49 protein-coding genes and 1 tRNA gene are annotated in these 53,337 nt (G+C 66.4%); 28 read left to right on the forward strand and 22 right to left on the reverse strand.

What is annotated here, in order from left to right:
• The first annotated feature begins 77 nt into the window (after positions 1-77).
• On the forward strand, positions 78-770 hold the full coding sequence (locus OVO38_RS03680) for a M23 family metallopeptidase (protein ID WP_095277078.1): 693 nt from the start codon (positions 78-80) through the stop codon (positions 768-770).
• Here OVO38_RS03680 and pcrA read toward each other — a convergent pair.
• A complete protein-coding gene (pcrA, locus tag OVO38_RS03685; RefSeq protein ID WP_095553237.1) occupies positions 767-3,103 on the reverse strand; it encodes a DNA helicase PcrA in 2,337 nt (778 codons plus the stop codon). The genes OVO38_RS03680 and pcrA overlap by 4 nt on opposite strands.
• 101 nt (positions 3,104-3,204) lie before the next feature.
• Between pcrA and OVO38_RS03690 the strand changes: the two genes are divergently transcribed.
• From OVO38_RS03690 to OVO38_RS03705, 4 genes are all read left to right on the forward strand, one after another.
• The gene (locus OVO38_RS03690; protein ID WP_095277083.1) at positions 3,205-3,498 is read left to right on the forward strand and encodes a chorismate mutase; all 294 of its coding nucleotides are present in this window, start codon (positions 3,205-3,207) and stop codon (positions 3,496-3,498) included.
• Between the two features lie 64 nt (positions 3,499-3,562).
• A complete protein-coding gene (gene pgi / locus OVO38_RS03695) occupies positions 3,563-5,200 on the forward strand; it encodes a glucose-6-phosphate isomerase (protein ID WP_239214422.1) in 1,638 nt (545 codons plus the stop codon).
• 6 nt (positions 5,201-5,206) lie between these two features.
• Positions 5,207-6,694, forward strand: coding sequence for a glutamate-cysteine ligase family protein (locus OVO38_RS03700; RefSeq protein WP_095553239.1), 1,488 nt, complete (start codon positions 5,207-5,209; stop codon positions 6,692-6,694).
• Between the two features lie 49 nt (positions 6,695-6,743).
• On the forward strand, positions 6,744-7,376 hold the full coding sequence (locus OVO38_RS03705) for a DedA family protein (protein ID WP_095277091.1): 633 nt from the start codon (positions 6,744-6,746) through the stop codon (positions 7,374-7,376).
• Between the two features lie 4 nt (positions 7,377-7,380).
• Here OVO38_RS03705 and OVO38_RS03710 read toward each other — a convergent pair whose 3' ends face one another.
• The 3 genes from OVO38_RS03710 to OVO38_RS03720 all read right to left on the reverse strand — a co-directional run bounded on the left by OVO38_RS03710 (position 7,381) and on the right by OVO38_RS03720 (position 14,253).
• A complete protein-coding gene (locus tag OVO38_RS03710; protein WP_267207775.1) occupies positions 7,381-8,190 on the reverse strand; it encodes a DNA-formamidopyrimidine glycosylase family protein in 810 nt (269 codons plus the stop codon).
• A 36-nt stretch (positions 8,191-8,226) separates the two neighbouring features.
• Positions 8,227-9,495 carry an ATP-binding protein gene (locus OVO38_RS03715; RefSeq protein ID WP_267207776.1) on the reverse strand — a complete coding sequence of 423 codons (1,269 nt, stop codon included), beginning with the start codon at positions 9,493-9,495 and terminating at the stop codon, positions 8,227-8,229.
• A gap of 84 nt (positions 9,496-9,579) precedes the next feature.
• Positions 9,580-14,253: an ATP-dependent helicase gene (locus OVO38_RS03720; protein WP_267207777.1), complete on the reverse strand. Its 4,674-nt coding sequence runs from the start codon at positions 14,251-14,253 to the stop codon at positions 9,580-9,582.
• A 44-nt stretch (positions 14,254-14,297) separates the two neighbouring features.
• Here OVO38_RS03720 and OVO38_RS03725 point away from each other — a divergent pair, with 44 nt between their 5' ends.
• The 5 genes from OVO38_RS03725 to OVO38_RS03745 all read left to right on the forward strand — a co-directional run bounded on the left by OVO38_RS03725 (position 14,298) and on the right by OVO38_RS03745 (position 16,750).
• Positions 14,298-15,074, forward strand: a complete 777-nt coding sequence (locus OVO38_RS03725; RefSeq protein ID WP_267207778.1) for a 3'(2'),5'-bisphosphate nucleotidase CysQ — start codon at positions 14,298-14,300, stop codon at positions 15,072-15,074.
• Positions 15,071-15,871, forward strand: coding sequence for a thymidylate synthase (locus OVO38_RS03730; RefSeq protein WP_095545998.1), 801 nt, complete (start codon positions 15,071-15,073; stop codon positions 15,869-15,871). Before OVO38_RS03725 ends, OVO38_RS03730 begins: the two co-directional genes overlap by 4 nt.
• The gene (locus OVO38_RS03735; protein WP_267207779.1) at positions 15,871-16,353 is read left to right on the forward strand and encodes a dihydrofolate reductase; all 483 of its coding nucleotides are present in this window, start codon (positions 15,871-15,873) and stop codon (positions 16,351-16,353) included. Before OVO38_RS03730 ends, OVO38_RS03735 begins: the two co-directional genes overlap by 1 nt.
• Position 16,354: 1 nt before the next feature.
• Complete coding sequence (locus OVO38_RS03740) at positions 16,355-16,633, forward strand: mycoredoxin (RefSeq protein WP_095277107.1); 279 nt, start codon at positions 16,355-16,357, stop codon at positions 16,631-16,633.
• Positions 16,634-16,677: 44 nt separating this feature from the next.
• Positions 16,678-16,750, forward strand: a tRNA-Arg gene (locus OVO38_RS03745).
• Positions 16,751-17,334: 584 nt separating this feature from the next.
• Here the strand turns inward: OVO38_RS03745 and OVO38_RS03750 are convergent.
• Together OVO38_RS03750 and OVO38_RS03755 are read right to left on the reverse strand one after the other, a co-directional pair.
• Positions 17,335-18,699: an MFS transporter gene (locus tag OVO38_RS03750; protein ID WP_095553245.1), complete on the reverse strand. Its 1,365-nt coding sequence runs from the start codon at positions 18,697-18,699 to the stop codon at positions 17,335-17,337.
• Positions 18,696-19,154 carry a ThiF family adenylyltransferase gene (locus OVO38_RS03755; RefSeq protein ID WP_095537752.1) on the reverse strand — a complete coding sequence of 153 codons (459 nt, stop codon included), beginning with the start codon at positions 19,152-19,154 and terminating at the stop codon, positions 18,696-18,698. Before OVO38_RS03755 ends, OVO38_RS03750 begins: the two co-directional genes overlap by 4 nt.
• 29 nt (positions 19,155-19,183) lie before the next feature.
• Between OVO38_RS03755 and OVO38_RS03760 the strand changes: the two genes are divergently transcribed.
• Entirely contained in the window at positions 19,184-19,945 is a 762-nt protein-coding gene (locus OVO38_RS03760; protein ID WP_198947124.1) for an ArsR/SmtB family transcription factor, read from the forward strand.
• 140 nt (positions 19,946-20,085) lie between these two features.
• On the opposite strand, the gene OVO38_RS03765 is transcribed toward OVO38_RS03760, so the two are convergent.
• The gene (locus OVO38_RS03765; RefSeq protein WP_267207780.1) at positions 20,086-21,744 is read right to left on the reverse strand and encodes a hypothetical protein; all 1,659 of its coding nucleotides are present in this window, start codon (positions 21,742-21,744) and stop codon (positions 20,086-20,088) included.
• Positions 21,745-21,936: 192 nt separating this feature from the next.
• The gene (locus OVO38_RS03770) at positions 21,937-22,551 is read right to left on the reverse strand and encodes a DUF3558 family protein (RefSeq protein ID WP_095554367.1); all 615 of its coding nucleotides are present in this window, start codon (positions 22,549-22,551) and stop codon (positions 21,937-21,939) included.
• 426 nt (positions 22,552-22,977) lie between these two features.
• On the opposite strand from OVO38_RS03770, the gene OVO38_RS03775 reads away from it, so the two are divergent.
• The 6 genes from OVO38_RS03775 to OVO38_RS03800 all read left to right on the forward strand — a co-directional run bounded on the left by OVO38_RS03775 (position 22,978) and on the right by OVO38_RS03800 (position 27,946).
• Entirely contained in the window at positions 22,978-23,430 is a 453-nt protein-coding gene (locus tag OVO38_RS03775) for an FGGY-family carbohydrate kinase (RefSeq protein ID WP_095548540.1), read from the forward strand.
• A gap of 50 nt (positions 23,431-23,480) precedes the next feature.
• A complete protein-coding gene (locus OVO38_RS03780; RefSeq protein ID WP_095554368.1) occupies positions 23,481-24,647 on the forward strand; it encodes a YibE/F family protein in 1,167 nt (388 codons plus the stop codon).
• Positions 24,648-24,663: 16 nt separating this feature from the next.
• Positions 24,664-25,482 carry a DUF1906 domain-containing protein gene (locus OVO38_RS03785; RefSeq protein ID WP_267207800.1) on the forward strand — a complete coding sequence of 273 codons (819 nt, stop codon included), beginning with the start codon at positions 24,664-24,666 and terminating at the stop codon, positions 25,480-25,482.
• 66 nt (positions 25,483-25,548) lie between these two features.
• The gene (gene trhA, locus OVO38_RS03790) at positions 25,549-26,250 is read left to right on the forward strand and encodes a PAQR family membrane homeostasis protein TrhA (RefSeq protein ID WP_267207781.1); all 702 of its coding nucleotides are present in this window, start codon (positions 25,549-25,551) and stop codon (positions 26,248-26,250) included.
• A 39-nt stretch (positions 26,251-26,289) separates the two neighbouring features.
• Positions 26,290-27,087 (forward strand): YhfC family glutamic-type intramembrane protease, encoded by a 798-nt coding sequence (locus tag OVO38_RS03795; RefSeq protein ID WP_267207782.1) that lies wholly within the window; start codon positions 26,290-26,292, stop codon positions 27,085-27,087.
• Positions 27,088-27,097: 10 nt separating this feature from the next.
• On the forward strand, positions 27,098-27,946 hold the full coding sequence (locus OVO38_RS03800; RefSeq protein WP_267207783.1) for a polysaccharide deacetylase family protein: 849 nt from the start codon (positions 27,098-27,100) through the stop codon (positions 27,944-27,946).
• A 67-nt stretch (positions 27,947-28,013) separates the two neighbouring features.
• On the opposite strand, the gene OVO38_RS03805 is transcribed toward OVO38_RS03800, so the two are convergent.
• The 5 genes from OVO38_RS03805 to OVO38_RS03825 form a co-directional block, all read right to left on the reverse strand.
• Positions 28,014-29,663 (reverse strand): cation acetate symporter, encoded by a 1,650-nt coding sequence (locus OVO38_RS03805; protein WP_267207784.1) that lies wholly within the window; start codon positions 29,661-29,663, stop codon positions 28,014-28,016.
• A 3-nt stretch (positions 29,664-29,666) separates the two neighbouring features.
• On the reverse strand, positions 29,667-29,945 hold the full coding sequence (locus OVO38_RS03810) for a DUF485 domain-containing protein (RefSeq protein WP_095535787.1): 279 nt from the start codon (positions 29,943-29,945) through the stop codon (positions 29,667-29,669).
• 385 nt (positions 29,946-30,330) lie between these two features.
• A complete protein-coding gene (locus OVO38_RS03815; protein WP_267207785.1) occupies positions 30,331-31,167 on the reverse strand; it encodes an aldo/keto reductase in 837 nt (278 codons plus the stop codon).
• A gap of 13 nt (positions 31,168-31,180) precedes the next feature.
• Positions 31,181-31,540, reverse strand: coding sequence for an FKBP-type peptidyl-prolyl cis-trans isomerase (locus OVO38_RS03820; protein ID WP_095277137.1), 360 nt, complete (start codon positions 31,538-31,540; stop codon positions 31,181-31,183).
• A gap of 122 nt (positions 31,541-31,662) precedes the next feature.
• The gene (locus tag OVO38_RS03825; protein WP_095277215.1) at positions 31,663-32,976 is read right to left on the reverse strand and encodes a citrate synthase; all 1,314 of its coding nucleotides are present in this window, start codon (positions 32,974-32,976) and stop codon (positions 31,663-31,665) included.
• 219 nt (positions 32,977-33,195) lie between these two features.
• On the opposite strand from OVO38_RS03825, the gene serC reads away from it, so the two are divergent.
• The 3 genes from serC (at position 33,196) to OVO38_RS03840 (ending at position 36,406) form a co-directional block, all read left to right on the forward strand.
• Positions 33,196-34,332: a phosphoserine transaminase gene (serC, locus tag OVO38_RS03830; protein WP_267207786.1), complete on the forward strand. Its 1,137-nt coding sequence runs from the start codon at positions 33,196-33,198 to the stop codon at positions 34,330-34,332.
• Between the two features lie 97 nt (positions 34,333-34,429).
• Positions 34,430-35,491 carry a septation protein SepH gene (sepH, locus tag OVO38_RS03835; RefSeq protein WP_095546011.1) on the forward strand — a complete coding sequence of 354 codons (1,062 nt, stop codon included), beginning with the start codon at positions 34,430-34,432 and terminating at the stop codon, positions 35,489-35,491.
• 60 nt (positions 35,492-35,551) lie between these two features.
• On the forward strand, positions 35,552-36,406 hold the full coding sequence (locus tag OVO38_RS03840) for a DUF6928 family protein (protein WP_267207787.1): 855 nt from the start codon (positions 35,552-35,554) through the stop codon (positions 36,404-36,406).
• On the opposite strand, the gene OVO38_RS03845 is transcribed toward OVO38_RS03840, so the two are convergent.
• On the reverse strand, positions 36,403-37,206 hold the full coding sequence (locus OVO38_RS03845; protein ID WP_267207788.1) for a TrmH family RNA methyltransferase: 804 nt from the start codon (positions 37,204-37,206) through the stop codon (positions 36,403-36,405). The two genes, OVO38_RS03840 and OVO38_RS03845, sit on opposite strands and share 4 nt — an antisense overlap.
• A 7-nt stretch (positions 37,207-37,213) precedes the next feature.
• Complete coding sequence (locus tag OVO38_RS03850; RefSeq protein WP_267207789.1) at positions 37,214-38,665, reverse strand: NCS2 family permease; 1,452 nt, start codon at positions 38,663-38,665, stop codon at positions 37,214-37,216.
• Between the two features lie 157 nt (positions 38,666-38,822).
• Between OVO38_RS03850 and OVO38_RS03855 the strand changes: the two genes are divergently transcribed.
• Positions 38,823-39,509: a hypothetical protein gene (locus OVO38_RS03855; protein WP_095277151.1), complete on the forward strand. Its 687-nt coding sequence runs from the start codon at positions 38,823-38,825 to the stop codon at positions 39,507-39,509.
• A 10-nt stretch (positions 39,510-39,519) separates the two neighbouring features.
• On the opposite strand, the gene OVO38_RS03860 is transcribed toward OVO38_RS03855, so the two are convergent.
• The gene (locus OVO38_RS03860) at positions 39,520-40,224 is read right to left on the reverse strand and encodes a DUF3027 domain-containing protein (protein WP_095277153.1); all 705 of its coding nucleotides are present in this window, start codon (positions 40,222-40,224) and stop codon (positions 39,520-39,522) included.
• Positions 40,225-40,282: 58 nt separating this feature from the next.
• On the opposite strand from OVO38_RS03860, the gene OVO38_RS03865 reads away from it, so the two are divergent.
• Both OVO38_RS03865 and OVO38_RS03870 read left to right on the forward strand, forming a co-directional pair.
• Positions 40,283-41,113 (forward strand): glutaminyl-peptide cyclotransferase, encoded by an 831-nt coding sequence (locus tag OVO38_RS03865; protein ID WP_267207790.1) that lies wholly within the window; start codon positions 40,283-40,285, stop codon positions 41,111-41,113.
• A 23-nt stretch (positions 41,114-41,136) separates the two neighbouring features.
• Entirely contained in the window at positions 41,137-41,664 is a 528-nt protein-coding gene (locus tag OVO38_RS03870; RefSeq protein ID WP_267207791.1) for a DUF2771 domain-containing protein, read from the forward strand.
• 21 nt (positions 41,665-41,685) lie between these two features.
• Here OVO38_RS03870 and OVO38_RS03875 read toward each other — a convergent pair whose 3' ends face one another.
• Positions 41,686-42,069, reverse strand: a complete 384-nt coding sequence (locus OVO38_RS03875; RefSeq protein ID WP_095277157.1) for a cold-shock protein — start codon at positions 42,067-42,069, stop codon at positions 41,686-41,688.
• Positions 42,070-42,353: 284 nt separating this feature from the next.
• On the opposite strand from OVO38_RS03875, the gene OVO38_RS03880 reads away from it, so the two are divergent.
• The gene (locus OVO38_RS03880) at positions 42,354-43,046 is read left to right on the forward strand and encodes a resuscitation-promoting factor Rpf1 domain-containing protein (RefSeq protein WP_095538226.1); all 693 of its coding nucleotides are present in this window, start codon (positions 42,354-42,356) and stop codon (positions 43,044-43,046) included.
• Positions 43,047-43,138: 92 nt separating this feature from the next.
• Here the strand turns inward: OVO38_RS03880 and OVO38_RS03885 are convergent, their stop codons facing one another.
• Positions 43,139-43,333, reverse strand: coding sequence for a hypothetical protein (locus OVO38_RS03885; protein ID WP_095277162.1), 195 nt, complete (start codon positions 43,331-43,333; stop codon positions 43,139-43,141).
• A gap of 67 nt (positions 43,334-43,400) precedes the next feature.
• On the opposite strand from OVO38_RS03885, the gene OVO38_RS03890 reads away from it, so the two are divergent.
• Positions 43,401-45,470, forward strand: a complete 2,070-nt coding sequence (locus OVO38_RS03890) for a helicase-associated domain-containing protein (RefSeq protein ID WP_267207792.1) — start codon at positions 43,401-43,403, stop codon at positions 45,468-45,470.
• 4 nt (positions 45,471-45,474) lie between these two features.
• Here OVO38_RS03890 and OVO38_RS03895 read toward each other — a convergent pair whose 3' ends face one another.
• The 4 genes from OVO38_RS03895 to OVO38_RS03910 all read right to left on the reverse strand — a co-directional run bounded on the left by OVO38_RS03895 (position 45,475) and on the right by OVO38_RS03910 (position 50,075).
• Entirely contained in the window at positions 45,475-47,073 is a 1,599-nt protein-coding gene (locus OVO38_RS03895; RefSeq protein WP_267207801.1) for an FN3 domain-containing metallophosphoesterase family protein, read from the reverse strand.
• 137 nt (positions 47,074-47,210) lie between these two features.
• Positions 47,211-48,032: a (Fe-S)-binding protein gene (locus tag OVO38_RS03900; protein ID WP_267207793.1), complete on the reverse strand. Its 822-nt coding sequence runs from the start codon at positions 48,030-48,032 to the stop codon at positions 47,211-47,213.
• Positions 48,033-48,035: 3 nt separating this feature from the next.
• Positions 48,036-48,494 (reverse strand): (Fe-S)-binding protein, encoded by a 459-nt coding sequence (locus OVO38_RS03905; protein ID WP_267207794.1) that lies wholly within the window; start codon positions 48,492-48,494, stop codon positions 48,036-48,038.
• A gap of 30 nt (positions 48,495-48,524) precedes the next feature.
• Complete coding sequence (locus OVO38_RS03910) at positions 48,525-50,075, reverse strand: FAD-binding oxidoreductase (RefSeq protein ID WP_267207795.1); 1,551 nt, start codon at positions 50,073-50,075, stop codon at positions 48,525-48,527.
• 172 nt (positions 50,076-50,247) lie between these two features.
• Here OVO38_RS03910 and OVO38_RS03915 point away from each other — a divergent pair, with 172 nt between their 5' ends.
• From OVO38_RS03915 to OVO38_RS03925, 3 genes are all read left to right on the forward strand, one after another.
• Entirely contained in the window at positions 50,248-51,888 is a 1,641-nt protein-coding gene (locus tag OVO38_RS03915) for a DNA repair helicase XPB (RefSeq protein WP_267207796.1), read from the forward strand.
• An 11-nt stretch (positions 51,889-51,899) separates the two neighbouring features.
• Complete coding sequence (locus OVO38_RS03920) at positions 51,900-52,544, forward strand: DUF3239 domain-containing protein (RefSeq protein WP_267207797.1); 645 nt, start codon at positions 51,900-51,902, stop codon at positions 52,542-52,544.
• 295 nt (positions 52,545-52,839) lie between these two features.
• A complete protein-coding gene (locus OVO38_RS03925) occupies positions 52,840-53,013 on the forward strand; it encodes a hypothetical protein (protein WP_165765514.1) in 174 nt (57 codons plus the stop codon).
• Positions 53,014-53,337 lie beyond the last annotated feature (324 nt).

A 53,337-nucleotide genomic window follows, 5' to 3' on the forward strand; every position in this document is an offset into this window, starting at 1 on the left:
GAGCGTTGCTCACGGGGTGCCGGCGCGCTAAGTTTTAACGCGGTATACGCTCCCCTCAATGTAAAGGTTTGTCGCACATGCAACGTCGCCTGCTTGCCGCAGTCGCTGCCACGGCGCTTTCGCTCACCCTGCTGCCCGCCCCGGCATTCGCCGGCCCGGCCATCCAGATCAACGGCGCCCCGGTAGAAAACCAACAGGATGCGGTCAAGCACCTGGCCAAGGCCGCGGACACCATTTTGGAGTCCGGCGCCACCCTCACCGTCGGTGACTACAGCATTGTCTACGACCCACGCGCGCTCGGCCAAGAGATCAGCAGCCAGTTCACCCCCGACAACGGCGCAGGCGGAGTCACCATGCAGCGCGGCCGCACCGCGGACGGCCGCACCGTGGTCACGCCGGCCACCGGTACGTTCACCTCCGGCTTCGGCATGCGCTGGGGCACCATGCACCGCGGCATCGACATTGCCAACAGCCTGGGCAGCCCGATCTACGCCGTGATGGACGGCACCGTGATCAACGCCGGACCTGCGCAGGGCTTTGGCAACTGGGTCGTCATCCAGCACGACGGCGGCGAGGTGTCCGTGTACGGCCACATGTCGCAGTACAACGTGTCCGTTGGCCAGCGCGTCAAGGCTGGCGAGCAGATCGCTCAGATCGGCTCTGAGGGCCAGTCCACCGGCCCCCACCTCCACTTTGAGATCAAGCCCGACGGCGTGAACCAGGTCGACCCCGTCCCCTGGTTCGCCCAGCAGGGCATCCGGATCTCCTAAATCTTCTCCATCGGCAGCCCGCCGATGAGCATGAGCCGGACGGTGCCGGAGGAGCCGAAGTCCACCGTCACGGTCTCACGCACTCCCGCGCCGTCCACGGACTGGACGGTGCCGAGCCCGTACTTGGCGTGGTTGACCCGGTCGCCCGGCGCCAGGTTGAGGTTCTTGTGCACCTTCACCCCGCTGGAACCGGCCCCGCGACCCGAGCGCCGGCCCGAACCCGAGCGCCGGCCACCGCCGAGGGGCGCGGGCGAGCCCCAGGCGCCGGACGCGCCGGTTCCGCTCGGCTCAGTCCTGCGCCAGTCGATGAGGTCCTCCGGGACTTCCGCGAGGAAGCGGCTGGCGGGATTGGTCACCGGGTTCCCCCACGAGGAGCGCAGCATCGCGCGCGTGAGGTACAGCCGCTGCTTGGCGCGGGTGATGCCCACGTACGCCAGGCGGCGCTCCTCGGCCAGTTCGTCCGGGTCCCCCAGCGCGCGCAGGTGCGGGAACTGCCCGTCCTCCCAGCCGGTGACAAAGACGGTGGGAAACTCCAGGCCCTTCGCGGTGTGCAGTGTCATCATGGTGACCACGCCCTGCTCGTTGTCCGGCAGCTGGTCCGCGTCCGCCACAAGAGAAACCTTTTCCAGGAACGCCTGCAGCGATCCCGGCGCGGGCTCGCCCTCCACCATCACGGCGTCGAGCTCCTCGTCCGACATGTACGCGACCTGGTTGGCCGCCTCGGAGGAGAACTCGCGCGCGACGGAGACGAGCTCGTTGAGGTTGTCCAGGCGAGTCGCGTCCTGGGGGTCGTTCGACGCCTCCAGCTCCGCCTTGTACCCGGTCGCGTCCAAGATGCGGGAGACGAGCTGGCCCAGGTCCGGCATGCCCGTGACCTCGTTGCGCAGCTCCGGCATCTCCTTGCGCAGTCCGTCCATAAGCTCTACGAACCCGCTGATCGCGTTCTTGGCGCGAGCTTTGATCATGTCGACGTTCCCCGACGCGGCGTCGATAAGCGCCTGCCCGAAGCTCACCCCCTGGTTCTCCGCGTGGAGTGCCACCATGGCCTGGGCCTTGTCGCCGATCGCGCGCTTGGGCACGTTGACGATGCGGCGCAGGCTGACCGTGTCATCGGGGTTGTCCAGAACTTTCATGTAGGCGACGATGTCGCGGATCTCGCGGCGCTCGTAGAAGCGCGTGCCGCCGACCACCTTGTACGGGATGCCGGAGCGGATGAAGATGTCCTCGAGCGCGCGCGAGGCGTTGTTGGTGCGGTACATGACCGCCATGTCGGAGTACGGGACGCCGGAGTCTGACAGCTGGTCGATCTCCGAGGCGATAAAGCGGGCCTCGTCGTGCTCGTTGTCCGCGACGTAGCCGACGATCTTCTCGCCCGCGCCGTGGTCGGTCCACAGCTTCTTCGGCCGGCGCCCCTCGTTCTGCGCGATCACCGAGTTGGCCGCGTTCAAAATGTTCTGGGTGGAGCGGTAGTTCTGCTCCAACAGGATGGTGCGCGCGTTGGGGTAGTCGCGCTCGAACTCCTCGATGTTGCGGATCGTGGCACCGCGGAACGCGTAGATCGACTGGTCCGAGTCGCCCACCACCGCGAGCTCCGGGGCGTCCGCACCCGTGCCGACGAGCGTGTGGATGAGCTCGTACTGCGCGTGGTTCGTGTCCTGGTACTCGTCCACCAGCACGTGGCGGAAGCGGCGGCGGTAGTACTCCGTGACCTGCGGGTGCTCCTTGAGAATGCGCACGACCTCCCCCACCAGGTCGTCAAAGTCCAGGGCGTTGGACTGGCGCAGGCGGCGCTGGTACTCCGCAAAGACCTTGGCCACGGTGGTCTCGGACGGGTTGTGGGTGCGCTCCGCGTCCGCTAACGCGGTGTCCGGGTCCACGAGCTCGTTCTTGAGATTGGAGATGCCGTTGGCCAGGGTGCGCGCGGAGAACTTCTTCAGGTCCAGGTTGAAGTCCTTGGCAATCATGGACAGCAAGCGGCGGGAATCATCCGAGTCGTAGATGGTGAAGTTGGTGTTCAGCCCCGGCACGAGCTGCGCCTGCTGGCGCAGGATGCGCACGCAGACCGAGTGGAACGTGGCCACCCACATGCGCTCCGACTCCGGGCCGACCAACTGGGCGACGCGCTCCTTCATTTCCGCGGCCGCCTTATTAGTAAAGGTGATGGCGAGCACCTGCCACGGCGCGACCCCGCGCTGCTGCAACAGGTAAGCAATGCGGCGGGTCAGCACGGCGGTCTTGCCGGAGCCTGCGCCGGCGACGATGAGCAGCGGCGAGCCCTCGTGCTGCACAGCCGCCTGCTGTTGCGGATTGAGTCCCAGGGTCAGATCAGTCATGCGGTTCAGAGTACCCACCGCCCCAACATCGCCCCGAGCCCGTTCGAACACCCTGGATAAAACGGTCCATATCCGCAGGTGCCGTGGCATAATGTCCTGCCATGAGCGATTTTGACATCCGCATGCCCTCTGGCACCGATGACCCGCTGTCGGACGCGGAGATTCAGCAGTACCGCAAGGAGATTGACCGGCTGGACCGGGTGATCCTGGACGCGGTGAAGCGCCGCTCCGAGGTCTCCCGCGCCATCGGCAAGACGCGGATGGGATCCGGCGGCACGAAGCTCGTGCACACCCGCGAGGTGGCAATCATTAACCAGTTCCGCGACGAGCTGGGCGAGGAAGGCCCAACCCTGGCCAACATCCTGCTGCGCCTGGGCCGCGGGAAGCTGGGCTAGGCACTCGCACCGCACTTTTGGCTACCGTGGGGTGAGAACGATTCGCACTTCCTTGGGAGGAATAATGACCGACATCACGTCCACGTCTGCCTGGAAAAACCTGGAAAAGCTGCACGCCGAGAAGTCGCAGACCACGCTGCGCGATCTCTTCGCCGCGGACAGCAACCGCGCGACAAACCTCACCTTCGAGGCGGCAGGCCTGCACGTGGACATGTCGAAGCAGCTTATCGACGCCTCCGTGCTCGACGCCCTGACCGCCCTCGCAGAGGAAGCGGGCCTGCAGGACAAGATCGGCCAGATGTTTGACGGCGCCCACATCAACAACACCGAGGATCGCGCAGTGCTCCACACCGCGCTGCGCCTGCCGGCCGAGGCGGACCTGGAGGTCGACGGCCAGGACGTCGCCGCCGACGTCCACGAGGTCCTCGGCCGCATGCGCGACTTCGCCTCCGCCCTGCGCTCCGGCGAGTGGCTCGGCCACACCGGCCACACCATCAAGAAGGTCGTGAACATTGGCATCGGCGGCTCGGACCTGGGTCCCGCGATGGCGACCAAGGCGCTGCGCGCCTACGCCACCGCAGGTATCACCGCGGAGTTCGTGTCCAACGTCGACCCGGCAGACATGGCCGCGGTGCTGGACCGCTGCAACGCGGAGGAGACCCTATTCATCATCGCCTCCAAGACGTTCACCACGCAGGAGACGCTGACCAACGCGCACGCGGCGAAGCGCTGGCTGCTCGAGCAGTTCGACGGCGACGAGTCCGCGATTGCCAAGCACTTCGTCGCCGTATCCACGAACAAGGAGAAGGTCGCCGAATTTGGCATCGACACGACCAACATGTTCGGCTTCTGGGACTGGGTTGGCGGCCGCTACTCGGTCGACTCCGCAATCGGCCTGAGCCTCATGGCCGTGATCGGCCCGATGGACTTCATGCGCCTGCTCGAGGGCTTCCACGCCATGGACGAGCACTTCCGCACCACCGAGCTGTCCAAGAACGTCCCGGCGCTGATGGGCCTGCTCAACGTCTGGTACCGCAACTTCTACGACGTCCAGACTCACGCCGTGCTCCCCTACTCCGAGGACCTCTCCCGCTTCCCGGCGTACCTGCAGCAGCTGACCATGGAGTCCAACGGCAAGTCGGTCCGCCACGACGGCTCCCCGGTCACCTACGACACCGGCGAGATCTTCTGGGGCGAGCCGGGCACCAACGGCCAGCACGCCTTCTTCCAGCTCCTGCACCAGGGCACCACGATGGTGCCCGCGGACTTCATCGGTTTTGCCACGCCGAAGGAGGACTTCCCCACCGCCGACGGCACCGGCTCCATGCACGACCTGCTGATGGGCAACTTCTTCGCCCAAACCAAGGTGCTCGCGTTTGGCAAGGACCAGCAGACCATCGAGGCGGAGGGCGTGAGCAACGAGCTGGCCCCGCACAAGGTCATGCCGGGCAACCGCCCCACCACCACGATCCTGGCCGAGGAACTCAGCCCGTTTACCCTGGGCGCGCTCATCGCGCTCTACGAGCACATCGTGTTCACCGAGGGCGTCATCTGGGACATCAACTCCTTCGACCAGTGGGGCGTTGAGCTGGGCAAGCAGCAGGCCAACGACCTCGCAGCCGCCGTCGCGGGCAAGGAGGCACCGAACACCGGCGATGCCTCCACCGATGCACTGATTTCCTGGTACCGCAGCAAGAAGTAGGCACCCATGGGCGAGCAAATCTCCGCAGATTCCTACACCCCGCGCCAGCGCTCTGTGTACCGGAGGCGCCTGGAGGACGAGCTCGAGCTCTTCGACCGCCACCTGCAGGAGGCGGAGTTTGTCAGCCACGGCACGATCGGGCTGGAGCTGGAGCTCAACCTGGTGGACGCGGAGATGCGCCCGCACGCCAACAACCAGGCCGTGCTCGAGCGCCTCGGCGACGAGTTCCAGTCTGAAATCGGCGCCTACAACGTCGAGCTCAACCACCCGCCGCTGTCCATTGCGGGCGACGGCCTGACCACGCTCGAGGAGGGGCTCAGCCGGCGCCTCAAAGAGGTGTCCGAGGCCGCGGAGGCCGCCGGCTCCACCGTCGCGATGATCGGCACCCTGCCCACCATGACCTCGAAGTTCCTCAAAAACCCGGCGTGGATGACGCCGGAGAACCGCTACGCGGGGCTGAACAACTCCATCATGGATACCCGCGGTGAGCTCGTCCACCTCAACCTGTGGCGCGAGGAGCGCTACCGCCACAACTTCGAGGACATCGCCACCGAATCCACCTGCACGTCCATCCAGTTGCACCTGCAGGTTTCCCCCGCGCGCTTTGCCAACGCGTGGAACGCGTCCCAGGCGATCGCGGGCGTGCAGGCCGCGCTATCCGCGAACTCCCCGCTCTTTATGGGGCACCGGGTCTGGCACGAATCGCGCATCCCCGTGTTCCAGCAGTCCATCGATACGCGCACCCAGGAGCTGATTAACCAGGGCGTGCGCCCGCGTGTCTGGTTCGGCGAGCGCTGGATCACCAGCGTCTTCGACCTCTTCGAGGAGAACGTCCGGTACTTCTCCCCGCTGCTCCCGGAGGGCCGCATGCAGGCCGGCGCCCCGTTCATGAGGGGCGACAGCCCCGGGCTGCACTACCTCAACCTGCACAACGGCACGATCTGGCGCTGGAACCGCGCCATCTACGACCCGAACACGGAGCTCTCCCACATCCGCGTGGAAAACCGCCTCCTGCCCGCAGGCCCCACTGTCAAGGACATCATCGCGGACGCCGCCTTCTACTACGGCATGGTCAAGGCGCTCAGCGAGCAGACCCGCCCCGTCTGGTCGCGCCTCAGCTTCGAGGACGCCGAGCGCAACTTCCACGAGGGCGCGCGCCACGGGCTCACCGCGCAGATGACCTGGCCGACGCTGGGCAGTATTGACGTCACGGAGCTCGTCGCAAAGCACCTGCTGCCCCTCGCCCACGAGGGTTTGGAGCTTCTCGACGTCGCACCCCACCTCGCCGACGAATACCTCGGCATCATCGAGGGCCGAGCCCGCACGCGCCAAAACGGGGCGATGTGGCAGCTCAACGCGCTCAACTCCATCGCCCCGCAGTCGCGGCCGGCCACCAAGGAGCGCGGCGACGCGCTCGCCCGCGTGCTCAGGCAATACGTAGCAAACCAGCAGTCCGGCGCGCCTGTGCACACTTGGTCCTTGGAGGTCTCGTAGGGCACAATAAGCGTTTAGCTTCGGCCCAAATGGAATACAAGGAGTAGCCGTGCAAGGAATCATCGACTGGATCATCCACCTCATGGAGATCCTCGGCGGCCCGGGCGTTGGCATCGCCATCCTGCTAGAAAACCTCTTCCCGCCAATCCCATCTGAGGTGGTCCTCCCGCTCGGCGGCTTCACCGTGGCGCAGGGCTCCCTGTCCTTCGCCTCCGTGCTCATCTGGTCCATCGTCGGCTCCGTCGTCGGCGCGTACCTCCTCTACGGCATCGGCGCCTGGCTGGGTGCCGCCCGCCTGCGCAAGATCGCGGACTGGATGTGGCTGGTCAAAGCCTCCGACGTGGATGCGTCGCTGAAATTCTTTGACAAGTACGGCAGGACCTCCGTATTCATCGGCCGCCTCATCCCGGGCATCCGTTCCCTGATCTCCATCCCCGCCGGCCTGGACCGCATGAGCCTGCTCACGTTTGGTATCTGGACCACGCTCGGCTCCGCGATCTGGAACACCATCCTGGTCTCCCTCGGCTACGCGCTCGGCGACCGGTGGGAGGAGGTCACCGGGTACGTCGATGCGTATTCCAAGGTCATCTACGTCATTCTCATCCTGATCATCGTCGGCTTCCTCGCCTTCTTCATCCGCCGCGCCATGAAGGAGCGCAAGGAAGGCGCCCCCGCCCAGTAGCGGCTCACGGCGCGGGCTGGCACCGCGGGCACCACCAGATCACGCGCTCCAGGTCACCCTCGCCCCCGAGAAACCCCTTGGTAATGAGCGTGCCGCAGCGCCTGCACGGTTTCCGGTTCCGCCCAAACACGTAGCTCGTCTCGCCCGCACGCCTGATCCCGGTGGTCACGCGCACGGGCGAGTCTTTGTTTGCCCACATCAGCCGGCGCGCAAGGGCCACATGCTTTGCGACGTCCACGTCCCCCACCTTCAACGCCGGGTGGGTCCCCGCCAGAAAGTTGATCTCGGCGCGGTACTCGTTGCCGATCCCGGCGAGGTTGCGCTGATCCAACAGCGCCCGCCCGATCTCCATGTCCGGGTCCGCCTCGATGCGGCGGATCGCCTCGGCGGCGTCGAAGTCATCGGCGAGCAGGTCGGGGCCCAAATACCCCATCTCCTGGGGGTACTCGCGGGCCGGGAAGACCCGGACAAGTCCGAGCCAAAACCCGACGAGCTCGATGTCGGGGGCGGGGGCGTCGGCAAGCGAGAGCACGACGCGGGCGGCGTGGCCGGGCTTGCGCCACCGCTGGCCCGCCCGGTGGAAGGCCCAGGTGCCCTCCATCTTCAGGTGTGTGTGCAGGATCTGCGCCGTGTGGCCGGGCGCGCCGAACTGCATAAACAGGTGCTTGCCGTAGGGCCACACGCGCTCGCAGGTCATGCCGGTGAAGTCGACCGTGGCGTAGCGGGGCACGCGCAGGCTCGTGCGCGTGACCTCCCGGCCGGTCATCCACTGCAGACGTTTGGACAGCTGGTAGACGGAATCCCCTTCAGGCATGGTGCGATTCTAGGCCCCGGGGGCGCTAGTCGCGGGTTAGGTACGGAGTTGGTGCAGCGGGAAGGTGACAATCCCGTCGTCGAACGGAGTTGTGATGCCTGTGCCCGTGATCACCGCGCTAAACGTTGGAGGTCCGGATTCGTGATCTATCGAGGCGATCGCCTTTTTCAGCGAGGCTACGCCTCGCTCAACCCCACTGAACCCAGTTTTCACTTCGACAGCACCCCAGCGCCCATCAGGCAGTGTGAGCACCGCATCGATCTCGTTGCCGTTTGAGTCCCGGTAGTGGTAAATGGAACCTCCCATTGCTTCGATCATGACTGCGAGGTCGTGGATCACGGCCGATTCGAAGAGAAGGCCCACTGTCTCAGGATCCGCGGTCAATGAGGCGGATGTTGCTCCGAGTGCCGCAATGGCTAGCCCGGGATCGGCCAGATGATACTTGGGCGAGACACGCAACCTCGCTTTCGAGCGGAGCCGCGGGGCCCATGCGGAGACCGCCTCCACAACAAAGATCCGCTGCAGACTGTCGAGGAGTTTCGTCACCGTCGGTAGCGAGATTCCTGGACTTACCGTATCCAAATCCTTTCGCAGTGTGGAGACGGAAACTTCCACAGAAACGGACCTTGCGATTGCCGCAATCAGCCGCTCTGTAGCAAGTGGAGTGACGCGCAAGTCCGCCACGCGGTGCATGTCCGAACGCGCTGCCTCCGACAGGTATCCGTGTAACTGGGCCAACACGATCTGCTCATTTCCGGTTTGGAATCCCGGAAACCCCGGAGTGAGCAGATTTTGGATGACTTGGGTGTAGGAAATCTGACCAGCGTCGGGGGTGACCGGCTCCCCCTGTAGGAGTCCAGCCAGCGATACAACGGGGGCGTAATCTGCCTTCTCACACAGCGTGAGTGTGCGTTGCCGAAGCCGAAGAAATCGAGCCGCACCGGTATGTCGAGTAATGCTATCCGCAGGAACCGCTGAACCGGCTAAAATAAATTGTCCAGGTGCTGCTGCTAGGTCCACTTCTCGTCGGGCGAGATTAAACAGGTCGGGGGCAGCTTGCCACTCATCGAGGAGCCGCGGTCGAGGACCGTCTATCACCGCGGCCGGCGCGAGTTTCGCAATGTGGTTTGTCGCCGGGTCATCGATAAGCGCATACGACGCACAGTGGTGGAGCCCTGTCATCGTCTTCCCGCACCCGCGAGGTCCTTCAATAATCACTGCACCGCTCGCCTCGAGCAGAAACTCAAGCCGCTTATCGACGATTCTCGGGCGGTATCGACGGCCAGCCAGCTGTTGTGTATCCAAAACTCCCCCTGTTTTACATATTGCAGGATTTATACTTTATGTTTTGCAGACATCGTACTTGATGTTTTGCAGATTTTTGGCGCGCTAATCGTCGAAGCTGAGCCCCTCGGCGGGCCCGCGCGCCTCGTCCATCTCCCCCAGCGCCTCGGCCACGCTCCTGCCCCGCCGCTTCGGCGGCGCCGCAGCTTTCGCGCCAATCTTCACGCCCTTGTGCGTCACCCGCGCCCCGTAGTCGCGCAGGCCAAACGCTGGGCCACCATTGAGCTTCTCGACGCCCACGGGCTGCATCCGCCCGGCGCGCACCGCCTCATCCAACGCACCGATGACCAGCGGGAGCGGGTCGCCCACCCCCTCCGGGAAGCCGTCGAAGAATGTGGTCATGGTTTTGCCGCCGCGGGTGATGTGGGCGGCGAGGAGGCCGTCGATAAGCACGACGATGGCCCCTGCTGCCCTCGTCGGGCCCTGCACGGGCCACGGCAGGGCGGCGCCGTAAGGGTTGGCGGGGTCGGTGGCGGCGAGCACGTGGACGTGAGGCTCGCGGGTGCCGGACGGCCAGCCGATGATGTCGTCGGAGTCCGCGTGCCCGCGTAGCCGGTCGATGGTGGCCGGGGTGGAAAACTGCGATACGCCGAGGCCCTCGATGAGGTAGCCGCGCATCGCCTTGCCGGAGGATTCGAAGCCGGACAGCGTCTTGTAGGCCAGCGCGAAGCCGCCGAGGATGTCCTCGGCCACGACGGAGCCGCGGGTGACCACGCCGTAGCGGTCGAGCAGGCTCTCCCCCAGCGCGACGGAGCGGCGCGTGGCGTCGGTGTCCGCGCGGGGTGTCGCGGCCCAGCGCCCCACCATGTCCGGCGGCGTGGTGTTGGCGAAGGAGGTGCGCCCCGAGCGGATGCGGCTGCGCTGCGGGCGGCGCCGCGTGCGGTGCGCCGACTTGCCTTTGCCACCGGCGAGGCGGGCGCGGATGGGCGCGAAGGAGTCGGGTGAAACGCTGCCGGCCTCGACGAGGTCCCACATGGCCTCGCGCAGCTCCTCGGCAGTCGTGGTGCGCTCGGTGACGGGGCCTAGCAGGTCCGCGAACAGGTAGCCGCCGCCTCCGCGAATGCACTCCATCACCTGCGTCTGCGTGAGGCTGAGTTGTGGTTCATCCACCTGCGGCATGAGCTGCTCGGCGTAGTCGGCGGGCAGCAGCATGATCCACGGGTCGCGCGCGCCGGCCTTGCCCGCGCCGACGATGAGGATTTCCCTGCCCGCGGTGAGCTCGTCGAGCATTACCGGCGAGTAGTCGCCCACGCGCGAGGGCAGAATGTGCGACTCCCACGCGCTGGCAGGCAGGCGTACTCCGGCTAGTTGCTCGAGCACGGTGAACACGCCGTCCGCGCCGCGGAGTGCCGGACGCACGCCTGCTGGGGCCACGTTGTGCCAGGCCGGCAAGAAACGCCCGTAGGCGGACTGCGTCACCGGCTGGGTTTGCGCTCGGGTCACCGCCAGCGAGCGCGAGCGGATGATGCGCAAGACTTCGGCGGCGACGTATTCTTCCTCGTCCACGCCCTGCCGGTAGCGCCCCGGGATCACCTTGTCCTGGTCCACTAGCCGGGTCAGCGGCTCGTGCGCCGCGCCAACCGCGAGGCCAAACGCGTCGGCCAGGTCGCGCAGGGTGAACGGGCCGCGCGTGCGCACCCAGCGCCCGACCAGCTGCTGCAGCGCGTCCGGGATGGTGGCCACCTGTGCGGCAACCCCGGGCGGGACGGGGATGCCCAGGCCGTCGCGAAGCAGCGGGGCGTCAAGCGTTTGCGCGAGGTGCTCGCGCCCGCCGATGCGCACCCGCATCACCCGGCCGTGCAGGCTCTCCTCCAGCGTGGCCAGGGGGACGTCGGTGTAGTCAGCGAGCGCATCCACGGCGACTGGCCCCACCATCCGCAGGGTGTCGGCGAACTGCTCGCTGGTTTTCGCGCGCCCCAGGCGGCGGAGTTTCGCGTCGGTTTCGGCGATCACGTCGGCGTCGAGAAGCTCCCGCAGCTCCACGGTGCCCAAGAGCTTGGCCAACAGCGACGGGTCGAGCGAGAGGGCGGCGGCGCGCTTTTCGGCGAGCGGGGTGTCGCCCTCGTACATGAAGGCGCCGGTGTAGTTGAACAGCAGCGAGGAGGCGAACGGGCTCGGCTGGTCCGTGGTCACCTCCGCGATGCGGATGCGGCGCGTGGACAGCTCGCGCACGACCTCCTGGAGCGCGGGCAGGTCGTAGACGTCCTGGAGGCACTCGCGGACCGTTTCCAAGATGATGGGGAACGACGGGTAGTTGCGCGCGACGTCGAGCAGCTGCTCCGCGCGCTGGCGCTGCTGCCACAGCGGCGCGCGCTTGCCAGGGTTACGGCGCGGCAGGAGCAGGGCGCGGGCGGCGCACTCGCGGAAGCGGGCCGCGAACAGGGCGGAGTTACCGACCTGCTCGGTGACGATGTCGGCGATCTCGTCGGCGTCGAATTGGAAGAGCGACCCGTCCGGCTCCTTCTCCCCCTGCGGCAGGCGCAGCACAATGCCGTCGTCGCCCGCAACGGCTTGGGCGTCCATGCCGGTCTCCTGGGCGACGCGCCAGCCGGTGGCCAACGCCCACGCCGCGTTCACGCCCTTGCCAAAGGGGGTGTGCAAGACCACGCGCCAATCGCCCAGCTCGTCGGTGAAGCGCTCGAGCACCAGCGTCTGCTCATCCGGCAGCACGCCCGTGGCCTCTTCCTGTTCCTGCAGGTAGGCAACGAGGTTGGAGCGCGCGAACTCGTCGAGCGCCGGGTCGATGCCCTCGCCCGAGCGCGCCTGGCGGCGGAACTCGCCGAGCGCCTTGCCCAGCTCGTATGGGCGACCCAGGCCGTCGCCGTTCCAGAACGGGAGCCGGCCCGTGTGGCCGGGCGCGGGCGTGACCTGCACCTGGTCGCGGGTGATGTTCTCGATGCGCCAGCTCGACGCGCCGAGGGTAAACACGTCGCCCACGCGGGATTCGTAGACCATCTCCTCGTCCAGCTCGCCGACGCGGCGGGGCGCTTTGTCGTCCGAGCCGAGCAAGAACACGCCGAACATGCCACGGTCCGGGATCGTGCCAGCATTCGTCACCGCGACGCGCTGCGCGCCCGGCCGGGCCTTTAGCGTCGTGCCTTCCAGAATGGCGCGGGGCCGAAGCTCCGCGAAGTCAGTCGACGGGTACACACCGGTGACCAGGTCGATCACGGAATCGAACACCTCGCGCGCCAGGTCCCGGTAGGGCCAGGCGCGGCGCACGGTGTCGAACCACTCGTCCACGTCCAGGTCCTCGAAGGCGACGGCGGCGACCGTCTGCTGCGCGAGCACGTCCAGCGGGCTGCGCGGGGTGTGCAGCTCCTCGATCGCGCCCTCGCGCATTCGCGGGACCGTCACCGCAGTTTGTACCAGGTCAGAGCGGTGCTTGGGGTAGAAGCTGCCCTGCGAGACCGCGCCCACGGTGTGCCCGGCGCGGCCGACGCGCTGCAGCCCCGAGGCCACCGAGGGAGCCGACTCGACCTGGATCACCAGGTCCACCGCGCCCATGTCGATGCCCAGCTCCAGCGACGAGGTGGAAATCACCGCGCGCAGCGCACCCTCCTTGAGCATCGTCTCGGTCTGCAGCCGCTCGTCCTTGGACACGCTGCCGTGGTGGGCGCGCGCGATGACCTGCTCCGCGTGGCCCGCCGTGTCCACCGACTTCATCAGCTGCGCGGGCGGGCGCCGGGTCTGCGGCGAGAGCGCGTCCGGGTCGTGCTCCTTCGCCCACAGCTCGTTGAGCTGGCTGGTCAGCCGCTCCGCGGTGCGCCGGGAGTTGACGAAGACGATCGTGGAGCGGTGCGCCATCACCTCGTCGTACACGGCGCGCTCGATGTGTGGCCAGATGGATTTCGCGGCGCCCGGTGGTGGGGGCTCGGTGGCGTCGTCAAGCAAAAGCTTTTCGACGTCACCCTCAATCACGGCCTCCCCAATCGTGGAAGCATCCTCCGGCACCGGCAGGTCCGACATGTCCTCGACGGGGACGTGAACGTCCAGCTGCCAGCGCTTCTCCGCGGGCGGATTGATGATGGTGGTCTTGTCGCCCAGGAAGTTCGCCACCGCCTCCAGCGGGCGCACCGTGGCGGACAGGCCGATGCGCTGGAAGTTCCCCGCGAGGCGGCGCAGGCGCTCGAGCGAGAGCGTGAGGTGCACGCCGCGCTTCGTGCCGGCCAGCGCGTGGATCTCGTCCACAATTACGGTGTCGACCGTTTTCAGGATGCCCGCCGCCTTGGAGGTGAGCATGAGGTAGAGCGACTCCGGCGTGGTGATGAGAATGTCAGGCGGCTTTCGCAGCTGCCGGTTACGCTCCGCCTGCGGGGTGTCGCCGGAGCGCACGCCGACGGAGATGTCCGGCATATCGCGCCCCATCCGCTGCGCGACGCGCGCGATCCCGCCAAGCGGCGCGCGCAGGTTGTTTTCCACGTCCACGCCCAGCGCTTTCAACGGGGAGATGTAGAGGACGCGGACGCCACCGTGGGTGGAGGACTGCGCGCCGTCGATAGGCAGGGCCTGCTGGCCAGCACGCTCGACCAGCGAGTTCAGCGACCAGAGGAAGGCCGCGAGCGTTTTACCCGAGCCGGTGGGCGCGACCACCAGGGCGTTCTCCCCGTCCGCGATGGCGCGCCACGCCCCCTGCTGGACAGGGGTCGGTTCCGCGAAGACCTCCGAAAACCAGGTGGCCACCTGGGGGTGGAAGCGGTTGAGGATCTCCGTGCTCATGGCTGCAAGGATAACGGGCCGTCAACTGCGGTAGTGTTTGAACTATGACTGCGCAGTATTCAGACTCCCGGCTGACCAACCTGATTGCCCAAGGCACCGGCGAGATCCTCAAGGGGATCCGCGGCGTCGGCTTGCTGCGAGGGCGCGAACTCGGCGAGGCGGGCGATGACCTGGCCCAGAACTGGATCGCCCGCGTGCTGGAGCAGCACCGCCCGGGCGACGCATTCTTGTCCGAGGAGGCGGCGGACGACCAGACGCGCCTGAGCAATAAGCGCGTGTGGATCGTGGACCCGCTCGACGGCACCAAGGAGTTCGCCACCGGGCGCCAGGACTGGGCTGTGCACATCGCGCTCGTGGAAGATGGCGTGCCCACCCACGCCGCGGTCGGCCTGCCGGACCTGGGCGTGGTGTTCAAGTCCTCGGACGTGCGCCACGTCGCCGGCCCCTTTGCCAAGAAGATTGCAATCTCCCGCAACCGCCCGCCGGCCGTGGCGGAGGCAGTGGCGGACGCGCTCGGGTTTGAAACTGCGAAGGTGGGCTCCGCCGGCGCGAAGGCGATGCACGTCCTGCTCGGTGATTATGACGCCTACGTGCACGCCGGCGGCCAGTACGAGTGGGACCAGGCCGCGCCGGTAGGCGTATCCCTGGCCGCGGGCCTGCACTGCTCCCGCCTCGACGGCTCCCCGCTGCGCTTTAACAACAAGGACACCTACGTGCCCGACGTGCTGATCTGCCGCCCGGAGATCGCGGACGACATCCTCGCCGCCTGCGCCAAGTACCACGACGAGCACGGCAGCTACGAGGGGGTCGCAACGAAGTGACGGTCCCCACCCCGTACGAGGACCTGCTGCGCGAGATCTCCGAACACGGCAAGGCGAAGGGTGACCGCACCGGCACCGGCACGGTGAGCTTGTTCGGCCGCCAGCTGCGCTACGACTTGGCCGACTCCTTTCCGCTGCTGACCACGAAGAAGGTCTTCTTCAAGGGGGTCGTCGGCGAGCTGCTCTGGTTCCTGCGCGGCGAGTCCAACATCGCCTGGCTCAAAGACAACGGCATCCGCATCTGGAACGAGTGGGCCGACGAGGACGGCGAGCTCGGCCCGGTCTACGGCGTGCAGTGGCGCTCCTGGCCCACACCCGACGGGACACACGTGGACCAGATCGCGGAGGCGCTGCGGACGCTGAAAGAGAACCCGGATTCGCGCCGCAACATCGTCTCCGCCTGGAACGTCGCCGAGCTGGACAAGATGGCGCTACTGCCCTGCCACCTGCTCTTCCAGCTTTACGTGGTGGACGGGACGCTGAGCATGCAAGTCTACCAGCGCTCGGCCGACATGTTCCTCGGCGTGCCCTTCAACATCGCCTCCTACGCGCTGCTCACGCACATGTTCGCCCAGCAGGCAGATCTCAAGGTTGGCGAGCTCATCTGGACCGGCGGCGACTGCCACATCTACAACGACCACGTCGAGCAGGTGCGCGAGCAGCTCTCCCGCGAGCCGCGCCCGTACCCGCAGCTCAAGCTGCGCAAGGCGGAGTCGCTCTTTGACTACGGCTTCGACGACATCGAGGTGGAGGGCTACGACCCGCACCCGACGATCAAGGCGCAGGTGTCCGTCTAGTGCTGGGCGCAATCTGGGCGCAATCGCTCGACGGCGTCATCGGCGACGGCACCGGCATGCCCTGGGACGTGCCGGAGGACCTCAAATTCTTCAAAGAGGTGACGATGGGCCACCCAGTCATCATGGGCCGCAAGACCTGGGAGTCGTTGCCGAAGAAACCGCTGCCGGGCCGCCCGAACCATGTGCTCAGCTCGCGCGAACCGGGCGCGTGGTCGGACGGGGCGTTCGTGTCTCCCGACCTTCCCGACCTGAAGACGGACGCGTGGATCATCGGCGGTGGCCAGATCTACGAAGCCACGCTCGACGAGGTCGACGTCGTTGCGCTCACGCTTATCGACGTCCGCGTGGCCGATTCCCTCCCCCAACCGGTCTATGCACCCCGCCTCGGCGCCGAATTTGCGCTCGTGCGCGACGGCGAGTGGAATATTTCCCGAACTGGCACCCGCTTTAAGCACCAACGATTTGAAAGGACCGACTCGTAGCATGACTGCGACCCCCGAAACCAACGCTCACGTGACCGTCTTCGCCACCAGCTGGTGCCCGTTCTGCGCGAAGCTGCGCCAGAACCTGGACCGCACCGAGACGCCCTACGACGTGGTAGACGTCGAGGCCGCCGGCAACGAGGACGCGGCCGCATGGGTGGAGTCCGTCAACGACGGCAACCGCGTAGTGCCGACCGTGCTCTACTCCGACGGCACCCACGCAACGAACCCGCCCGCATCCGCGGTGCGCGAAAAGCAGGCCGAGCTCGCCGGCGCGTAGCTGATTTTCGGTGCCGCGCGCGGGTGCGGTACGCTCGCACCTATGCCCTAGTAGCTCAGTGGATAGAGCACGGCTCTCCTAAAGCCGGTGTCGGAGGTTCGATTCCTCTCTGGGGCGCTTTTGTCCTCAGTCGCGACATAGTTGACAACTCAGTCGCGACATGGTGGACAAACCGGTGCCTCGGTTTTTATTTTTCCGAGGCACCGGTTTTGTGTTTTAGGTCAGTGGGGGTTGGCCTTTTCGCCAGTATGGTTTTTGGTAGTTGCGGGATGTGTCGATGTAGTGCTCGGCGATGATTTCGCCGGTGTCTTTTAACCCCCCTCACGTTGTACAAAGCCCTAGGTGTACTGACCTCAGGGCTACAAGCCTTGCAGCGCGCCTTGGCTGCCTATGCATGAGAACGAAACTCCTGGAGCGTCCAGGAAAGACGCGCTCCGGAGCGTTCCTCGCCGAGACAGACCCGTACAGTGTCATTAGTTCGCCGGTGGTTTGCCCCAGTCAGGGCGCTTGGTCAGGTGCCACGACCCGCACGAGGGGCATTCGTAGATCCGCAGCGGCCCTGCCCGTCGCGACCATTTCAGTGCTACATGCACGGCGTCATCATAGTGCTCGTATTCGCGTTTACCAGTTTCGGAGCACAGTACGCGTTCGACTGGCGGCTTCTTCGACCTCCTCCGATGGTGCTTCATCACACAATGATTCTAAACTTCAGGTGTAACTGGCTCCTGTAGGTGACTGATGATGGTGGCAGCAACTACGAGCGCTGCGGCACCGAAGACTCCACCGGCGACCGCGACGGCTCTGCGGAAGCCTGTGAGGAACGCTCCACTGGCGACCATTTCGCCGAGGACTGCGACGCCGACGACGCTGCCGGTCTGGCGGGCGGCATTGATGACTCCTCCTGCGATGCCGACATGTTCCGGCGGGGCCGAGGCCACTGCGGCCGAGGTCGCGGCCGGCATCGCGAAGGCCATCCCGAATCCAGCCGTGAAGGTCAACACCGCGACCACCACGTAAGGGGTTTCTGCGGTGAGCAGCACGAGGCTGCTGAAGCCGATCGTGCCGACTACCAGGCCGGTGAGCATGGTGGGGAACGCGCCCCACCGGGCGACGGCACGGCCGCCCAGCGGTGACGCGACCACGGCGCTGCACGCCTGTGGTGCCAGCGCGAGGCCTGCCAGCCACGGCTCGTATCCCAGGTACTGCTGGAAGAAGAGGGAGAGCACGAAGAGTTGTCCGAAGAAGCTGAAGTTGAGCGCGAGCCCTACCATTGCGGCCACGGAGAACCGGGCACGAGTGAACAAGGCCATCGGCAGCATCGGGTCCGGGTGTCGTCGCTCTGCGATGATGAACAGGGCGAGGAAGACGCCCCCGGCGATCAGCACGGCTACCTGCCAGGGTGACCATCCGTGTTCGCCTGCGGTGATGACTGTATAGGTTACTGCCACCAGCGTGAGCACGGAGAGCACCTGTCCGGGTAGGTCCACCCGTCTCGCGCGACTGCCCGTGAGCACGGGAATTGCCCACAAGGTGAGCAGACAGCCGATCGCGACGATGGGGAGGTTGACCCAGAACACCGCCCGCCACCCGATCGCCGACACCAGCGCTCCGCCCAGGACCGGTCCGATCGCGGCGGCAACACCTCCTGCGCCGCCCCACAGCCCGATGGCGCGTGCTCGTTCCTTCGGATCGTCGTACACAGCCGACAGCAATGCCAGAGAGCCCGGCACGATCGCTGCCGCGCCCACGCCCTGGACGGCGCGACCAGCGACGAGGAACCCGCCTGTGGGAGCGAGGGCGCACACGGCCGAGAGCACAGCAAAGACCACCAGGCCAGCGAGGTAGACCCTGCGGGCCCCAAGACGGTCGCATGCGGCCCCAGCTGTGAGAAGGAACGCGGCGAACACGAGGGTGTAAGCGTCGACGACCCACTGCAGTGAGCCCACCGTCATGTCGAGGTCAGTGCCGATCTCGGCGAGGGCGACATTGACGATGGTCGTATCGAGCATGACGATGAAGAAACCAAGGAGGGTCGCGACCAGCGCCGTGCGCCGATGCGCGGTCATACGCGAGACTCCAGCGAAGCCTCGGCGGGCGGGTGGCCGAAGTAGGTGCGCTTGCTCAGGTCTTGATCCCAGGTCCGGTAGGACCGGTCCAGCAGTGTCGGCAGCACCAGATCGAACAGGCGCCAGGACGCGGCGAAGTGCATGTCCCGGATCTCGGCCTTGTTGCGGCCGATCGTGTCTCGCCCGGCGCCGTACTGGCGTTGCACGTTAGTCAGGTCGAAGTGGTCGGGATCGGCCAGTTTCAGGTTGAGTGCGCCCATGCGCACCAGGCGGGCGGCTGCGGCACCGCCGATGCCCCCGGTGCCGACGATGCCGATCACGGCATCGCGCAACCGTGCTTGGCGTTCACGCTGTTCCTCGGTGGTGTCGCCGAGCCAACCCAGGTTGCGGTCAACGCGTTCCCAGTAGAAGTCCTCATCGTAGTGCCCGCGTAGCCGTTGGCGGTCCCCGTTCATCGCGATCGCTCCCTTCGTCTCCTGATGCAATGAATCTGGTGAGTTCAGGCTACGCCTGCGATTGTTCGGTCGTCACCGAACAGTTCCGGGTGCACACTGGAGGCATGGTTGCGCGCGTGTTTCCTGAAGCGGTCCCGGATATCTCGACAGTCGCGTCGGCTCTGGCTGACTCGTCGCGGGCGGCCATGTGTGCTGCGCTCATGGACGGGCGGGCCTGGACGGTTGGTGAACTGGGCAGGTACGCGGGCCTGGCCCGGTCGACGGCGAGCGAGCATGTTGACGTGCTCGTCACCCGCGGTCTCGTCCACGACATTCGGCAGGGCCGGCACCGCTACATTCGCCTGGCCGGGGAAGACATCGCACGAGTGGTCGAGAGCCTTGGCGTGGTCGCCCGCTCGCCCCTGCCCACTCCTCACAGCCTCAGCGCGTCACGGGCGAATGCGAACCTACGTGAAGGCCGCACCTGTTATCAGCACCTCGCCGGTAAGCTCGGGGTGCGCCTGGCTGAACAACTGGAAGAGCACGAGTTCATCGACTCGCACTGTCAGGTCACTAATCAAGGTCATCGCTTGTTCATACAGTGGGGTGTGCCCCCGAAGATGCTCGACACGGGCAGGTCGTGCATGGACTCCACCGAACGCCGCTTCCACCTCGCCGGCCCTCTCGGCACGGGAATCTGCAAGACTCTGCTGGATAAGGAATGGCTTTCCCGCAGGGGTCGTACCCGGGCCGTGCGTCTCACTCCCGCCGGGCGGGCAGCGCTCAACGACGCGGGGATCTCCCTCAATTAGCCGTCCCTGAGGGCTTCAGTCGTTCTTTGGCACCGGCGTGACCTTTCGGACGATCGAAAGCCGGTGTCGGAGGTTCGATTCCTCTCTGGGGCGCAAAATCCCCCGATGACCTGCATAAATAGGTCAACGGGGGTTGCTTCTTACCCGCGGACGTTGCTGCCTATCACCGTCGGCAGGACCAGCGGCGACTCACCGAGCAGCGCTTCCAGGTTGCCGTCGCGCTCGACCGCGCTCGTCACCGCCTTCACCTTGGCGTTCGGCTTCCCTTTCTTGTCGGCGCCGCGGGCCGCACCCATGGGCCCGGCAGCCATCGCGCCGCCGCGGCTCCCCGCCGCGTTACCGCCGGTGCCGCCCGCTGCGCCCTGCGCGAGACCCGGTGCTCCATTCCCGCCCGCGCCAGGCATGCCGTTGCCAGCTCCGGACAGCGGGCGACCCGCCATCCCGGCCCCTGCGCCCAGTGCGCCGCCGACGCCCGCTCCGGCCGCCCCGGCGCCAATAGCGCCCGCCGCCGACGCCGCGGAGCCCCCAACCTCGCGCGCAGCATGACGACCGCCGCCGACGCGCCCCGGGCCGCGACCTCGTGTACCCGCGCCCATCGGCCCGGCGGCTGCGCCACCAGCACCCGAGCTGGCACCGCCGCCCGCGGCGATGGTTTGGCCGGGCGCGAACCCGCCGGCAGCGCCAGCGCCCGCTCCAGCACCGGCGCCTGCCGGGCCTGGCATCGCGGCGCCGCCGAGGGGCGCGCCGCCGGCCGGGACTGCCCCGCCACCGAATGCGCCGCCGGGCTGCGGGGCAATCTGCCCGAGCCCCGCGGAGGCGGCCTGCGTTGCGGCGGATCCGCCCGGTGCCTTCGCGGCCACCTGCTCAAGGACCTCCGGGTTTGGCATCCCGTACTCGGCCACGACGTGTGCTGGCGTTGCTGCGTTCCCGAGCGCGGAGAGGCCGGCGGCGGAGAAGGCGTCGCGAAGCGTGCGCGGCAACGGCGAATCCTCGAATGCGGCAGCCGCCGCCTCCGGCATGTCCGGCACCGCAAACCCGTTGCCCGGGATAGATCCGAGGTCAGGCAGCAGACGGTCAAAGACCGGGACCACCGGCTGCAGCGACGCAGTCAGCCGCGGCGGGAATACGCCCAGGTAGGAGCGCTCAAACGCGAGCCGCGACGGGCCCGGCAACCCCGCGTACACGGACATCGCGCCGTGTGCCATGAGCTGCTCCGCGCCCGCGACCTGCGCGAGCCCTGCCGCGTGTCCCTGCATCGCGACGGACCTGGCGACGTATTCTTGGCCGACGCGAGCGACGTCGCCAAGCTTATCGACGGCACGCGCCACAAACTCAGTATCCGCCGAATCAGCGAGCATCGCGGCGACCCCAGGCAGCTGCGCGATCACCGACTGGATCAGCGCCGCGTTCTGGCCCCAAAACGCGGCCGCCGCGGTGGCCTGCGCAACCTGCGTGGTCATCAGCTGCCCATGGAGCACGGGTAACGACGCCTGCGCCCCAGCCGTCGGCCGTGGATTAGAAAAGTTCTTGGCGTTGTCATAGTGCGACATCGCCTGCGTCATCAGCCCAGACACGGCTCCCGCGCCGCCGGAGCGCTCCACCACGCCGATCGAGCCGAGAATCCCCGCGACGGAGTTGTCCGCCCGCGACGTGTTCTCGGTGCTCACGCGGAGCACGTCTGCAATCGTCTGCAGCCACTCCCCCAGCACGCGGTTCGCCTCGGGCGCCGATGTCGACGACACCCGCGAGTGCGTCCGCCCCGCGCCGTCCAAGCCGGAGACCGGCGAGAAGGCGGCCATTAGACTTGATCCGGTTAGAAGCCTCGACTCAGCGAGTCGATCTGCCAAATTGTTTAGCGTCCCCACCGCAGAGTTAACAGATTCCACATCAAGATTAATCAAATTCCCCACAATTTCCCCCTATTTATTTCCAGCTGGATCCCCACCAGCTGCCTCTAAAATACGGAACCAACGCCGGTTTCGCCACCTCTTCTAAGGACTGAGCGACAAATATAGTTTCTCGAGCGACTCCAGCGCTTTGCTACACGGGTCCAATTGCTTGTGGGCCGAACCTCTAATCGAGTACGCAACGGTCAATCCACCACGAACAGTATCTACCTGAGCGTAACAATCCCTTCCACCACTGATTTCCGAGAAATGCACAAAAGCACCAGGTATCTCAGAGTTCTCAATTTCCTGAATCGACCTGGCCCCCTCACGTTCAAGCCAACTACGGCTTGAAGCATTGGCAAGAATCACTTTGGACGTACCAGGCAATTCAGATTCAACGCTGCATCCCGTTGAGCCATTCTCTGCTTTTGTGCCACGCGCTGGGCCGATATTCCTCGTAATCCCCGCCGCAGCAAATTCCTCTTCGGAGATCTCGGTGCAAGGATCGAAGAGGTCGTCGCCAAGCGTTTGCGGATCAAAGTCCCCGAGTTCGAGAGTCCCACTTTCGAAATGGAATGCCGGAACCTCGGTAGTCTCCGGACTTGACGCTACTTCAGCCTCGGCGTGCTGCTCGAGCGCCGCGTTCTGGTCGCCACACCCCGCGAGAAGCGTCGCCACCAGTACCGCGCCAAGCACGATCTTCTTATTCTTCCCCATCAATCCCCCATCTTGATCTGCTTTCAGGCGTCTCCATTATGGCCGACTTCTGTGACGTACGCTACGCAAAACGGTTGCGATCGGCGTTGCGCTCTGCGGCCGCAGAGTGACATGTTCCATAAAACGGACCTACGCAAGGCCCAACTGGCAACAACCACCGCACCAGTTACAAAGACGGTCAAGTCCCGTGGAGTGGTGTAGCCGTCTAACTTTCGGCTCGGTTTGAAGTTCAGGGTTGGGTTAGGCGGCTAGCTGGTGTTCGTCACCATGGTTGTCTCCTGTGCGGTGCATGCGGTGTTTGGTGTGTTCGAGTGCGGATAGGGACATGGAGCGTTTTTGCTGGGTCGTCCGTACAAGCGCACAAAAGCGAGCAACAACAGCAGAATCAAGATCACACTTCGACCGCGCACAATCACCTAACCGTTAGTGCTTCCGTTCTTCACCGGCGAGCGTTCCACGGGCTGGGCCGCCACCGCGCAGGCGCAGCTCTTGGGCGTCACTGCGGCAACCACACCAGCCGACCTGTGGCGGGGTGTGTTTGAAGGCATCGCAATGTCGTATCTGCGCGTCTACGAGCAGCTCAAGGAGGCAGGCGCGCTCCCCGAGCGCGTCGTGGCCTCCGGTCGTGTCACGGCCGACCACCCGACATGGCTGTCGGTGCTCGCAGATGCGCTCGGCTGCGAGGTCGTTCCCCTGGAGATGAAGCGCGCCACTCTACGTGGCACCGTGCTCATCGCGCTGGACGTCGTCGCCCCCGAGGTGCGGCGGGCAACCCCGCCGTTCGGGCAAGGCCACCGCAGCGTCAATGCACACCGCGAGTACTTCAGGGAGCTCCGCGACCGCTTCGAAGCGGCGCATCGCGCGCTTGTCGTGAAGTAGCTTTAAAATCAGTCTGATTGTCCCAGTACTGATCTCACAAGGGAGCTCCGTTGGCACGCCACGCAACCCAGTCCTCACCGTCTCCGCTGCGCACGGCGCGCGGCGTGCTCGCAGCGTTCCTCGCGATTGCGGGCGTCGTCACCGTAGCCGGGCTCGCACTACTGTGGCCGGGCGGCAAGCACCCGGAGGTCCTGCCCGGGTTTGAGCAGACACAGACGTCGACGGCTGAAACTGTGAAGGCCACCGTCATTGAACATTCGGTGGCTCCCTGTGGTGGCGTCGCAACGCCAAACCACCCTGAGTGCGACTTCCTACGCGTCGAGCTCGAATCCGGGGGAACCACAACCATCGAGGCTGCCCAGCAGCCGGGCACCCCAGAGCTTTCGGTCGGCGACCGCGTAGTGCTCTCAGTGCACCACAACCCTAAGACTTCGTATTCTTTCCTCGACATGGACCGCTCGGTGCCGCTCGGCCTGTGGCTCGCGCTCACGCTGCTGGTGGTGGTTGCCGTTGGGGCGTGGCGCGGCTTGCGCGCAATCTTCGGTCTGCTGTGCACCTTACTTGTCATCTTCGGCTTCCTAGTCCCCGGGCTTCTGCTCGGCTACAGCCCCGTGGGGCTTTCCCTGGTGACGGGTGCCGCGGTGCTGTTCCCTGTCTTTTTTGTTGTGCACGGCAGGAATTGGAAGTCCGCGTCGGCCCTGGCCGGCACCCTGACGGCGCTGGGGCTTGCGGCGCTCGCGGCACACCTCGCCATCGACACGACGCAGCTTCGCGGGCTTGCCGACGAAAACAACCTCCTCATTCACATGTACCTCCCCCAGGTGCAAGTGCCAGGGATCATGCTCGCCGGATTCATCATCGGCGCGCTCGGCGTGCTCAACGACGTCACCATTGCACAGGCCTCGACGGTGCAGGAGCTGTACGAAACTTCGCCCGATGCGCGGCCCCGCGCCGTGTTCGCCTCCGCAATGAAGGTCGGCCACGATCACATCGCCTCGATGGTCTATACCCTGGTGCTGGCATACATGGGCGCTGCCCTCCCGCTGTCGATGCTGCTCCAGGTCGCCGATCGTCCCCTCACGCAGGTGCTCACCTCCGACGTGGTGGCCACCGAGATCATGCGCTCGAGTATCGGCGCGATCGCATCAGTCCTGGCGGTGCCGATCACCACGGCGATTGCGGCATGGACGATCCGCGCTCCCCAACCCACACCGTAATGTTGCTAGAGTCACGATTGTGACTACTTTCAATCGACGCCGCCTCCTTCAAACCACCGCACTCGCAGTCGCGGGCGCAACCCTTGGCTCCACCGTGCAAGCCCACGCACAGTCCCGCATCCTCGGCACCGTGATCGACTACTCAGCGGGCGTCCCGTCCGGCGCAGCCGTCAAGGCCGCCGGGCACATGGGCGCGGTCCGGTACGTCTCCCAGCCCCGCCCCGGCGCGGAATGGATGAAGGGCAAGCCGGTCACCATCGGCGAGACCCAGGACTTCGCCGCCAACGGGCTGGCTACCGCGTCGGTCTACCAGTTCGGGCGGGCGGAGACTGCTGATTGGAAGGAGGGGGCGGCTGGCGTCGCTAAGCATGCCCCGCAGGCGATCCGCCTCCACCAGGCTGCGGGCGGACCGAACGGCCGGCCGGTCTACATCGCGATTGATGACAACCCCACTCGCGACCAGTACGTCAACCAGATCCGCCCCTACCTGCAGGCATTCCAGCTCGCGCTGAAGGCGGCGGGGCTACTCACCGGCGTGTACGGCAACTACAACGTGATCCAGTGGTGCGTCGAGGACCGCATCGGTTCGTTCTTCTGGCAGCACGACTGGGGCTCCAACGGCCGAATCCACCCCAGCGCCAACATCCACCAGAAGGCTGGGTTCGTCGGCACGGTGGGCGGCGTGCAGGTGGACATCAACAACGTGTACGCCTCCGACTGGGGCCAGTGGACCCCGGGGCGCGCAAACCCGCTGCCCATCCCGGACATCAACGCGCTGGTCCAGGGGTCGAGCCAGCTCTCGTCGCAGGTGGATTGGCGGCGTTTCCTGCCGTAGGCGGGGGCGTCGATAGGCGAAACCGCGCTAGGGTAAGTCCCAGGTACACCAGCACTCGGGAGAATCATGACAGCGTTGCGCGAAGGACAGATCCAGCGTTCCTACATCGTGGCTGACCGCGGGGAGCGGCCCATCACCCGCGGGTGGTTCCACCTCGTTGCGGCGGCGCTGTCCGCGCTGTCGTCGGCGGTGCTCATCACGTTTGCGTGGATGACACTGCACTGGTACGAAGCGCTCGGCGTCACCCTCTACGGCGCAGGCGTCGTGCTCCTCTTCGGCGTCTCCTCCGCGTACCACCTGGTGCCCTGGCGGACCACGAAGGCCGTGCAGTGGTGGCGGCGGGCGGATCACGCGACGATCTCCATCTTCATCGCCGCGACGTACACACCACTGTGCCTCATCGTCTTCGCGCCGAAGACCGCAGCAATCATGCTCACCGTGGCGTGGCTTGGCGGCGTGGGCGGGGCAATCCTCAACCTGGTCTGGATCAACCACCCGCGTTGGCTGGACGTGGTGGTCTACGTTGGGCTCGGCTGGATCATCGTTCCGCTGATACCCACGCTGTGGCACTCCGCGAGCCCGGCCGTCGTGTGGCTACTGCTCGCCGGCGGGATCGTCTACACCCTCGGCGCGCTCATCTACGGCTTCAAGTGGCCCGGCCGCACCGCCCGCTATTACGGCTACCACGAGCACTTCCACGCGGCGACGATCGCCGCAGCCGTCTGCCACCTGGTGGCGATCTGGATGGTCGTGGTGCAAGCCGGCTGAACCCCTTTTGCAGGCCAAGGGTTGGTAGCCTCTCCCCCCATGACCCCAATTGTTCTCGTGGGCCTGCAGCTCATCGGCATCGTCGCCATCGTCCTGGCCGCGTGGTTCCTCGGCAAGAAGCTCCTCGGCTACCCGTGGTCCACGCTCGGATGGGGCGTCCTCGCGTTCCCCCTTTCGCAGGTATTCCGCTTCCTGCTCATATACCCGGTCAACATGCTGTGGGGAGCTATTTTCGACGCCCACACAGCCCTCATCGCCACAACGCTGACCCTCATCGCCACCTCCGGCCTGTTCGAGGAGACGACCCGCTGGGTGGTCATGCGCTTCTGGGCCAAGCGCACTCGCGCCTGGCGCGACGGCGTCGGCTTCGGCCTCGGCCACGGCGGGATCGAGGCACTCCTCACCATCGGGTCTGTGAGTATCAACAATATTGTCCTGCTCCTCGCCGCGGACCAGATCCTGGAGGCCGTCGAATCGCAGCAGAACCCTGAGGCCACCGAAGCGGTCAACCAACAGATCGACGCGGTTCACAGCATCACCGCCGCGCTGGCAGGCATGAGTCTCTACGAGCGCATCCTGGCCATCACCCTCCACGTCGCCATGTCGGTCCTCGTGCTGCGTGCGGTTCGCGAGCACCGCTGGGTCCTGTGGCTCGCCGCCGTAGCCATCCACATCGCGTTCAACTCGATCGCGGTCGGCATGATGCAACTCGGACCGGCGGCGATGTACTCCGCTATGACCGTCAGTACGCTCGCCCTCCTGTGGGCACTGCTCAAGGGGCCGCTGTCGCGCAAGGCCGTCGAGACGAAGCCAGCGGAACCCCCGCTGACCGCTTAAGCTCTCTCGTGTGAATCGACGTACCGCGCTGCTGACTATCGCCTCCGGCCTGGCGCTCGCCGCCTGCGAGGCGGAGCGAAGCACGCGCCCCGTCCAGCGGACCTCGCGCTCTTCACAGCCGAGCCAGACGCAGACGAGTCAGCCACGGCCGAGCACGCCCGCCGCGCTGCGCTTCCCCTCCCCCGCCGCCTACGCGGACGCGCAGCCGACGCAGTTTGGCATGCACTTGCCGGGGATCACGGATTTTCTCCCCACCCAGCCCCCGCTGCGCACCCTCGCGCTCACCTTCGACGCGTGCGGTGGCGAGGTGGACCACGCGCTCGTGGATACCCTGCGCGAGCTCCGCGTCCCCGCCACCCTGTTCCTCGCCGGCCCGTGGATCAAGGCGCACCCGGACTTCACCCGCGAGTTGGCCAACGACCCCCTCTTCCAGCTGGAAAACCACGGGGCCCGCCACCTCCCGCTGAGCGTGAACGGCCAGCACGTCTACGGCATCCCGGGCACCGCGAGCCCCGCCGAGGCGATTCAGGAGGTCGCCGAGAACGCGGAGACGCTGCGCGCCTTCGGGGTCAACTCCACCTGGTTCCGGGCCGCCACCGCCCACTACGACGACATCGCGGTGCGCATCCTCGCCGACAGTGGCGCGCGTATCGCCGGGTTTGCCACCAACGGTGATTTCGGCGCCACCGCCTCCCCCGCCCAGGTCACGCAGCAGATCCGCCACGCTCCCGACGGCGCGATCGTCCTCATGCACATGAACCACCCGCAGTCGGGCACCGCCGCCGGCGTGCGCCAGGCCATCGAGGAGCTCCACGGCCAGGTCCGCTTCGTCCAGCTCGGCGAGGGCACCCCCGCTTAACGACGCCAACGCCGACCCAACTTCAACGTCAGGCCGGCGTCGCACGCGGATGGAGTGTTTTGTGTGGCTAGTGGTCGACCGGAGCCTCCACGCCCACACCGGTCAGGGAGCGGACTTCCATCTCGGCCTGCTTCTCCTCAAAGTTGTCCGGCTTGCCCATGAAGGTGCCAATGATGCCGGCGAGGAAGCCGAGCGGGATGGACACGATGCCCGGGCTGGACAGCGGGAAGATGGCCCAGTCGGCGTTGGGGAACATCGCGGTCTCCGCGCCGGAGACTGCCGGGGACAGGAAGATCAGCACCAGGGCGGAGATGAGGCCGGTGTAGATGGACACGACCGCGCCGGTGGTGTTGAACCGCTTCCAGTACAGGGAGAACAGGATGGTCGGCAGGTTTGCGGATGCCGCGATGGCGAACGCCAGGGAGACCAGGAACGCCACGTTCTGGGACATCGCCAGGATGCCCAGGACGATCGAAACGATGCCCAGGATCACCACGGTGATGCGGGAGACGCGGACCTGCTCGTCCTCGGTGGCCTCGCCGTCACGGATCACCGAGGCATACACATCGTGCGCGATGGACGCGGAGGCGGTGATGGCCAGGCCGGAGACCACGGCGAGCACCGTTGCGAAGGCGACCGCGGAGATGAGCGCCATGAAGAAGGAGCCACCCAGCTCGAACGCCAGCAGCGGGGCCGCGGAGTTCGCGCCGCCGGGAGCGGCGAGGATGCGGTCCGGGCCGACCAGGGCTGCGGCTGCGTAGCCCAGCACCAGGGTGAACAGGTAGAACACACCGATGAGCACGATGGCCCAGGTCACGGACTTGCGCGCTTCCTTCGCGGTGGGCACGGTGTAGAAGCGCATCAGCACGTGGGGCAGGCCCGCGGTGCCGAGCACCAGGGTGAGGCCGAGCGAGATGAAGTCAATCTGCTGGGTCAGGGTCGCGCCGTACTTCAGGCCCGGCTTCATAATCTCTTCGGCTTCGTAGCCCTTCGACGCCAGGTAGTCGGAGGCGGCGTGGGCGCTGATCGCATCGTCGAAGAGCGTGTTCATGCCGCCGCGGATCTTGACAAACACCAGCACCGTCATCACGGCAACACCGGCAACGAGCAGCACGGCCTTAATCATCTGCACGTAGGTGGTGCCCTTCATACCGCCAACAAGGACGTAGACGATCATGATCACGCCGACGATGCCCACGCAAATCGCCTGGGCGGAGTAGCTGTGCAGGTTCAGGAGGACCGAAACCAGCGAGCCCGCGCCCGCCATCTGGGCGATGAGGTAGAACAGCGACACGAACAGGGTGCCAAACGCCGCGGCGACGCGCACCGGCTTCTGGCGCAGGCGGAAGGACAGGACGTCCGCCATGGTGAAGCGGCCGACGTTGCGCAGCGGCTCTGCCACCAGCAGCAGGGCGACGAGCCACGCGACGAAGAAGCCGATGGAGTACAGGAAGCCGTCGTAGCCGCTCAGCGCGATGGAGCCCACAATGCCCAGGAAGGATGCGGCGGACAGGTAGTCGCCCGCAATAGCCAGGCCGTTCTGAGTACCGCTGAAGGAGGAACCACCGGTGTAGAAGTCGGCGGACTCGCTGGTCGTCTTACCAGCGCGGGTCACCACGAAGAGGGTGACCATGATGAAGATGGCAAAGACCGCAATGTTCAGCAGCGGGTTGCCGGCGCCGTCCGCCTCTGGCGCCGCGAGGATGTATTCCTGCATGTGTTAGCCCTCCATGACTTCTCGGATGTGAGCCGCGCGCGGCTCCAGGTTTTTGTTCGCCCACTTCACGTACACCCAGGTGATGAGGAACGTGGTGAAGAACTGCGCCAGGCCGAGCCACAGCCCGACGTTGAGCCCGAGGAAGGGCGTGGCCATTGCCTCCGGCATCAGCGTCGCCACGACCACGAAAACGAGGAACCAGAGGAAGAACGCCACCGATACGGGGAACGTAAATCCGCGGAACGTCTTGCGGAGGTCTTGGAATTCGGGACTGCGCTGCATAGCCACAAATTCGTCGGGGGTGGGTTCCCGACGTTGTGGGATGGAAGTCGATCCAGTCACGGCTTCTATCCTTTCTTGTCTTGTACAAGTTCACGAGTGCTCTGTTTGCAATGTCTGCAGAGGCGGACCAGCACGGCTTGCAGCATCATGATGTGCCACCTTCAACTCGACACCTTGAATGTTACCTACCCCACACCCGGGCCATGTGTGATTACCAGATAACGTTTTCGTGCTAACGTGACCCCGACGCTCAAAACATGCTTTTAGCAGGAAAAACCAATGATCATACGACTACCCCCGTACAGCGCCCCTCCCCCGCCAAAACGCGCAGCAAAAAGGGCCTACCCGCCATCGGGTAGGCCCTCCGTGTGCGCTGAGTGGACCGCTACTCCACGTCTCCGGGGAACGTCAGCGGATCGCCGGACATGCGCCCACCCTGCACGCCGTCGAGGGCGGCCACGTCGGCGTCGTCAAGCTTGACGCTCAGCGCACCGAGGTTTTCCTCCAAGCGCGCGGGGTTCGCCGTCTTCGGCACGACGGACACGCCCATCTGCAGCAGGTACGCCAGCACGACCTGGGCGGGCGTCACGCCATGCTTGTCCGCAACACCGGCGATGGCAGGATCGTCGAAGTTCTTCCCGCGCGCCAGCGGAGCCCACGCCTCGGTGACGATGCCGTGCTCGGCGTGATACTCGCGCAGCTCCGGCTGGCTGAACCCGGCGTGCAGCTCGACCTGGTTGAGCACCGGCGTAACACCGGTGGCCTTTGTGATCTCGTCCAGGACCTCCGGGTAGAAGTTGGCCACACCAACGGACTGCAGCTGGCCCATCCCCTGGAGGTGCACCAGCTCCTCAAAGGCCGACACGTAGAGCCCCTTCTGCGGCCACGGCCAGTGGACCAGGTAGAGGTCGATGAACTCGAGGTCCAGACGCTTGAGCGACTCCTGGTATGCGGCCGCGACGCGGTCCTGGTCGTCGTTCCACAGCTTGGTGGTCACGAACAGGTCCTCGCGGGTGACATCACCGGCCGAGATGGCGTCGTTGAGCGCCTTGCCCACGGCCTCCTCGTTGCCGTAGAAAGAGGCGGTGTCGATGTGACGGTAGCCGAGCTCGATGGCGCGGCGGATGACCTTGTTCACGTCCTCGTCGGAAAGCTTGTAGGTGCCCAGGCCGAGGAGCGGGAAATCGTAGCCGTCGTTGAGCGTGGTGACTGGGATGCGCATGCGTGGTCCTCTCTTAGCGGACGTCGATCAAGTCGATGACAAAGACGAGGGTACGCCCAGCGAGCGGGCTGGGGGCACCCGCAGGACCGTAGCCCTTCTCCGGCGGGACGATCAGCTCGCGGCGGCCGCCGACCTTCATGCCGGGGATGCCCTCCTGCCAGCCTTCAATCAGGCCGCTGAGCCAGAACTCTGCCACGCTACCGCGGTCCCACGAGGAGTCGAACTCCTCGCCAGACTCGTAGAACACGCCGAGGTAGTGCACCTTGACGTAGCCGCCTGGCACCGCTTCAGCGCCGTCACCGACAACGAGGTCATTGATGACCAGGTCTTTCGGCGCCGGCTCGTTCGGAACAGTGATGGTCGGCTTTTCCATGTATGTGAATTCTCCTTGAAGAAACAATCGTGAAAATGCGAAACCGCCGAGAACGGTTTTCCCCGAAGTATAAGGGAAATCTCATTCTCGACGGTTATCCGCGCCTGCTACCTGCGGTTTTCCTATCGCTGGTCGCGCGGGATGAAGTCGCGCTGCTGGTAGCCGGTGTAGATCTGGCGCGGGCGGTTGATCTTGGTGTTCATCTCCAGCTGCTCGCGGTACTGCGCGATCCAGCCCGGGAGGCGGCCGATGGCGAAGAGGACCGTAAAGAAGTCGGTGGGGAAGCCCATCGCACGGTAGATCAGGCCGGTGTAGAAGTCCACGTTCGGGTAGAGCTTGCGGGAGACGAAGTAATCGTCCTTCAGAGCGATCTCCTCGAGCTTCATCGCCAGGTCAAGCAGCTCGTCGCCGCCCAGGTGCTCGAGCACCTCGTGCGCGGTCTCCTTGACGATCGCGGCGCGCGGGTCGTAGTTCTTGTACACGCGGTGGCCGAAGCCCATCAGGCGGACGCCCTTTTCCTTGTTCTTCACGCGGTTCATGAAGTCGGTGGCGTCGCCGTCGTGGTTCGTCTTGATGTCCTCGAGCATCTCCAGCACCGCCTGGTTTGCGCCGCCGTGCAGCGGGCCAGCCAGCGCGTTGATGCCGCCGGCGATGGAGACGAACATGTTCGCCTGCGCGGAGCCGATCATGCGGACGGTGGAGGTGGAGCAGTTCTGCTCGTGGTCAGCGTGCAGGATCAGCAACTTGTCCAGCGCCTTGACCAGGACCGGGTCGACCTCGTACGGCTCGGTCGGGTAACCAAACATCATGCGCAGGAAGTTCTCGCGCGCGTTGAGCGAGTTATCCGGGTACATGTACGGCTTGCCCTGCGATGCGCGGTAAGCGTACGCAGCCAGCATCGGCACCTTTGCCATCAGGCGCACGGTGGCCTTGTCCAGCTGCTCCTCGTCCAACGGGTCGAGCTGGTCCTGGTAGTACGCGGAGAGGATGTTCACCGAGGAAGCCAGCACGGCCATCGGGTGCGCGTTGCGCGGGAAGACGTTGAACGCCGCCTTAAAGTCCTCATCCAGCAGCGTGTGGTGGCGAATCTCGGTGTTGAACTTCTCCAGCTCATCCGTGGTCGGCAGCTCGCCGCGGATCAGCAGGTAGGAGACCTCGTTGAAGCTGGCGTTGTTGGCCAGGTCCGCAATGTCGTAACCGCGGTAGCGCAGAATGCCAGCGTCACCGTCAATGTAGGTGATCTTGGACTCGGTGGAACCTGTGGAAACGTAGCCCGGGTCGAAGGTCACCAGGCCGGTCTCGCCCAGCATCTTGCCAAGGACAACGCCGTCGTTGCCCTCGGAAGCCTTCATGATGTCCATCTCGTACTCGCCACCCGGGTAGTGGAGTACCGCCTTCTCGTTGTTCTCAGTAGCCACAGTGTGCCTTTCCACGATTGATCGCGTTGTTCGGCGCAAGCCGAAGAATTACCTCCGCCATCCTAGCAAAGTTTGTGATCCGTATGACAAGTAGCCGTGAGCAGCCCGTCCGCCACACAGCCCACAACAGCAATCGCCAGAATCTGTGAAACTAAACTGTTCCACCCCCGTTTTGTCATGCATTATATTATGCATTGCACTGCAAGTTTCCCGGCTCCAAACGAGGAAAGACGCCACATGAGCACCTACCCCACCCTCCCCTCCAACCTGATCCCCACCGACGGCCGCTTCGGGTGCGGTCCGTCCAAGGTCCGCCCGGCGCAGCTCGAAGCAATCGCCCGCGGCGCAGACGTGATCGGCACCTCCCACCGCCAGCCGGCGGTGAAGAACCTGGTGGGCGAGGTCCGCGAGGGGCTCGCCGCGCTCTTCGACCTGCCGGACGGCTACGAGGTCGTCCTCTCGCTCGGCGGCGCCACCGCCTTCTGGGATGCCGCAACCTTCGGCGTGATCAAGCAGCGGTCCGCGCACCTGACTTTCGGCGAGTTCTCCTCCAAGTTTGCCAAGGCCGCCGCGAAGGCGCCGTGGCTCGACGAGCCGCGGCTCGTTCAGGCCGACCCCGGATCCGCCCCGAGTCCCGCCGAGTTCAACGGCCTCGACAGCGAGGACGCCGACGTCGTCGCCTGGGCCCACAACGAGACGTCGACAGGCGCCATGGTGCCCGTTACCCGCCCCGACACCGACGCGCTCGTGCTTATCGACGCCACCTCGGGCGCCGGGGGACTCCCCGTTTCCATGCAGGACGCGGACATCTATTACTTCTCCCCGCAGAAGTGCTTCGCCTCCGACGGCGGCCTGTGGCTGGCGGCGATGAGCCCCGCCGCCCTCGACCGCATCGCCGAGGTCAAAGCGTCCGACCGCTTCATTCCCGCATTCCTGGACCTGCAGACCGCAGTAGACAACTCACGCAAGAACCAGACCTACAACACCCCCGCCGTCGCGACGCTGCTCATGCTGGCGGAGCAGGTGTCGTGGATGAACGCGAACGGCGGCCTGGACGGCATGGTCGAGCGCACCTCCGCAAATGCGCAAGCGCTCTACGGCTGGGCCGACGCACACGAGCTAGCCGCCCCCTTTGTCCAGGACCCCGCGCAGCGCTCCCTCGTCGTGGGCACGATCGACTTTGATGCGCGCGTCGACGCCGCCGAGCTGGCCAAGGCGCTGCGCGCCAACGGCATCCTGGACACCGAGCCCTACCGCAAGCTGGGCCGGAACCAGCTGCGCATCGGTATGTTCCCGGCGATTGAGTCGCAGGACGTGCGCACGCTCACGCAGGCGATCGATTGGTTGCTCGGCCAGGGCGTCGGCCAAAAGTAACGACAACCCGAGGGCCAGCACAAACGCCCCGTGTCTACCGCAGCGCCCCGGCGGGGTGCGCTAGGCTGGGGTGAACTGACCGGGCGAAGGGAGATCCATGCGCGAGCTGCACCTGATGGCAGATGAATCGACGGCGAAGTTTTTTGTGCTTCGTGACGCAGACGGCGTGAGCTTCCAGATCGCCCGCTCCGAGTTTGACAGCGTCTACAGTGCCGACAGTGCCCCCGATGTCGCCGACACGCCCGCGTCCGGCAGCACCATCCACCCGCTCCACCCGGCGCCGACCGAGGCCGAGGACGCGCCCGCAGAAGCACCGGAGCCGCAGGAGGCGCCAGAGCCTTCTGAACCCTCAGAGCCCTCAGTACCCGACGACACCCCGGAGTACAGCGCCCTGAGCCAGATGGCCAAGCAGCGCCCCCTGCCGGAGCCGGACCCGCTCCTGTCCACTCCCCTTTCCCTCCCGCCGAAGGAAATCCAGGCGCGCATCCGCGCCGGCGCGACGGCCGCCGAGCTGGCGCAGGAGATGGGCGTGGCGGAAAGCCGTGTCGACCCCTACGCCCACCCCGTCATGCTGGAGCGCGCGCAGATCGCGGAGGCCGCCAAGCAATCGCACCCGGTTCGCGACGACGGCCCCGCGAAGCTCTCCCTGTTTGAGATCCTGGCTACCGCGTTCGCCGCCCGCGGCCACTCGCTGAGCGAGGCGGAGTGGGACGCCACCCGCCAGCCGGGCGACGCGTGGGTCGTACACCTGCGCTGGCGCGCCGGCCTGACAGAGAACGAGGCGCAGTGGACGCTGCAACGCTCGATGGGCGCGACCGCGTCGACCGAGGCGCGCAACGGCGTCGCGGCAGATCTCACGGACCCCAACTTTGTGCAGCCGGTGCGCTCGCTCACCGCGGTGAGCGCGGACGACGGCGAAGCACCGGAAGAGCTCAACGCGCCGGAAGCCAACGAGGCCGACGGCGAAACCGGCGCGCCGGCCGATCCCACTGCACCCACCACGCCCACCACGCCAACAGAGTCCGCAGTGACCGAGGGCGATTTCCTGCAGCACCCGGAGAGCCAGGCCCCACAGAAGCGGCGCCGCAAAGCAGTGACCCCGCACTGGGAAGACGTCCTACTCGGGGTCCGTACAAATACCAAGCGCCCAAAGAAGTAGCGGGCGAACACGCCGAGCAAAGGCCGCGCAGCGGACGCCACATTCCTTAAACTAAGTGACATGTCATACCCTGCCATTGTGACCGTGTGGTTTGTCAGCACTGACGACCCCGCTGCCGTGCTGCGCTCCGAGCCAAAGGCCGACCGCGGCTTCGGCCGCAAGCTGCTCAGCCAGATCAACCCCGCCTGGCCGATCACCCCGATCGGCGAGTTCCCCCTCAACCGCTCCTCCACCCCGGGGCCGGACGAGTTCTACATCGCGGGCTACCCGGGCGTCGCCGTCGTGCAGACCTTTGTGGAGTCGATGGACACCGTGACCGACGCCTCCGAGGTCACCGCCCACCTCCGCGAGGCGCTGCCGGCGACGGACACCTACGTGTTCGCGCAGGGCACGGACTCGGACTACGCCGGATTTGCCCACTACACGGGCACGCAGGTACGCCGCGCGCTGGCCGCGACCCGCGAGGTAGTGCTCGAGGACGTCGGCCTGCCCGACCCGTTCGAGGCCCCCTACTGGGCGGGCGAGAAAGCGGAGCAGCTGGGAGGGATCACGCTCCCCTTCGAGCCGTCGGGCCTCACCGATGCGGCGCAGGAGGCCTGGCTGGGTGTCCCCGTCAGCCCGGAGGGGCCGGACGTGCACGTGGTGGGCTACGCCATCGACGGCCGCCCGGAGCCGAAGATCGGCCCGGCGAAGCCGCGGACCAAGTCGGTCAATGAGGTCGCCGCCCGCTTCGCAGATACGGAGAAGGACTACGACGACTACGAGGTCGAAGCCCCGGAGGAGGACGGGCACGAGTTTGCGCAGCTTGCCGACGCCTCCCTCGCCGCCACCAAGCGCATCGGCCGCGGCCTCTCGCGCCGCCTCAAGCGACTGGCGGCGCAGATCCAGGACCGCATCCGGCACTCGGACCGCTAGGACCGGGAGCGCTGCGCCTCGTAGAACGCAATCGCGGCTGACGTCGCCACGTTGAGCGAGTCGGTTCCCGGTGCCATGGGGATCTTTGCGCGCGCGTCGGTCGCGGCCATGGCGTGGCGCGTCAGGCCCGGTCCCTCCCCGCCGACGAGGAAGGCGATCTTGTCGTGATCTTCCACGGCCTCGCGCAGCAGCACCGCGTCGTCGGCCGGTGTGAGCGAAACGAGCCACCATCCGTCGTCCTTGAGCTCCTGCAGGGAGCGCTGCCAGGTCGTGGTCGTGCCCTCGAGGTGCGCAAACGGGGTGCGCAGGACGTGGCCCATGGAGACGCGCACGCTGCGGCGATACAGCGGGTCGGCGGTCGCCGCGCCGAACAGGACGCCGTCCACGCCCATGCCCGCCGCGTTGCGGAAGATGGACCCAATGTTTTCGTGGTCGCCCACGCCCTCCAGGATGACAAGCGTGCGCGCGCCGTCGAGGACCTCGGCGACGCTGCGCTCGGGCGCCTTGTCCGCGGAGGCGAGCAGGCCGCGGTGCATGTCGTAGCCGGCGACCTCGCCCATGATCTTCCGGGTGATCTCGTAGACCGGGATCTCGCGGCGCTCGAGCTCCTCGCCGTAGTCCTGGAGGAAGGATTCGAGCCGGCCGCCGAAGCCGTAGATGGCGCGGACCGGGAAGCGGGACTCCACGAGACGGCCCGCGACGAGCGGGCCTTCGGCGAAGACCAGCCCTTTCTCCTTATCGGAGTGTTTGAGGTCGCGGATGTCGTCGAGTCGGGGGTCCTGGGGGTCGTCGATAAGCATGAATCTCCTAGCTTAGTGCGGCGAGCAGCGGGCCCTGCGCGAAGTAGACCACGAATAGGGCCGAGATGAGCCACATGATCCAGTGGATCTGCTTGTGCTTGCCGGTGAACACAGCCATCACGGTGAACACGATGAAGCCGACGCCAATGCCGTTGGCAATGGAGTAGGTCAGCGGCATGACGACGATGGTGAGAAACGCCGGGAAGGCGACGTCGAAGCGGGTCCAGTCAATGCTGCCCACCTGCATCATCATCAGGGCGCCCACGACGACGAGGACCGGTGCTGCGGCCTCGATGGGCACCATCTCATACAGCGGGGTGAAGAACATGGCGGCGAGGAAGAGCACGCCGGTGACCACGTTGGCCAGGCCGGTGCGCGCGCCGTCGGCGATGCCCGCGGAGGAGTCGACGAAGACGGTGTTGGAGGACGAGGAGGCGGCGCCGCCGAGCACCGCGCCGAAGCCCTCGACAACCAGGGCGCGCTTCATGTCGGGCAGGTTGCCGTGCTCGTCGGTCACCTCGGCCTGGCGGCCGAGCGCCGTCATGGTGCCCATCGCGTCGAAGAAGTTGGCCAGGACCAGGGTGAACACCAGCAGCGAGGCGGCGACGACGCCCAGGTGCACGAACGCGCCCGCCAGGTCGATGTTGCCCACGAGTGACAGGTCGGGGACGCCTCCGAGCGAGCTGGGCAGCTCCGGCACGGCGAGCGACCAGCCGTGCGGATCATCCGCGGAGGAACCGGCGCCGGCGAAGTGCTCCACGATCAGGGAGATGATGGTGGTGATGACGATCCCGATGAACAGTCCGCCAGGCACGTTGCGTGCGACCATGAAGCCGCAGATGATCAGGCCGATCACAAAGACGAAGGTGGGCCAGGAGGCGATGGAGCCGCTAAAGCCCAGCTGGACCGGCACGGTGGTCATTGCCGCATCGGGCACGCGGCGGACAAAGCCTGCGTCCACGAGGCCGATCATGGCAATGAACATGCCGATGCCCACGCTCATGGCCACCTTCATGGAGTCCGGAATCGCGTCAAACACCGCGGTGCGGAAGCCGGAGATGGCGAGCAGGACGATGATGATGCCGTCGATGACCACCAGCCCCATGGCCTCCGGCCAGGTCAGCCCCTGCTGCCCCACGAGCGTGACGGCCACGAGCGTGTTCAGGCCGAGGCCGGTGGCGATGCCGAAGGGGTACTTGGCAATCACGCCGAAGAGAATGCTCATCACGCCCGCGGCGAGCGCGGTCACGGCGGCGACCTGCGGGATTCCCAGCACCACGCCGTCGCGGTCCGCGCTGGTGCCCAGGATCAGCGGGTTGAGCAGCACGATGTAGGCCATTGCGAAGAAGGTAACTACGCCGGCGCGGATCTCCGTGCCGACGGTGGAGCCGCGTTCGTTGATGTGAAAGAATCGGTCAAGCCCGCCCTGCGGCGAGGCGTTTGAGGTGACGGTACTCACGTCGGATGTTCTCCCCTATCCCTTTCAGGATGATTGAATTATGAATGGCACGGCCTGGATACATACTGCCGTTTCCGTGACATAGACTGTCACTTTTCTTGGCATTTTTACAAATACGACCATTGCAACCACTGCCCCACCCACGGAAAGGCCCGCGGTGCACTCATTCACCTTCGTCGTGCAAGAGGGGGCGGTTGTCGACGCCGCCGCGTACACCTCCGAGCTGCGCCACCTCGGCGTTTCCACCGCCGAGATACATCGGCTCCGCCTCCGCCTAAGCCTGGTGGGTGGTACGCGCCGCGCGGTCCTCGTGGTCGAGGGCAGCTCGGCCTCCCTCGAGCTTCGCCCGCTGGCCCCTATGCCGCTGGAGATCGCGGTCGCCGCCCAGCCGGTGCGCGACGAGCGCACCACCCCCGCCTTTGTCGGCCCGGACCTGGGGTGGCAGCGGCTCGAACTCGCTCAGGCGGGGGCCGATGAGGGCCTGCTTGTCGACGCCACGGGCCGGGTCGTCTCCGCCATCATGAACCCCCTCCTGCTGCTCAAGCACGGTGCCGCGTATGTATCGAGCCACGAACACACCTCCGCCTCGATCGCGCTCGACGGCGTGGTGGACATCCTCGCTGGACAAGGCGTCGAGGTGCGCCACCTCGACGGCGGCTTCGTCCGCTCGGACCTGCTCACCAGCGAGGTATGGGTGGTCGACCCGCTGTGCGGCGCGCGCCTGGTCACGTCGTGGCTGGAGTACGGGACGCGGCGCCCGGCGCGCCGCTGGGTGGAGCGCCGCGAAGTGCCGACGCACCGTGAGGTCAACGAGCTGCGCCGCGGGCGGGCGACACCGCTCTAGGCACGCCGCGCTAGAGCCCGACCGATTCCACCGTCGTATCGGCGTGGGCGCCGCACCCGTAGGACGCGGCGACGACGTGACCGTCAGCCGAGTACTCGTTAGTGCACACGCCGAAGTTGTCGCCGACCGGCTCGCCCATCGGGACGTAGAACGCGCAGCTGCGGCAGTGCAGCGCTGCCTTCTCTGCAAACTCGCTGTTCGGGCCGTAGTCGCCGGTGCGCCAGCGCTTCTCCGCGTCGCTGAGCCCCTTTTCGGTGAGGTAGTGCTTCGTTTCCCGCCCCGGGAACGTGACGGCGTGGCGGGAGAAGGAGTCTTCGGTGAGGCGATCGTCGTCAGGCGCGATCTCGATGATGTCGCCCGGGCCGAGGTCGCCGGGGCGCAGCCGCTCGGAGTACGGCACCCAGTCGGGCGCTTCGAGCGCGCCGGCAGCGGGCATGAGCGCGAGCTCGTTGATGGTCACCCAGTCGGAGCCCGTGGCGCAGGCGACGACGACGTTCCATTCCCAGCCGGGGTACCCGGGGACCTGCGCGGCAAACCGATGCGTCGCGACGTTGTGGCTCAACCCGCCCACGCCGATGTGCTCACCGATTTCCTCGGGCTGCGCGATCTCTTCGAGCGCTTCGCGCGCGGTGTCGATCGCGTTGGCGCTGAGCAGTGGCGTGGCCGCGTCGGGCCGCTTGCGGGAGCGTTTGTTGGAATGTGACACGCTCACCATTATGCGCGACACCGGGCGCACGAGTACAGCGGGTGTGCAGGTGGTGCAAGATAGGGGCATGATCTTCACTCGCCGCGCAGCCGCAGTAGCCGCTGCCTCCCTTGCCGTCTGCGCATCCCTGACCGCGTGCGACGACGACACCCTGCCCGACACAGCGCCCGACACCGTGCCCAATGCTGCCCCCGAGCGCCTGCGCGCGGTCGTGCAGGAGCGCTACGATTTCGACCCCACCAGCTTTACCCAGGGCCTGGAGGTGGACCAGGACGGCTCGCTGCTGGTGGGCACCGGGCAGGAGGGCGAGTCCCGCATCTACCGGCGCTCGCTCGACGGCGCCGAGTCGCAGTCGGTGGACCTGGACCCGGAGCTGTTCGGCGAGGGCATCACCCGCGTGGGCGACGCGCTCTGGCAGCTCACCTGGCAGGACAACACCGCCATCCGCCGCGACGCCTCCACGCTGGAAGAGACGGGTCGCGTCTCCTACGAGGGCGAGGGCTGGGGCCTGTGCAACCGGGGCGAGGAGCTCATCTTCTCCGACGGCTCGGCGGAGCTGCGCCGCATGGATCCGGATTCGCTTGAGGAGCGCGAGCGGTTCCGCGTCACCTCCGACGGCGCCCCCGTCACCGGGCTCAATGAGCTCGAGTGCGTGGGCGACGACATCTACGCCAACGTGTTTACCACCACGGATATTGTGCGCATCGACGCCAACTCGGGCGAGGTCACAGCGCTTATCGACGCCTCCGCGCTCCCCAACCACGCCTCCCCCGACCCGAACAACGTACTCAACGGCATCGCACACCTGCCGGGCACGGACGAATTCCTGCTGGCCGGCAAGCGCTGGCCGGACCTATACCGGGTCACCTTCGAACCGGCCGACGGCCAGTCCGGCTAGCGCACCCGGTTAGACTGGCGCGCATGGCATCTACGGCAAAACAGTCCGGAGCGGCGTCGGGTGGCGGCGCGCTGAAGCAGATCGCGGTCATCGCCGTGCTCGTGATTGTGCTGGTCGGAGGCATCTACGCGTTCTTGGAGTGGCAGCGCTCCGCGCCGTCGACACCGGTGCGTGACGTCCGCGTGCAGGTCGCCGCGGGGGACAATTCGCAGGAGCTGGCGCCGTACACGGTCTGCCCGCTGGATGAGCAGTGCGACGGCGGCGAGCCGCCCGCGCTTGAGCTGGGCGACGCGACCGAGCTGCGATTCAACGTGCCGGAAGAGATCTCCAGCTCCGGGTGGCGCCTGCTCACCATTTATGATGACCCCGCGGCGAACAACGAGCAGGTGTTTCAGTCGAACGAATCGGACGAGCAGACCGTGCAGGCGGTGACGGAGTCGGGCGCGCGCCTCGTGGTTGCGGAGGTCTCGGCGCTGGAAATAGATCGTGGCGAGGACGGGGAAGAAATCCCTGTCCTCGCCACGTGGTCGGTTGGTGTGGGTGACGCGTAGGCGTCGATAAGCAATGCCCCGCTACGCGTCGAGCTCGCGTGCCACGGCGCGCAGGATGTCCGCCACCTGGCGGGATTCCTTGCGGTCCGGGTAGCGGCCGTTGGTCAGCGCCGGCTGGACCTCGGTCTCAATCATGGTCATCACGTCAGCGAGCATGCTCCCCAGCTGCTCCGGGGTGTGCTTGTGCACGGGGCGGCGCTTCGGCGTCTCCAGTACCTTCACCCGTAGCGCCTGCGGGCCCTTGCGCCCGGCCGCGAAATCGAACTCGATGCGCTGGCCGGGGACGAGCTCCTCGACGCCGTCGGGAAGCACGGACTTGCCAATAAAGACGTCCTCTTCACCCGGGTTGGATGCGAAGCCGAAGCCCTTGTCGGCGTCGAACCACTTCACCTTTCCGATAGGCATAATGCATCTTCCTTTACTCGTATCGTGCCCGTAAGGGCGTTCCCTTCACCTTAACGAAAGAGGTGATCGTACCCATCCACCTCCTCCCGCTTCCAAACCGCACCACTGTGGCGTAACTCACTGAATATTTCTGCAACACCGTGACCAGCGCTTTCGAGTCCGCTTTCGTCGACACTACGCCTTACCGACACCCGTTTCGTGCCCATTGCGTGACTCAATCGTTATAAACCGCTAGGCTGACCCGCAACGCTAGACAGGCAGAACCGAGAGAGGATTTTTCACCTATGGGTCGCCACTCCAAGCAGACCACTTCCCCGGCCAAGAAGGCCCTCGCAGGCACCGCAGCGGCAGCAGCCCTCGCAGGTGTCGGCGCGCTTGCCCCGCAGGCATCCGCCGCTCCCGACTCCGACTGGGACCGTCTCGCAGGCTGCGAGGCCGGCGGCAACTGGCACATCAACACCGGCAACGGCTACTACGGTGGCCTGCAGTTCAACTACGGCACCTGGCAGGCGTACGGCGGCGGCGAGTTCGCCCCGACCGCGGACCAGGCCACCCGCGAGCAGCAGATCATCGTCGCCGAGCGCACCCTGGCGCAGCAGGGCTGGGGCGCATGGCCCGCTTGCTCCGCCAGCCTCGGCCTGAACTCCGCGCCGACCAACCGGGACGCGCAGGCAGCCCAGGCAGCCCAGCCAGCTCCGGCCCCCGAGCCGGCTCCGGCGCCCGCACCGGCCGCCCCGGCTGAGCAGGCTCCGGTCCAGGAGGACACCACTCTGGCCGTCGATGAGCTGTACTCCCAGGTTGTCACCACGCTGAACAACGCCGGCCTCGGCGTCCCGACGCAGGTCCACAGCACCTACGCTGCAAACCGCCACGACTACAACGCGTTCTACAAGGCGAACCAGCCGCTGATCGACGCCGTTCTCAACGGCAACATCAACGGCATCATCGCCCAGGTGCAGGCACAGGCACTGCGCTAAACAGCTAAACGGCGGCTGTGCAGCGCACAGCAAAGCGCCTCCGCGGATCCCTGTTGGGAACCGGGGAGGCGCTTTTTCGTGCCGCGGGCGCGCTAGCGGTTGATGCGCGTGGTCGGGTGCACGTAACCGGTTTCCTCAGCCGGCATCGGCAGCACGAGCTCGTTGCCGAAGGGGCTGGAAGCGCCGGCGATCTTCGAGGAAATCTCCGTCACGGGGTGACCATTACCTGGGGTGTGCTCAGGCCACGCCGGGTTTGCGCGACCGATCTTCTCTACATCTTTAGCCATGCCCCTTATTCTGTCACGTCCGTGGTCAAAACGCACGCAAAGTCACCCACTAAGCTTGTACCCCGACATGACTGACTTCGCCGACGCGCTCAACCAGCTCACCCCCGACGCCCTGCGCCGCCTCATCGGCCTGCGCCCGGACGCGTTCTTCCCGCCTCCGCCCTCGCTGGCGTCGCTGGCCACGCGCCTCACGCAGCCCGCCTCCACCTCCCGTGCGCTGCGCGCGCTCAACGCCGCAGACCTCGCCACGTTGCAATCGCTTGTCGACGCCGGCGCCGAGCTCTCCCCCACCGACCCGGCCCCCTTCGGCGACACGACCCGGCTGCGCGACGCAGCGCTCGTCTACGACGGCGGCGCTGCTGGCTCCGGCGAGCTGGTGCGCGTGGCCCCCGGCGCCGTCGCTCCTCTGCCCCAGGCCTGGCGCGTCGCCGACCGCCCTCCGGCCGACCTGGACGCAAAGCTCGCGGCCCTCGATGTGCGCCAGCGCAAAGTGATCGAGTCGCTGGCCGCAGGCGGCGGCATCGGCTTGTCCAAGGCCGCCGCGCCGGACGCCGACCCCACTACTCCCGCCGCCCGCCTCGTCGCGGACGGACTCCTGGTCCGCATGGACGCGCACTCCGTCCGTCTCCCCGAGCCTGTCCTCCTCGCCTTCCGCGGGCGCACCCCGCGCGTCCACCCGCTTACCGCCCCGCCGGAGCCGGAGGCAGACCAGACGACCGTGGACCGCGACGCCACCGCCGCGGGCCTGGAAGCCGTGCGGCAGGCGCGCCAGCTGCTCACCCGCCTGCTGCGCACACCCGCGCCGCTGAACAAGGACGGCTCCGTGGGCGTGCGCACCCTCGCTGCGCTGACCAAGGAGCTAGGGTTCGACCCCGGCCTCACCATCACCGTCGGCGAGGCCGCCGGCCTCATCGGGCGCGGCCCGGTCGACGACTCCCGCACCGGCGCGGACGACACGAACGCGCTCGCCGCCACCAAGGACGCGTTGAGCTGGCTCGACGCGCCGATCTCGGACCAGTGGGCGATCCTCCTCGCCGGCTGGCTCGCCTCCCCGTGGCGCCTTGACCAGGGCCGCCTGCTCAGCACCGAGTCGCGCCAGCCGGACCTGCGGCGCACCCGCGAGGTCATCGCTCGCCACGGCGGCGACATGGAGCAGCTCCTCTTCCACGCCCCGCTCGAGACCGCGGGGCTGCGCCCGGAATTCGTCGCTCAGCTCGCCGAAGAGGCGCGCACATTCGGCGCCCTCGCCCCCACCCCGTCCACGCCGCTGCGGGTTCTGCTCACGCGCGGCGACGTCGCCGCGGCCACCCGCGAGCTGGTCCCCGCGGAAATCGACGCCGTCATCGCCCAGGCGGACCTCACCATCCTCGCGCCTGGCCCCCTCCCACCGGCGATGGCGTCCATGCTCGAATCCTTCGCCCAGCTCGAGTCCCCCGGCCTGGCCAGCGTTTGGCGCGTCAGCGACGCCTCCGTGCGCCGCGCCCTCGACGCCGGACGTACCGCCGAGGAGCTCAAGGCATGGCTCGAGGACCACGCCCTCGGAGAGGTTCCGCAGGGGTTGGGCTTTTTGCTTGACGACGTCGCGCGCACCCACGGTGCCGTCCGCGCAGGCTCCGCGCTGAGCTACCTGCGCAGCGAGGACCCGGCTGCGCTCGCGGCCGCCGCGCAGCACGCGCCGCTGCGTATCCTCGCCCCCACCGTCGCCGTCTCCCAGCTCCCGCTGCCGCAGCTGATCGCCCGGCTTCGCGACGCCGGCCTGCAACCGGCCGCCGAAGACGCCGACGGCGCCACCATCGACCTCGCCCCGGAACCGGCGCTGGTGCGTGCGACACCTGCAACGTTGGCGCGCGACTACCAGATCGACGAGGGCCGCGTGGAGCAGCTCGTCGGGGCGCTGACTGCGGGGGCGAAGGTGGCGTCGACAAACGACAAGGAGGCCCCCGCAGAGGTGCTGCGCGCGGCGGCGCGCGGCCGGCGCCACGTGCGCGTGACCTACTTCTCCGGTGCCGGCGAGCAGCGCCAACTCGCGGCGCTGCCGCTCTCGGTGCGGGAGGGGCGGGCCGACCTGCTCGACGAGGCGACCGACAAGGTCGTCCGCCTCCCCATCGCCCGCGTGGCCGGGGTGGAGCTGGCCTAGCCCCTTACGGGAGCAGCGTGTCCAGGTTCACGCCCGGGATCAGGCCCTGCTGCGCGGCCCAAGCACCGCCACCCAGGATTGCGAGCAGGCCGGCCAGCACGCCCAGCGCGATGGCCAGGGTGTTGTCGGAGGAGCCGCCCTCCTGCGGGTCCTGATCGCCCTTGCCCTGATCAGCCTGGCCTGCATCGTCGGCAGCGCGGGTCAGGGTGAACTCGTCGACGCGGTCGCCGGTGTTGTACGCAAACGTGGAAACCTTCAGACCCTCCGGGGTGACCTCAACGTTGGTGTAGTTGGGCACCTCCTGCTGGTTCCACAGCGCGGTGTAATCGCGGATGGTCTTTTCCTTGACCGTCTGGTCGAAGTTTTCCTTGGTGTCCTCGTCGCGCTCGCCCGTCTTGAAGTCGAAGAACTGGTAGTACTTCGAACCGGAGCCGGAGTTGGTGGTGATGTACTGGACCTCGCCCGGCTTCTTCGCCAGGGTCTCGCCGATCTTCGCCTCGCGGCCGGAGTCAACCGGAGTGTAGCCGTTCATGAGGTGGGAGCGGGCGTAGATGTGGTCGTGGCCGCCGAGCACCAGGTCAACGTCCAGCTCGGAGAGCACCGGCGTCATGCGCTCGCGCCAGTACATGATGCCGCGGTCCTCCTGGTGGTACGCCTGGGAGAAGGTGGAGTGGTGGTAGGTCACGATGACCCAGTCCTTGTCCTTGCCCTGCTCCTTGACGGTGCGGCGCAGGAAGTCAATGTCGTCGTCCAGGTCCTCCCAGTCGTTGGAGTCCAGGGAGATGATCAGCGCGTTGTTGTGGGTGAACCAGTAGTTCTCGTCCTCCTGGTTGGGCAGGTTGTACATCGCCTCGTAGCTCGGCGCGTAGTAGTTGTCGTGGTTGCCCATGTTCACGGCGGTGCGGTAGGCGCGCAGCTCGTCCGGGGAGATGAAGGCCTCGTGCTCGTGCAGCGCGGAGTGGTTCGCCTGGTCGCCCGCGGAGAGGATGAAGGAGGTGTCCGGGAACTGCTTCGTAGCCTTGGTGACGTTGTCGTCCCAGCCCTTGGTCTGCGCCTTGAGGTCCTTGGTGGAGTACAGCTGCACGTCGCCGAAGAGGAGGAAGTTCCACTTCTCGGTGTCGGCCTTGTCCGTCTTGAAGGTGTAGGTGTCGGACCAACCGTCCTGCTCGCTGCCCACGCGGTAGGAGTAGGAGGTGCCCGGCTTCAGGCCGGAGATGGTCGCCTTGTGCTCGGCGATGGTGTTGAAGACCGGCTCAACCTCGGGGTTCTTCAGTTTGCCTTCGGTGAGGGAGACGACGGAGTCCTTGGAGGTAGCGTCCACGACCTCGCCCTTAGCCACGTCGGCGCCCTCCGGCGCGAACTGCACAGACTGGCCGGTGATTCCCTTCTGGGTCACCCAGTTGAGCATGGCCTCGTTCTCGTTGCCGCCCACCTGCAGGATTACGCCCTCCGGAGACTTCTCCGGCAGCGTGAACGGGCTGTGGAAGTTGTCGGCGATGTACTCGTTGGTCACCTCGCGCTGCTCAGCGGAAGCGGCGGGGACGAGGATGCCGGAGACGGTAACAGCTGCGGCGGTGGCGAGTGCGAGCGAACGGGAACGCATCACGGTGAAGCTCCTTCAATGCGGGGGTTTCAGATGACTGACAGTCAGCCATTGAGGTTGACGCACTCTAAATTAAGGCAGCTCCCAGACCACGGCCACCGGTATGGTGTGGTCCCGGTCACAGTGGCGTCGATAAGCTAACGGCTCACGCGCTCCAGCAGCTCGAGGACGTGGTGGTAATCCTCGCCCGTCGCGCTGGTCAGGCCAAGCTCGCAGGTGCGGTTCGACGACGCGTGGTGCCGCGCGCCGAGCTGCTCCACCTCGCGGGCCTCGCGCTTGGTGGCCGACTCGGTCAGCTCCGGGTGCAGCATGCCGCGGTCGCCCGCGTAGCCGCAGCAGTTCCAGTCCGCGGGCACATGCACGTGCTCCGCCGCGTGCTCCGCAACTGCCACCAGCTGCTCGTTGATGCCCAAGTGCGTCGAGGAACAGGTGGGGTGCAGCGTCACCGAATCCAGCTTCTGCGGCACGGTGAGCTTGTCCACGACGTGCTGCTCCACGAACTCGATCGCGTCGAGGACGGTGATGCCCACCTTCTCCGCCATACCCTGGAAGCCCTGGGTGCACGACGACGCATCCACAACCACCGGGAGCCGTCCGCCGTCGGTCGCTGCCATGAGCGCTTCCTGGGCGCGTTGCTCCATCACGTCGTGTCCCTTGGCCATGCCCTTGGAGGACCACGGGGTGCCGCAGCACAGCGCGTCGATCTCCTCCGGGACGATGAGCGCCAGCCCGGCGCGCTCCACCAGGCGGGCGAACGCCTCCGAGGCGCCCACGCCGTCGCCCTGCGGGCCGAACATGGAGTTCACGCAGGCCGGGACGAAGACGCCAACCGGCTCCGCAAACTTGCTGCCAATGCGCTCGCCGAACGCCTTCGAGCGGGTCCGGCCGCCCTTGGACAGCTCGGGACGGTACTCGGGCACGGTGTCCTCGCCGACCAGCGCGCGGGCGACGTCCGTCACCTTCTACACCAGGCCGGTCGGCATGTAGTGCGCGCCGGTCAGCGCGACGGAGGCCACTTTGTTCGCCGGCGCCCACGCCTTCGCGGCCGCGGCCCAGCCCTCGTTCTCCAGCGTCGTGGCCTGCTCGCGGCGCAGGGACTTGATGAACTTGCCGGTATCAATGCCCACCGGGCAGGCGGTGACGCACATCGAATCCACCGCGCACGTGTCAATGCCCTGGTACTGGTAGGCCTTGTCCAGTTCGCGAACGGTGTCCATGTCGCCGTCGAGGAGCGCCTGGGCGCGAGCGCGACGCACGACGATGCGCTGGCGCGGAGTCATGGTCAGGTCGCGCGACGGGCACACCGGCTCGCAGTAACCACACTCGACGCAGCTGTCGATGGCGTCTTCGACCGTGGCGGACAGCTTCATGTTGTGGAGGTGCTCCTCCGGGTCATCGGTGATGATGACGCCCGGGTTCATCGTGTTGTGCGGGTCGACCGCGCGCTTGAGCTACACCATGACGTCGTAGACCTCGTCGCCGTACTGGCGGCGCACGAAAGGCGCCATCACGCGCCCGGTGCCGTGCTCGGCCTTCAGGTTGCCGTCCGCGCCGAGGATCAGGTCCACGAGTGCGTCGTTAAAGCCGTTGTAGCGGGTGAGGTTCTCCTCGCCCTCGAAACGGTCCGTGATGAGGAAGTGGATGTTGCCGTCCTTGGCGTGGCCGAAGATGACGGCGTCGTCGTACCCGTATTGGTCAAACATCACCTGCAGGCCGGAGCACGTGTCGGCCAGGTCTCCGACCGGGACAACGACGTCCTCCAGCAGCGCGGTCGTGCCGGACGGGCGCGCCTCGGCCACCTGGGCGTAGAGGCCTTTTCGGAACGCCCACGCCTTCGCCGCCGCCGACGCGTCGGTGGAAAACACTGCGGGGTTCTGCAGGTCCAGGTTGCGCAGGATCTCGGCGCCCTCCTTTTCGCGGGCGCGCAGCTCCTCTTCGTCGTCAGCGTGGTACTCGATGAGCAGCGCGGCCTGGCCGTCCACGTCAAAGCCGGTGATCTCCTGTGGGACGGACGCGAAGCTGCGCCCCACCTCGATGGAGTGCGAGTCCATAAGCTCCAGCGTGGCCGCCTTGGAGGCGAACAGGTCCGGCAGGCTGCGCGTCGCGGCGTCGATGCTCTTAAACACCGCCACCGACGTCGTCTTCACCTTCGGCACCGGTACCGTGCGCAGCACCGCCTCGGCGATAAACGCCAGCGTGCCCTCGGAACCGATAAGCAGGTGCTCGAATACCTTCACCGGTTCCTCGAAGTCCAGGAAGGCGTTGACGCCGTAGCCCATCGTGTTCTTCAGCGCGAAGTGACGCTGAATCTTCGCCACGGATTCCGGGTTCTCGCGCACGCGCCGCTGCAGGCGCACGATGGTGTCAAAGATGTCCGGTTCCTGCTCGCGGAACTGCCGGGACGCGTCCGCATCGGCGGTGTTGATCATGGTGCCCGACGGCAGGACGAACGTCATCGACTCCAGCGTGCGGTACGTATTGAACGTGGTGCCGCAGGCCATACCGGAAGAATTGTTCGCAATCACGCCGCCCATCGTCGCGGCGAACTCGCTGGCCGGGTCGGGGCCGATCTTGGTGCCGTAGAAGGCCAGCCGGTTGTTCACCGAACGCACCGTGGCCCCGGGCTGCACGCGGACCCGGGCGCCACTATCTAGGACTTCGATGTCGCGGAAGTGCTTGCGGACGTCGACAAGCATGCCCTCGCCCCCGCCCTGGCCCGAGAGCGACGAGCCGCCCGAGCGCAGTACGACGGGCACCCCGGTGCGACGGCTGGCGCGAAAGACGGCGGCGACGTCCGCTGCGCTGCGCGCCTGGATCACCGCCCGCGGGGTGTAGAGGTAGTGCGACGCGTCGTTGGCGTACTTGACGCGGTCGATGAGCCGCGTGCTCACCGTCTCCGCGGTACCGATCTCAGCCGCGAGTGCGGCGGTGAGCGCAGTTGAAGATACCGCGCCCGTTTGGTGATTCGAAACAGATTCTTTGCCGGAAGTGATGACCGTCATACCGTTCGAGCCTAGTGCGTCCGAGGCGGGCGGTGGTGGTTTTTTGATGAACGGAAGAACAAAAACCCGCCACCCCGCGCCTCCGGGACTCCGACGCGGACGACGGAATGCTCCCCGCAGCCAGCCGGTTACACTACTCAGCAGCTCAAATCCCGGCCCAGAAAGGATCCCCATGCCGCTCGGAGACGGCCCGCTTATCGTCCAATCGGACAACACGGTCCTGCTCGAGGTTTCACACCCGGACGCGCCGAAGGCCCGCGCCGCGCTCGCCCCGTTCGCCGAGCTTGAGCGCGCGCCCGAGCACATTCACACCTACCGGATCACCCCGCTCGCGCTGTGGAACGCGCGCGCCGCCGGCTTCGACGCCGAGCAGGCCGTGGACACGCTCGAGCGGTACTCGCGCTTCCCCGTCCCGCAGCCGTTGCTCATCAGCGTCGCGGAGACGATGGCGCGCTACGGCCGCCTCAAGCTCTTCCAACACCCCGCCCACGGCCTCGTCCTCGAGGCGGATGAGCCCGCGCTGCTCACCGAGGTCACCCGCAGTAAAAAGGTTCGCCCGCTCATCGGCTCGCTTATCGACGCCACCTCCGTCCCCGTCCACCCGTCCGCCCGCGGCCAGATCAAACAGGAACTGACCAAGCTCGGGTGGCCCGTCGAGGACCTCGCCGGCTACGTCGACGGCGAATCGCACCCGATCCAGCTCAACCAGGACGGCTGGGCCTTGCGCGACTACCAGCAGTACGCCACCGAATCCTTCTGGGAAGGCGGCTCCGGCGTGGTCGTCCTGCCCTGCGGCGCTGGCAAAACGATCGTGGGCGCGGCCTCCATGGCGCAGGCGCAGACCACCACGCTGATCCTGGTGACCAACACCGTGGCCGGCCGCCAATGGCGCGACGAACTCCTGCGACGCACCTCGCTGACCCCAAACGAGATCGGCGAGTACTCCGGCGAGAAGAAGGAGATCCGCCCCGTCACGATCGCCACGTATCAGGTCGTGACCCGCAAGACCAAGGGCGAATACCGCGCCCTCGAGCTCTTCGACTCCCGCGACTGGGGCCTCATCATTTACGACGAAGTCCACCTTCTCCCCGCCCCCGTCTTCCGCATGGCCGCTGACCTGCAGTCGCGCCGCCGCCTCGGGCTGACCGCCACGCTCGTACGCGAGGACGGCCGCGAAGACGACGTCTTCTCCCTCATCGGCCCGAAGCGCTACGACGCACCGTGGAAGGAGCTGGAGATGGCCGGCTACATCGCCACCGCTGAATGCGTCGAGGTACGCACCGCCCTCACGCAGGAGGAGCGCCTCACCTACGCCACCGCGGAGACCCGGGAGCGGTACCGGCTCGCGGCGTGTTCGAAGGGGAAGCTGGGGGCCGTCGATAAGCTGCTTGCTCAGCACGAGGGCCAGCAAACGCTCATCATCGGGGCCTACGTGGACCAGCTTGAGGAGCTCGCTGCGCGCATCGACGCGCCGCTCGTGGACGGCAAGACGAGCACGAAGCAGCGCGAGCAGACGTTTCAGGCCTTCCGCGACGGCGAAGTATCCACGCTCGTGGTGTCCAAGGTGGCGAACTTCTCCATCGACCTGCCGGAGGCGGCCGTTGCAATCCAGGTCTCCGGCACGTTCGGCTCGCGCCAGGAGGAGGCACAGCGGCTCGGCCGGCTGCTCCGCCCCAAGCACGACGGCACCGAGGCCGTCTTTTACACCGTGGTCGCGCGCGACACACTCGACGCCGAGTACGCGGTACACCGCCAACGCTTCCTCGCCGAGCAGGGCTATGCCTACAGATTGGTCGACGCCGCCGACCTATAGACTGGTCGCCCATGAGCACGTTTCACTTCGACGTTGACGAGGAATATGCCAAGCAGCACAACGAACTGCTCCGCGACACCAAGAGCATGGTGCTCTCCGGCATCGCGCTCTTCGTCCTCAGTATCGCCGGCGGCATCGCCGCGTGGATCTTCATCGACCCGACGTCGCCGTGGCGCCTCCTCGGCTCCGTCGGCCTGATCCTGTTTGGCGTCATGATGCTCATCGTCGCACTCATGTTGCCGAAGTCAGTGGGCAAGACGCAGACGCTTTACGACGCCCACCCGCTCGCCCCCGCCATCATCACCGAAAATGTCGGGACGACCCTCACCTTGACCGCGCTGGTGAACATGAACGCCTCCGACCGCGGCCCCGCCCGCTGGGCACTCACGTCCCGCGTGGTCAAGCGCATCCCCAACACCCACGACACGGTGGGCACGAAGGTCCCCGTCGTCGCCGTTGGCGGCCAGCGCTCCACCCGCGACAAGAACACCTGGCAGGTCATCACCCCGATGCCCATCGCCTGGGCCACCCCCGATACCAAGGAAATATCGCGCGCACGCGCCGAGATCCCGCAGGACCAGTGGCAGCGCCTGGAGAAGGCGCGCAAGGACTCCGAGCTGGTCACTGCCGTGAAGAACACCCTCGTGGAACTCTAGCGAGCTCTTCGCCGCCCCGAACGCACAACGCCTGCCTTCCTTGAGTGAAGGTGGGCGTTTGGAGTTCAGTCCTCTTGAGTAAGACAAAGTTATCAGCGGATCGGGGGTTGCCCAAGGGACAGCCATTCCTGATGTCGGGTGGGCTTTCTGCACCGTCATAGGAGCCACTATCACCGGGGCAACAGTAGCCCCGAGCCACCACAAGAAATGCAATAATGGCATAAAGGTCCATGACACGTGGTGCAGATCGGTTCGCGGCAGCGCGTGTACTTAACGATCAAGTACAGGGGGACTCATGAACGGGCACAAAATTTCTCCCAATGCGATTGTCGTTGCACTATTCGGGCTGGCAATCTCGAGTTATGTCGCCATCACAAACAAGTCGATCCTCGGATTCATCATCCTCATGCTGCTCACCATAGTTGCAGCTGTACTGGTTAATCGCGTCAAAAACAGTCATCAAGAATAACCAGGAAGTAAAGTCGTCTGCCCGACGCTGCCCCGACTTCTACTCTGCGGTGGCGGGGTGTTCGCCGGCTCGGGGTGGCCTTCGTCTGGCTCGGTGTTTCGGTGGGGTGTGGTGTCGGGTGTTTGACGAGAAGACCGTGTGTTTGATGGCCGCTGTGTGTGTTTGACGAGAAGGGGGTGACGAATTCACGGACCTCGGGGACCGCGGACAAATAGTTGGAGTGTCCCCGGGGGCGGAGAGGGTTTCTGATGTCCGCGCATTTTCCCCGTGAGATCCGGGAGCAAGCAGTTGATAAGTTTCTTGACGGCATGCCGTACAAGCGCA

It is taken from the genome of Corynebacterium sp. Marseille-P8863, from assembly GCF_946902955.1.
In the GTDB taxonomy this organism is placed as follows: domain Bacteria; phylum Actinomycetota; class Actinomycetes; order Mycobacteriales; family Mycobacteriaceae; genus Corynebacterium; species Corynebacterium gottingense.

Bases quoted from the DNA above. Each gene is read 5' to 3' on its own strand.
- OVO38_RS03680 (WP_095277078.1), top strand. From the start codon at position 78: ATGCAACGTCGCCTGCTTGCCGCAGTCGCTGCCACGGCGCTTTCGCTC.
- pcrA (WP_095553237.1), bottom strand. From the start codon at position 3,103: ATGACTGATCTGACCCTGGGACTCAATCCGCAACAGCAGGCGGCTGTG.
- OVO38_RS03690 (WP_095277083.1), top strand. From the start codon at position 3,205: ATGAGCGATTTTGACATCCGCATGCCCTCTGGCACCGATGACCCGCTG.
- pgi (WP_239214422.1), top strand. From the start codon at position 3,563: ATGACCGACATCACGTCCACGTCTGCCTGGAAAAACCTGGAAAAGCTG.
- OVO38_RS03700 (WP_095553239.1), top strand. From the start codon at position 5,207: ATGGGCGAGCAAATCTCCGCAGATTCCTACACCCCGCGCCAGCGCTCT.
- OVO38_RS03710 (WP_267207775.1), bottom strand. From the start codon at position 8,190: ATGCCTGAAGGGGATTCCGTCTACCAGCTGTCCAAACGTCTGCAGTGG.
- OVO38_RS03720 (WP_267207777.1), bottom strand. From the start codon at position 14,253: ATGAGCACGGAGATCCTCAACCGCTTCCACCCCCAGGTGGCCACCTGG.
- OVO38_RS03725 (WP_267207778.1), top strand. From the start codon at position 14,298: ATGACTGCGCAGTATTCAGACTCCCGGCTGACCAACCTGATTGCCCAA.
- OVO38_RS03740 (WP_095277107.1), top strand. From the start codon at position 16,355: ATGACTGCGACCCCCGAAACCAACGCTCACGTGACCGTCTTCGCCACC.
- OVO38_RS03750 (WP_095553245.1), bottom strand. From the start codon at position 18,699: ATGACCGCGCATCGGCGCACGGCGCTGGTCGCGACCCTCCTTGGTTTC.
- OVO38_RS03755 (WP_095537752.1), bottom strand. From the start codon at position 19,154: ATGAACGGGGACCGCCAACGGCTACGCGGGCACTACGATGAGGACTTC.
- OVO38_RS03760 (WP_198947124.1), top strand. From the start codon at position 19,184: ATGAATCTGGTGAGTTCAGGCTACGCCTGCGATTGTTCGGTCGTCACC.
- OVO38_RS03765 (WP_267207780.1), bottom strand. From the start codon at position 21,744: ATGGCCGCCTTCTCGCCGGTCTCCGGCTTGGACGGCGCGGGGCGGACG.
- OVO38_RS03770 (WP_095554367.1), bottom strand. From the start codon at position 22,551: ATGGGGAAGAATAAGAAGATCGTGCTTGGCGCGGTACTGGTGGCGACG.
- trhA (WP_267207781.1), top strand. From the start codon at position 25,549: ATGACAGCGTTGCGCGAAGGACAGATCCAGCGTTCCTACATCGTGGCT.
- OVO38_RS03795 (WP_267207782.1), top strand. From the start codon at position 26,290: ATGACCCCAATTGTTCTCGTGGGCCTGCAGCTCATCGGCATCGTCGCC.
- OVO38_RS03805 (WP_267207784.1), bottom strand. From the start codon at position 29,663: ATGCAGGAATACATCCTCGCGGCGCCAGAGGCGGACGGCGCCGGCAAC.
- OVO38_RS03810 (WP_095535787.1), bottom strand. From the start codon at position 29,945: ATGCAGCGCAGTCCCGAATTCCAAGACCTCCGCAAGACGTTCCGCGGA.
- OVO38_RS03815 (WP_267207785.1), bottom strand. From the start codon at position 31,167: ATGCGCATCCCAGTCACCACGCTCAACGACGGCTACGATTTCCCGCTC.
- OVO38_RS03820 (WP_095277137.1), bottom strand. From the start codon at position 31,540: ATGGAAAAGCCGACCATCACTGTTCCGAACGAGCCGGCGCCGAAAGAC.
- serC (WP_267207786.1), top strand. From the start codon at position 33,196: ATGAGCACCTACCCCACCCTCCCCTCCAACCTGATCCCCACCGACGGC.
- sepH (WP_095546011.1), top strand. From the start codon at position 34,430: ATGCGCGAGCTGCACCTGATGGCAGATGAATCGACGGCGAAGTTTTTT.
- OVO38_RS03840 (WP_267207787.1), top strand. From the start codon at position 35,552: ATGTCATACCCTGCCATTGTGACCGTGTGGTTTGTCAGCACTGACGAC.
- OVO38_RS03845 (WP_267207788.1), bottom strand. From the start codon at position 37,206: ATGCTTATCGACGACCCCCAGGACCCCCGACTCGACGACATCCGCGAC.
- OVO38_RS03860 (WP_095277153.1), bottom strand. From the start codon at position 40,224: ATGGTGAGCGTGTCACATTCCAACAAACGCTCCCGCAAGCGGCCCGAC.
- OVO38_RS03865 (WP_267207790.1), top strand. From the start codon at position 40,283: ATGATCTTCACTCGCCGCGCAGCCGCAGTAGCCGCTGCCTCCCTTGCC.
- OVO38_RS03870 (WP_267207791.1), top strand. From the start codon at position 41,137: ATGGCATCTACGGCAAAACAGTCCGGAGCGGCGTCGGGTGGCGGCGCG.
- OVO38_RS03875 (WP_095277157.1), bottom strand. From the start codon at position 42,069: ATGCCTATCGGAAAGGTGAAGTGGTTCGACGCCGACAAGGGCTTCGGC.
- OVO38_RS03880 (WP_095538226.1), top strand. From the start codon at position 42,354: ATGGGTCGCCACTCCAAGCAGACCACTTCCCCGGCCAAGAAGGCCCTC.
- OVO38_RS03885 (WP_095277162.1), bottom strand. From the start codon at position 43,333: ATGGCTAAAGATGTAGAGAAGATCGGTCGCGCAAACCCGGCGTGGCCT.
- OVO38_RS03890 (WP_267207792.1), top strand. From the start codon at position 43,401: ATGACTGACTTCGCCGACGCGCTCAACCAGCTCACCCCCGACGCCCTG.
- OVO38_RS03895 (WP_267207801.1), bottom strand. From the start codon at position 47,073: ATGCGTTCCCGTTCGCTCGCACTCGCCACCGCCGCAGCTGTTACCGTC.
- OVO38_RS03905 (WP_267207794.1), bottom strand. From the start codon at position 48,494: ATGAACCCGGGCGTCATCATCACCGATGACCCGGAGGAGCACCTCCAC.
- OVO38_RS03910 (WP_267207795.1), bottom strand. From the start codon at position 50,075: ATGACGGTCATCACTTCCGGCAAAGAATCTGTTTCGAATCACCAAACG.
- OVO38_RS03915 (WP_267207796.1), top strand. From the start codon at position 50,248: ATGCCGCTCGGAGACGGCCCGCTTATCGTCCAATCGGACAACACGGTC.
- OVO38_RS03920 (WP_267207797.1), top strand. From the start codon at position 51,900: ATGAGCACGTTTCACTTCGACGTTGACGAGGAATATGCCAAGCAGCAC.
- OVO38_RS03925 (WP_165765514.1), top strand. From the start codon at position 52,840: ATGAACGGGCACAAAATTTCTCCCAATGCGATTGTCGTTGCACTATTC.